Genomic DNA, 56,483 nt, shown 5'->3' on the forward strand with positions numbered 1-56,483 from the left:
CTGGATCATGGTCGCCTCCCCCGCCTACCTCGCCCGTCGCGGTACACCTCAGGTACCCAAGGACCTGCTGGAGCACGCGTGCATCCGCATGTACCTGGGCGACAAGACCACCTACAAATGGGAGCTGGGCAACGGTGCGCGCCAACAACGCATCGATGTGCCCGGGCACTTCAGTGCGGCCGACACAGAAACCATCGTCAATGCTGCGTTGCAAGGCGTGGGGATTGCCTATTGTTTGTCCGACCGCGTGCAGCAGCAGCTTGCCGAGGGCCGACTGGTGGAAGTCATGCCGGACTGGGCCTGCATGGGCGAACCGCTGTGCATGTACTACCCGAGCCGCCGCCAGTCGCAACCGGGTTTGCGCCAGTTGATGGATATGATCCGGATGAAAACCATCGGTTCGCAGTTAATGGAAACACATTGAACCTGGGCCAGGCAGGTTGGCCTGGAGGGGGCGAAATATAGGGTTACGACTGAATCGGTGGAAGCAGGGAATCAAACCGAAGCGGCTGTTACGTAAGGGAAATGCCTCGTTAGTTCCCACGTCGAGGCGCTATTCCCACACGCACAACGGCAGCCCACTATGAACAGTGTTTCCAATCAGATCATCGCACGCCCTTCATCTGCTCCAACGTTGCCGCTACTGCCGCCGCTTTCAAGGCCAAAACGTGACACCGCGTCCCCGCAGGAAGAGCAGGCTGCCACACGGGCCAATGGAGACAGCGAACTGGCCATGCAATACGCGATCGCCCTGAACCTGGCTGGCCGTCGCACTCATGTTGAAGACTTCGATCACATTGCTCCCCACTCCACCTTTGGCCAATGGTGGAGGCACTTGCATGATGCCTTCCAATTGCCCGATGTTCAGCAGTGGATCAAGGCCTTGGGGGTTGATACCACCTCGATAAAAATCGATCCAAAATCAGGTCAGATTTCCTTTTACCGTGAGCGCTTTCTTGACCCGCTAAGCACATTACACACGCTGGGCCAGGACGACAGCCAGTGGGCTGCCCTGAGCGGGCCTATCCTGCGGGCCGCGAGCGTCATAGATGGCGAATTTCCTTTTGCGCCTCCCGTCAATAGCCCGGACGCACCTGTACCCTGGAAGCTCGTCGGTCGATTTTATCAGGAGCCACAGAACCTGACGCTGTCTGGCATGCTCAAGCGAGCGGACGAAATCAGCCACCAGACGGGTAACTTCAAAACCCTCGATCCAGGCCGCTTTGCGGACAAGATCCAGTCGCGCAGCGAAGAAACACTACAGGAACAGAAAGCGGCACTGGGTGATATCCACAACTGGCACCGGGCGGGTGCTGCACTGCAACGCCTGGCGATGGCCCTGGAGGATGGCAGTAAAAAATTCGAGGAACTCCAGCCCGAACTGGGACAGCCGCTGCCACTGTCTGCAGACAGCACCTACCGGCCAACGGGCACTGGCGCCGCCAACGAAACCAGCCTGCTTCAATTTCTGACGGAGCATGGCATTGACGTCCCCACCAACCCCGAGCAACTGGAAAACCTCTCCAGCGCGCTCCTCACGACGCCCCCCAAGGCCGCCCCCCATGGCGACTTGGGCGGCGCGCTGACATGGCCCGAACCACTTGCACGTGACAACCAGACACAACTGAAGACGGGAATTACCGAAGGAAAATTCGGCGACGTCAGATTAAAACCCTTCAAGCATGTCCTGGATTATCTGCTCAACGGCAGATCGATCTCCGCGCAGGAACAGCTGAATCCGCGGCAGTTGATCAGCAGCTTGATAAGTTCAGACAGAGGCACCGCACTGGGCAAGGCAATTGAAGCCACATTCGAGGCTCGCTCAGTCAAAGGCAGTGTCACCGACTGGCTGCTGGCGGCCTTGGGCGTGGGGAAATACGACCAAGCCCACGGTGAAACACGTATTGAGGGCTACCCCCTGGTTTCAGCCCACAACAGCCATAAATCGGCTTCGAGGGTGGTCAAGGAGCTGGAGGAGCATCTGCTTGCCAACGGCCTCGCTTCCAGCGCGCAAACAGCATCCGTGCAGGCCCACCTCATGCTCGCCAGTCGCGCACCGCAGTTTCTGGTCAAGGGTATCCCGCAGGAAGTGACGATGGGTTCGCACAGCTGGGTCAGCTTCACCACGGCGGTAGCGCGCGTGGAAGCGAAAGCGCCAGGCGCGACAGCCAACATGGACTACGCGCAAATCATGCTCGCGGCCAATATTGCACCGATCTCGAACGAGGAACGCCAGATCGAATATGCCGCCCAGAACGAGGCGATCAAAGCCTGGGGCGTTCCCAACGGCATGGGCTATCCGACCACGCAGACAGCCCTGTCCGAGGTGCGTGAGGCGTTCAACCGGCATATCAGCGAAATGAGCGAAGCCGCCTCACTGCCGCTCCTCGAGACGCCGACCACCAAAGCCATTGCGGTCGAGCTTTTGAAAAAAGCATGCCCCGGGATGGACCCAGCGCTGTTTGAGAAAAAGTGCATTACGTCGCAGCCCTCTACCAACGTATACCCCGGCCCCTACTCACTGTTGGACCTGCTCATTGATCGCAGGGCGCTTAGATCCCCACCACCAGATTCCGACAACAGAAAGCCTGCGGTATGGGTTTCATCATCAGACGAAATCAATATCGGCGATCTGCTGCCAATCCTCAAAACCCTGCCGGATCCCATCAAGCAGTTCAATGAGGACTTTCGCACGTTCTCTGACGCCGTCAAAAAGGCCACGTCGGCGCAGTTCAAGGTCATGATTTCGAAATTGCAACTGGAAGACCGGCAAAATCTGGCGTTCGGCGAAATCGTCGTACACAAAGAAATTCGCTACGACCGCATTCAAGGCTCCAGTTATGACAAGCGTGTTGAAACAGGCGTGGTACTGGTGGAGACCCTGCGTACCGTCAACGGTAAACCTCAGACCAGGCAGTACGCAATCAACCGGCTGGAGGGCACTATCACCCCGCAGCCGAGCCTGTTTTATGCATCACTCCCGCCCGCCAGCCTTGCGTCTACCGGCCCACGTTACATAGCAGACCAGATAACGCCCAGGGGTGAGTACCCCGCGGGAATAACAGACGAACGCAAAGGCGCCACGGGTATACCTGATAGCTTTGCCAGTGCCAGAACCCAATACCTGGCCGATGCATTGATTGAGGATATGAAGCTGCCTGAGTTGGGCGCATATTCCAGGGGAACAACGACCTTTCAGACGGAACACAGCACCACCGAAGCCATTCGCGAGGTGCTGCTGGGCTTTATTCCGTTCAGGTCGGCCATTAAAAATTTCAACGAGGGCAAGACTGCCGACGGTGTTCTCGACCTGGCGTTCGACATTTTTGGTTTCGTGGTCGGCGTCGGCTCCGCTGCCAAGGCCGCGAGAGCTTCATTTGTCGGTGCTTCCGTGCTGTCAAAAGCTGCCCTGGGGTTCAAGATTGTCGGGCGGGCAGCAGTGGGCGCGCTCAATCCGTTGGGCGGTATTGATGACCTCGCGCGTAGCGCTATAAGGGGCGTAAAGTTTGTAGCCGGCAAAGCCTATAAAGGTGTCAATTACCTGCGCGGTTCGTACCGCCATGTCAACCTGTTGGAGGTGGCCAAAAGGGCCGATATCGCTGAAGGCGCATTCAGTGCCGCCAACAGCGCTCGCAACACAAAAGCCCTGGCTAAGTTCGATGAGGCAACCCATAAGTGGTACGCCTTGGATCCGCGCACGAAGCAGGCCTACGGCAAGCCGCTGGAGAACTTCGCCCCAGACGTGCCAAAACCGGGCGACTCGAATAGTTTGCGAGCAATCTCCAGTGACGACGCAATCCAGAACATCAGCAAGCAACACGGCCTGGCAGCAACCGGGACAATCCAGGTGGGCCAAGAAACAGTCGAGCGCCAGGCGGTGATGTTTCTGGGTAATTGGCATGAATACGATGCATTGAAGCAACGCGCCATGGGCCTGCCCTTGAGAGACTTTAAACCTAACCGCGTTGCTGCCAATGGAGAAGTACGCTCACTGGATGATCTGCACAGTTATGAAGCCCGCTACATCGCCGCAGACGAGTTATCGACCACGGGGTTGCAGAACAACGTGTTGGTGGGCCGCAGTAAACGCGAATATGTGAAGGTTGATGGCAGGCTCTTTGAGTCCCAAGTCAAAGACGGCCGGCGCGTCATCCGCCATCCGAACGGCACGAGCCCCGATATACCCGTCAAGGATCTTGGCCTTACAGGGTGGGCACCTTTATCCCGATCCGAACGTTTGCTGGCCGGCGCAGGTGGCACACCGACGCCTTTCAGGCTGGGAGATGGAACCTACGTAGTGCCGATGGACGATATTAAACGCGTGGAAACCTCAGGCAATCCATTCAGGATTACTTACAAAAACGTCGATCAGGAAGTTGCGTTCGACAGCACGGCCGGCGCATGGAGAGGCACCCACGAGCAAGGCCAGCAGTATTACTGGCGAACTACCAAAGGCCACTGGCAACGGGGAACACTTGAAGCGTCCAAAAAGGCTAAAAAAGCCAGCGCCCATCACTATAACTTTGTGGATATTTCGTCGATTCCCAGAATCCCCAAACAACTGGCTCCCGTGCCCAAAACGTTGAACTATTTCTGGGCGGGCCAGGAGATTCCCACCCTCTTGGTCGACAACATGACAAAAAACGCCACCCGAGCTTCAGGCTATAAAACAGTCCTGCACGTGGACGCCGACAGCCCCGCTGTGTTCAAACAAATAGAAAGCAAGCTGAAGGAGAAAATTCCCGGCGTGACGGTGCTCAATCTTAATGAAGATGCCGCATTCAAGCAGTTGAAGACCGGCGAAATGTACAACTACTTCCGACAAGGGCAAGGGAAGAATCTGGCGGCAGCTTCGGATGTAGCCCGCTACCCGATAATGAATAAACACGGTGGTTTTTACCTGGACACCGATGATCTTATCCAAAGCAACGTCGGGGCCGTCGATGTAGCAGCAGGCGCCGACGATGTGCTGCTCGGCGCAGCAATGACGAATTACGTAACCAATTACAAAACGTTCTATAACACCAGTAACTTTGCTACTCGACCCGGCAACCCTGTACTTGGAGAGATGATCAAGGAGATGAACAAGCGGTTTGCGGCTAACAAATCCTATTTTGCGAACAATCGACCGACCGTCAGTCGCGGTCCCGATGGCAACGTTCAATTCACCCAGGAATTCAAAGAGTATGAGGAAAAAATTTTTAATACCGTAGGCCCGGATATGTTTAATGACACGCTTAAAACCAAAAGACCCGATATGTACGACTTAGGTTTCGATGGCCTCGCTAGAGAAGCAAAGTGGGACGGTGTCAAACTCGTGCCGCACGGTCCAGTCGTCAGCATTGAAAACACAGTGAGTGAGGCCTATGCGCGTCAGGGCATGGTGGTGCCGATAACAGAGCCCTTACAGATCAAGAGGGCCAAGGAGCATTACTTTCCGCTTCGCTACAAATTCAACGTGAAAATTGGGGCTGACCATTCCTGGATCAATACCTGATCGAAACCCGTTGATCCAGCCTGCACCGAGTTGCTGGGCCGTCGTTCATGACCTGAGCACTCAGCCAAAGCTGGCGTGGTATGAACGACGAGCCAAGGCGAACGCTCAATCCTGACTTTCGGTGTTGCCTACATCCGCTGCATCATCGAGGTCGTTGAGCGGTACTTCTGCATCATCCATCAATGAACCTGGGTCTTCATTGCCCGGGTCATTGAGTTCTTCATCGTCATCGAGTTCCTGGGACATGACCTTCTCCTCTAACCACCTTGGGTGTCGATATCGGCATCGGTTTCAGGCTTGGGCTCGCGCGTGGGCTTGAAGTCTGGACTGTAGTCGTTTTCCCGGGCTTTGGGGTCGCTGGCAGGTTTCGGGTCTTTTGGCGCATCGGCAGCGGTGCCGGGCGCCGGCTCGCCGCCATCGATGGCCGGGTCGTTACGGTTGCCGGTTTGGGGGTCCTTGCTGGTGTTCATAGGTCACCTCTTGAGTAAAACGCAGCCTGCGTAGAGTTAAGGGTGTGCGCAGCACCACGAAGTTCAAATTGCTTAAGAGACCGGGTTATCCACCTGGATATAAAACGCGTAGGCACCCAGCAGCACCCAGAACACCATAAACAGCCACGGTGCACGCATGGAGAACAGCAGCGACTTGCGATAGCCCTTGTGTGACGATTCGGTCTCGCAGAACAGCGGCGAATCATCGTAGGCCATGCCCATCACCGGCTCACTGCGCAGCAGCTCGCTCTGCTTGTAGTGCCAGTGGTCGATAATTTCGTAGGCGGCGCGAATACCTGGCCAGGCATTCAATGAGCTAAGAATGCCGAGGAAGGCCAGAAACGCGGGCACAACCAAGGTAAAAAACTTGCCCCACTCCGGGTTCAGGTTACCCATGCCGGAGACAAAGGCGATCACCAGGAACGACTGTGCCGAGAGATAGGCGTCGGTACGGTTGGCCAGAATGGTGGTTTCGTACTGGATCTCGCGGCGATAGAAATCGAGGCGGTCTTTGGGTGAGCCGAAAATCTTGGCATTGTGCTCGTTGTGATCGTCCAGGGCGGCTGCCGGTGTGTTGGGAGAGATGATTCTGGGCACGGCGGTGCTCCACAAGGTGACGAGCCTTGTTAGAAGAATCGGGGCTGGATGAAGTTCAAGTTTGTTCATGCACCAATTTGGCGCATTCGCTGCACCCTTGTAGTGAGCGGCGTTTAGTGGCACCACGCTTTTGTGGCGAGCGAGCTTGCTCGCGTTGGGCTGCGTAGCGGCCCCAATAAAAGCGGGAGCGCTGCGCACTCCAGCGCGAGCAAGCTCGCTCGCCACAAAAGCTCGCTCGCCACAGGGGAATAACTGCCTTGAACACCGTTCCGGCACAAGCATTGCTTAATGCATTCATCTGCCCGGATACAGGAGCATTCGTTACCCCCCGACCCAGAGCCGACCCCATAAGAAAGTAAGGACCAGGCCCGTTGGCACCCTCAGCCACAGGCTCATAAAAATATGCGTTTTTTTAAGCGGCAGTGCCACCCAAGGCAACCCTGGGCACTGACAAGGTACTGGAATGGCTCGATCTTTCTTTGATGAAATGAATGACGCAAACGGCGCCTGCCGTGCGCACTATCAGGACTTCTCCCGCTGGCTGGCCAATACGCCGCCGGAACTGTTGGCCCAACGGCGTCGCGAAGCCGATTTGCTCTTCCACCGCGCCGGGATCACCTTCACCCTCTACGGCGACGAACAAGACACCGAGCGCTTGATCCCCTTCGATATCATCCCGCGCAGCATCCCCGCCAGTGAATGGGCCATGATCGAACGCGGCTGCATCCAGCGCGTCAATGCGTTGAACATGTTCCTTGCCGATATCTATCACGACCAGCGCATCATCAAGGCCGGGATCATCCCGGCGGACCAGGTGCTGGGCAACGAGGGTTATCAAAAGGCGATGGTCGGGCTGGACCTGCACCGTGACATCTACTCACATATTTCCGGCGTGGACCTAGTACGCGACGGCGACGGCACCTACTACGTGCTTGAAGACAACCTGCGCACCCCCAGCGGCGTGAGCTACATGCTCGAAGACCGCAAGATGATGATGCGCCTGTTCCCGGAAGTGTTCGCCAAGCAGCGCATCGCGCCGGTGGACCACTACCCCAACCTGCTGCTCAAGACCCTGAAAAGCTCGAGCCGGCTCGACAACCCCAATGTGGTGGTGCTGACGCCGGGGCGTTTTAACAGCGCGTTCTTCGAGCATGCGTTCCTGGCCCGGGAAATGGGCGTGGAGCTGGTGGAAGGCGCCGATCTGTTCGTGCACGACCTGAAAGTGTTCATGCGCACCACCGACGGTCCTAAACCAGTGGACGTGATCTACCGGCGTATCGACGACGCATTCCTTGACCCCCATGCCTTCAACCCGGACTCCATGCTTGGCGTGCCCGGCCTGGTCGCCGCTTACTGCGCCGGCAATGTGGTGCTGGCCAACGCCATCGGCACCGGCGTGGCCGATGACAAGTCCATCTATCCTTACGTGCCGGAAATGATCCGCTTCTATCTGGACGAAGAGCCGGTGCTGCAAAACGTACCGACCTTCCAGTGCCGCAAACCGGATGAACTGTCCCATGTGCTGGCGCATTTGCCGGAACTGGTGGTCAAGGAAACCCAAGGCTCCGGCGGCTACGGCATGCTGGTTGGCCCGGCTTCAACGGCTGCCGAAATCGAGGACTTCCGCCAACGCATCAAGGCGCGCCCTCACGCCTACATCGCCCAGCCGACGCTGAGCCTGTCCACCTGCCCCACCTTCGTCGAAAACGGCATCGCGCCACGGCACATCGACCTGCGCCCGTTTGTGCTCTCGGGCAAGGAAACCCGACTGGTGCCTGGCGGGCTGACCCGTGTAGCGTTGAAGGAAGGCTCGTTGATCGTCAACTCGTCGCAAGGCGGCGGAACCAAGGACACCTGGGTGGTGGAGGGCTGAGTATGTTGAGTAGAACCGCCGCAGATCTGTACTGGATGTCCCGTTACCTGGAACGTGCCGAGAACCTGGCGCGCATGCTGGAAGTCAGTTATTCGCTGTCGTTGATGCCCCAGGCCGGGCGCAGTGACGGGCTGGATGAGTTGGCCATGTCGCTGCTCAGCAGCGGCACACTGGACAGCTACCTCGAACGTCATAAACAACTGGACGCCGAACGCATGCTGCACTTCTTCGCCCTCGACGAAGAAAACCCGGCCAGCATCTACAACTGTCTGCGCGCCGCCCGTGGCAATGCCCACGCCGTACGCGGGCGCATTACCGCCGACATGTGGGAAAACCTCAACGCCACCTGGCTGGAAATGCGCAGCATCGCCGCCGGCGGCCTGGCGCGCCATGGCATCAGCCACTTTTGTGACTGGGTCAAACAGCGCTCGCACCTGTTTCGCGGGGCCACCTCCGGCACCATCATGCGCAATGACGCCTACCGGTTTATTCGCCTGGGCACCTTTGTCGAGCGTGCGGACAACACGTTGCGTCTGCTGGACGCGCGTTATGAAATGTTCGGCGAAGAATCCGAAGAGGTCAGCGACCTTTCGGCACGCGGCTATTACCAGTGGAGCGCCCTGCTCCGTGCGTTGTCGTCATTTGAGGCTTACACCGAGCTGTACCCGAATGCGCTGAATGCGCGCTCGGTCTCGGAGTTGCTGCTGTTGCGCAGTGATGTACCGCGCTCACTGCACGCGTGCATCGAGGAGTTGAGCCATATCCTCGCCGACCTGCCCGGCAGTTACGGGCGCGAGGCTCAACGCCTGGCGGCCGAGTTCGAAGCGCGGCTGCGTTATACCGGCATCGATGAAATCCTGGAGGACGGCTTGCACAGCCGGCTCACGGACTTTATTGACACGGTGCGCGAACTGGCGCGGGCGATTCACAGCTCGTACCTGGAAGTGGTGTGAGTGCATTCGGGTTACTTATCTGTCAATTCGGGTGATTGACCCTGCTTGAGTGCCGCTCTTATGTTGGGCAGGTGAACGACCTTCCCAACATAAGAACAGGTACAGCCCATGTCCGAACTCCACCTGAACCCCGCCGCCGCCCACACCCTGCAACGCTGGCACGCCATGCTGGCCGCACGCGACCTCAACGCCCTGCCCGAACTGCTCGCACCTGACGCGGTGTTCCGCTCGCCCATGGCCCACACGCCCTACCCCGGCGCGCCGGTGGTGTCGATGATCCTCAACACGGTGATCAAGGTGTTCGAAGACTTCGCCTATCACCGTGAACTGGCGAGTGCCGATGGGCTTAACGTGGTGCTGGAGTTCAGCGCGCGCGTGGGTGAAAAACAGCTCAAGGGTATCGATATGATTCGCTTCAATGAACAGGGGCAGATCGTCGAGTTTGAAGTGATGGTGCGCCCCCTGAGCGGGTTGCAAGCGCTAGGTGAAGAAATGGGCCGCCGGCTGGCGCCGTACCTGGCCAAGGCCAAATCCTGATGACGATCGTTCCCACGCTCCGCGTGGGAATGCCTCTTGTGACGCTCTGCGTCACGTCTTGGGACGCGGAGCGTCCTGGGCTGCATTCCCAAGCAGAGCGTGGGAATGATCAGTCCGGGTGGTTATTGGTTTTTGACTAATACCGGCTCGGCGCGGTACTGGTCGGGAAACAATTTTTTGAGCTGCGCCACCTTGGGCAAATCATTGATCACGATGTACGGGTAAGACGGGTTCTCGGTCAGAAAATCCTGGTGATAGGACTCCGCCGGGTAGAACGTCTTGCCCATCTCGACCTTGGTCACGATCGGCTTGTCGAACGCTTTGGCGGCGTCCAACTGGGCGATATAGGCCTGTGCGACTTTTTGCTGTTCGGCATTTTGCGCAAAGATTTCCGAACGGTACTGGGTGCCGCTGTCCGGACCCTGGCGGTTCAGTTCAGTGGGGTTGTGGGCCACCGAGAAGTAGATCTGCAACAGCTTGCCGTAGCTGACTTTGCTCGGGTCGTAAGTCACCGACACCGATTCGGCGTGGCCGGTATCGCCGTCGCTGACCGACTCGTACTGGGCCGTGTTTGCAGCGCCGCCGTCATAGCCGGAAACGGCGTTTTTCACGCCTTGCACATGCTGGAACACGCCTTGGACACCCCAGAAGCAACCCCCGGCGAACACCGCGGTTTGCAGGTTGCCGGGCTCGGCCGGCAGGTCCATGGCCGGCGGCGCGATCATCACAGCCTCTTCGCCGCCACCGAAGGAGAACGCCGAGCTTTGGCCGACGAAAGCGGCGAAGGCCAGTGCGGGTAAAATCTTGAGAAGCTTCATAGAACTCACTCCAGTACGCGGTCAAGTGTGGGAGCTGGCTTGCCTGCGATGGCACCGCCAGATCCAACATCATCGTCGGCAGGTACACCGCTATCGCAGCGATGCGGCGACCCGACAAGCCAGCTCCCACATGGATCAGGTTTTCACTTCAACCGAAAGTGAAGGCATACGCCGACACATGCGGGTCGAGAAATTCGATGCTGAAGGTGCGGTCCTGCACGGCGCCGCTCTGACGCACCAGTTGGTAAAGGCGCTGCTCGGTCACCGTACCGCTGCCATCCGGCGCCACATCGGTGCCATGAGCATCGCCTGGCGCCTGGCCATCAATCGTCACCTTGAAGCGCACCGGCTTGCCATCGGCGCCAGGCCCCAGCACCAGGTGCAGGTCACGGGCATGAAAGCGGTAAACCACACGCCCGCCGGCCTGGTCGAGGGTGGCTTGCTGACCGCCGACATTCCATGGGCCTTCCAGGGTCCAGTTGTTCAGGGCCAGGTGGCCGGCCGCCGGGTAATTCACCACTTTGTCGGTGCCCAACGCGCCGGTGGTGACGAAGTTTTCCGCACGCTGGAAGCCCAGGTAGGTTTCCGGCGATTGCACCTCGTTCATGTCCGGCGCTTGCTGCACACCCTTGGCATCGGCCTCGATCAAACCACCGGCGACGTTGGTCGAGCCGGCCTCACGCAACAGTTGCTGAATCACCCGCTCCGACTCGGCGTAGTCGCCTTCACCGAAGTGGTGATAACGAATCTGGCCCTTGGCATCGGCAAAGTAATGCGCCGGCCAGTATTGGTTGTTGAAGGCGCGCCAAATCTTGTAGTTGTTGTCGATCGCCACCGGGTAGGTGATGCCCAGGTCTTTCATGGCCTTGGTGACGTTGTTCACGTCGCGTTCAAAGGCAAACTCCGGGGCGTGTACGCCGATCACTACCAAGCCCTGGTCTTTGTATTTCTCGGCCCAGGCTTTGACGTAAGGCAAGGTGCGCAGGCAGTTGATGCAGGAGTAGGTCCAGAAATCCACCAGCACCACTTTGCCCTTGAGTGCTTCGGCGGTCAGCGGCGGGCTGTTGAGCCATTGCACCGCGCCCTCCAGCGGCGGCAGCGTGCCTTCGATAGGCAGTGTGTCGCTGTGGTTGGCCGCCGCCATCATGGCGCCACCGGCCATCATCGCCCCGCTCTTCTGTGCAGGTTTGGCGCTCAGTGTGTCGACCAGGCTTTGTTCAAGGCCACCGGTAGAGGCGGTCGACAAGCGCGACAACACGCCCGTGTCCAGGCCCAAGGCGATGGCGGCCACACCGGCCAGCATCAGCGCACCCAGGCCACGGCGCAGCCATTCGCCGGCGCCCAGGGATTTTTTCATCAAGCCAAAGACTTTACCGCCGACCAGCAAGGCCAAGGCCAGGGAGGTGGCAGCCCCGGCGGCGTAGGCCAGCAAGAGCAAGGTAGTGCCGATGCTGGCCCCTTGCAGCGCGGCGCCGGTCAGCAGCAGCCCCAGGATTGGCCCGGCGCAAGGCGCCCAGAGCAAACCGGTGGCCACGCCGATCAGGAACGACGCGCCCGGACGCGGTTTGGCATCGGCCCCGGCGGCCTCCGACAAACGACTGCCGGCGGCCACCAATGGCCGCGTCAGTCGCTCCGAGAGTTTCGGCAGCAACAGCGTGAGCCCGAACAGGGCAACGCACAGCAACGCGAGCCAACGCCCGTATTGATTGACTTGCACCACCCAGCCGCCGCCCACCGCCGCCAGTGAGGCCACCAGGGCGAACGTCACCGCCATCCCCGCTAACAGCGGCAAGCCACTGCGCATAAACGGCTGCCCGGTGCGAGCGAAGACAAAAGGCAGAACAGGCAGGATGCACGGGCTGACAATTGTCAGCACGCCGCCCAGATACGCGAGAACCAGCAGCCACATGGAATCGACCCTTATACGAATTAAAAATGGACATCGGCTTAAGCCGCCGTGAACGTCATGGCGACGCCATTCATGCAGTAGCGCAGGCCTGTGGGCGCCGGGCCATCGTCAAAAACGTGCCCTTGGTGGCCACCGCAACGGCGACAATGAATTTCCTTGCGTACCACGCCATACGAGGTGTCGACGTGGCTGGCGACCGCGTTGTCCAGCGGCTGCCAGAAGCTTGGCCAGCCGGTGTGGCTGTCAAACTTGGTGGTCGAGGAGAACAGCGGCAATGCGCAACCGGCACAGGCAAAGGTGCCAGCACGGTGTTCATCATTGAGTGTGCTGCTGTAAGGGCGTTCGGTGCCCTCCTCGCGCAGCACGTCAAATTGCTCAGCCGTCAGCAGGCTGCGCCACTGGGCTTCGGTGTGGTTGACCTCAAAGGCCTCGGCCGCTTCGACTTCGGTGACCATGCTGAGCTGTTTCAGCAGGCCACCGGCCAGGACGGCGACACCCAGGCCACCACCGGCCAGCAGCATTTGTCGACGTGAGTACATACGATTCTCCTCAACCCATAGGCATTCATGGCGAGCGTGCTTGTTGTGGCGAGCGGGCTTGCCCCGCGTTGGAGTGCGCAGCGCTCCCGCTTTTTTGGGGCCGCTACGCAGCCCAACGCGGGGCAAGCCCGCTCGCCACATAAAACCCATCCGCAGCAACAATGTCGCCATCCTGAGCCTTGGGCGGTCGCGAAATCCTCACGCAGAGTTAAACAATTCGTGATAACTACACTGTGGCAAAAGCCGCACAATGCGCGGACTACAAGCGAAGGTTTTCTTATATGGATCAGCCCAAACGCGTCCTGGTGGTCGAGGACGATGCCCATATTGCCGACTTGATCTGCCTGCACCTGCGCGACGAGCAGTTCGAGGTGGTGCACAGCGCCGATGGCACCGAGGGCCTGGGCCTGCTCGAACAAGGTGGCTGGGATGCACTGATCCTCGACCTGATGCTGCCCGGCGTCGACGGCCTGGAGATCTGCCGCCGTGCCCGTGCCATGGCGCGCTACACACCGATCATCATCACCAGCGCGCGTTCCAGCGAACTGCACCGCATCCTTGGCTTGGAGCTGGGCGCTGACGACTATTTGGCCAAGCCGTTCTCGATGCCGGAGTTGGTGGCGCGGGTCAAGGCACTGTTGCGCCGGGTGGACGCGATGGCGCGCAACCTGAAGATGGACGCCGGCAGCCTTGAGCTGGGCGCGTTGTTCATCAACCCGCTGACCCGTGACGCCACCCTGCAAGGCCAGCGCCTGGACCTCACGCCGCGCGAATTTGACCTGCTGTACTTCTTTGCCCGTCAGCCGGGTAAAGTCTTCTCGCGCATGGACCTGCTCAACGCCGTGTGGGGCTACAGCCACGAGGGCTACGAGCACACCGTGAACACCCATATCAACCGGCTGCGCGCCAAGGTCGAGGTCGACCCGGCCAACCCGGCGCGCATCCTCACGGTGTGGGGCCGTGGCTACAAATTCGCCGAGAGCGCCGCATGAAGTTGACCCTGACCCAACGCCTGTCGGTGGTGTTTGCCGTGTTGCTGGTGATCTGCAGCGGCACGTCGGCCTGGCTGCAGGTGCGTTCCAACCACATGCATGAACTGGAAGTGGTGCAAGGCCTGTCCCGCGACCTGGCGGCGCACATTGCCCGCGATACCCAACTGATGGACGCCGACGGCCTCAAGCCCGATGCCGTGCGCAACCTGTTCAACCAACTGATGCTGGTTAACCCGAGTGTCGAGGTGTACTTGCTCGATATTGACGGCCGTGTGGTGGGTAACGCCGCACCCAGCGGGCATTTGCTGCGTGACCATGTGGACCTCGCGCCGGTCCGACGTTTTCTCAGCGGTGCCATGCTGCCGATCCTTGGCGATGACCCGCGCAGCGTCGACGGGCGCAAAGTATTCAGTGCTGCGCCGCTCAAGGCCAACGGCCAGCAAACCGGCTTTCTGTATGTGGTGCTGCTGGGCGAAGCCCATGATGTGTACGACGCCAAGGACGCCACCGGCATGGCCTTGAAGATCGCCCTGTGGTCCATCGGCCTGGTCGCCCTGCTCTGCCTGATGGCGGGCCTGATCGCCTTTGCCTGGATTACCCGGCCACTGCGCCAACTGACCGACAAGGTCGGCCAGTTCGACATTAACGGCGCGCCGAAAGCCGCCGAAACGGCTGTTCCCGAACTCAACAGCGGCGATGAAATCGCCGTGCTCGACCACGCCTTCGTGCAGATGGAAAACCGTTTGGGCGAGCAATGGCGCGCCATCACCCATCAAGACCAGGAACGTCGGGAGATGGTCGCCAATATTTCCCACGACCTGCGCACGCCATTGGCGTCGTTGCATGGCTACCTGGAAACCCTGTCGCTCAAGGATGCGAGCCTGAGCCCCGAAGAACGCCGGCGCTATCTGGGCATTGCGCTGGACCAGAGCCGTAAAGTCGGCGGCCTGGCCCAGTCTCTGCTGGAACTGGTGCGCCTGGAGCACGGTTTTGTGCAGCCGGTGATAGAAGGCTTCTCGCTGCCGGACCTGGTGCAAGATATCTTTCAGAAATTCGAACTGACCGCTGAAGCCCGCGCCATCACCCTCATCGCCACCCTGCCGCCCCAGGTGCCGACGGTGATGGCCGACCTGGGCCTGATCGAACGGGTGCTCACCAACCTGCTGGACAACGCGTTGCGCCATACGCCGGTGAATGGAGAAGTCGAGGTGATCCTGGCGCCCGAGGCCGGTGCCGTAGCAGTCATGGTCAGCGACAGCGGCCCCGGAATCGATGCCCAATTGCGCGAAGGCTTGTTCCTGCGCGCCTTCACCATCGGCGGCGCGCGCCGCGATGGCGGCCTGGGCTTGCGCATCGTGCACCGCATTCTGCAACTGCATGGGCGCAGTATCGAACTGGTGGAGCGCCCAGGGCACGGCGCGACGTTCAGGTTCTCCCTGGAAACCCGAGCCTCAACGCGTTGACTTGCGACTAGGCTGGCATGGCGGCCTGTGCCGCCATACCTTTTTTGCACTGCCTGCGCCCTTTGCGAACCAGCCCCTACACTTTTGCTCAGTGTTTACAGCAGGCCTCCGCCGTCGATATCAATTACCGCGCCGGTGACAAAGCCATTTTCCATGGCCAGTACATAACCCGCCGCCACTTCATCCGCCTGCCCGACTCGCCCCACTGGCAACGCCGTGCCGGCCTTGGCGAACATCGCCAGGCGTTGCTCGTCTGCCAACCCCGCATATGCCGGCGTGTCGATCACACCTGGGCTGATCACATTGACGCGCCGTGGTGCCAACTCTTTTGCGAGCTGCTTGCCCAGCGCTTCAGTCGCAGCATTGATACCCGTCTTGATGAACTGCCCCGCCATCAACTTACGGCCCAGTTGGCCCGAGGTCAGGCTGATGCTGCCGTGCTCTGCCAAAAATGGCAGCGCTTGCTGAATCGCACGCAATGCACCCCAGAGTTTCACGCTGAAATTGTCCTGGGCCTCGTCCAGATCGGTCTCGACCAGCGGTTTTGCCCGCACTGACGGGCCGGAGGTAAACACCAAGTGGTCAAAACGCCCGACCGTCTCGAACAAACGCTGCAAGGAGGCGCTGTCGGTGACGTCGACCGGTTCGCTGCGCACAGCGTTTTCGACACCCGAGGTCAAACGCCGCCCGGCCAGCACCACGTGTGCGCCACGGGCGCTGGCGGCCTTGGCCACGGCGGCACCGATGCCGCTGCTGCCGCCGATCACGATAACGGTTTTACCGCTGAGGGAAGATGTCATGGGGTTACTACCTGGCTAAAAAAGTGAGCGTTGATCTTCTCAGCTTGGCAATCGGCGAAAAATCCCGGTAAAACGACAAGATCTTTAAAGGATTTTTACAAATGAGCTCGACCCTGGACCTTGAAGTGTTCGTGCGCACCGCCGACACCGGCAGCCTGTCGGCGGCGGCGCGCAGCCTCAACCTCACCCCGGCGGCGGCAAGTATTGCGCTCAAGCGCCTGGAAACCCGGCTGGGCATCCGCTTGCTCGCCCGCTCGACGCGTAGCATGCGCCTGACCGAAGAAGGCCGGCGCTACCTCGACAGCGTGCGCGTAGCCCTCGAAGCGCTAGCCGAAGGCGAGCAGGCGATCAAGCAACAAGGCCAGAGCTTGAGTGGGTTATTGCAACTGGCAGCACCTTCGGACTTCGGCCGCAATGTACTGCTCGGCTGGCTGGATGAGTTCAAGCTTGCGCACCCGACGATCCGCCTGCAGCTACTGCTCAACGACAGTAACGCGGATCTGTTCCGCGACACCGTCGACATTGCCCTGCGCTTTGGTGTGCCGAGGGATTCCAGCCTGGTGGCGCTGCCCGTGGTACCCGGCCACCATCGTATCCCCTGCGCCAGCCCCGACTACCTGGCGCGCCACGGCACACCGCGCACGCCGGCCGACCTGGCGCAGCACAGTACATTGCGCTATATGCGCCGTGGGCAGGCAAACAGCACCTGGTACTTTCGCCAAGGCGCCTTGCTGCAGGAGGTAGAGGTGTCGGGCGATTACCTGAGCGATGACGGTGAAATCGTGCGGCGCTGGGCGCTGGCAGGCCACGGCATCGCCTATAAGGCCAACCTGGATATTGCCGGCGATATCAAGGCTGGGCGGTTGGTGCCGCTGCTGCCCGACTGGCAAGGCGAGCCCACGCCGTTCAACCTGATGTGCCCACATCGCCTGCAAGTGTCGGAACGGGTGAAAGTGCTGCATGGTTTTTTACAGCAGCGCTGCCAGACCTTGCTGAGTGTATGAAGAAACGCGCGCAGGGCTTGTTCCAGAGCCGTCGAGTCTGGTATTGCATGGGTAACGTTTCCCTGCCATGAGGAGCTTTGCATGATTTACCGCACATTGGGCCAGTCCGGGTTGAAGGTCAGCGCACTAACCCTGGGCACCATGATGTTTGGCGAGCAGACCAACACGGAAGACTCGCTGCGCATCATCGACAAGGCCTGGGACCAGGGCATCAATTTCATTGACACGGCCGACGTCTACACCGGTGGGCGCTCCGAGGAAATCGTCGGCGAGGCCATTGCCCGCCACCGTTCGGATTGGGTGCTGGCCACCAAAGTCGGCTTTGGCCCGGTGGACGGCCTGCCAAACCGCAGCGGCTTGAGCCGCAAGCGCATGTTCAATGCACTGGAAGCCAGCCTTAAGCGCCTGGACACCGACTACCTGGACATTTATTACCTGCACCGCGAGGACCACGACACGCCGCTGGAAGTCACCGTGTCGGCGATTGGCGACCTGATCCGCCAAGGCAAGATCCGCTATTGGGGCCTGTCCAACTACCGTGGTTGGCGTATCGCCGAAGTGATTCGCGTGGCCGAGCGTCTGGGGGTCGACCAGCCGATCATCAGCCAGCCGCTGTACAACATCGTCAACCGCCAGGCCGAGGTCGAGCAACTTACCGCTGCAGCCGCCTATGGCTTGGGCGTGGTGCCTTACAGCCCACTGGCCCGTGGCGTACTCAGTGGCAAATACGCCCCCGACGTGACACCCGAAGCCGGCAGCCGTGCGGCGCGCCAGGACAAGCGTATCCTGGAAACCGAATGGCGGGTGGAGTCATTGCGCATTGCCCAGCAGATTCAGCAATACACCCAAGGACGGAGTGTGGGAATGGTCGAGTTTGCAATTGCCTGGGTGCTGAACAACTCCGCGGTCAGTTCGGCGATTGTCGGGCCGCGTACCGAGGCGCAGTGGGATGCGTATACCGGGGCGCTGGCGGTGAAGATCACGGCAGAAGATGAGGCGTTTATTGACTCGCTGGTGACGCCAGGGCATTCGTCTACGCCGGGGTTTAATGACGTGAGCCATTTTGTGTCAGGGCGTATTAGTCGGTAGTCATACCCCGCCCACAGTCGCCAGTGTGGGCGGGTTTGTTGGTTACCGCGTTATAGTTTTATATCCGCTTTTACACCTAACCCATGGGCGGCTTCCCTGGCCTCTTCTTGTGTCACAGGTTGTTGTTTTAATATCTTCGCCAGCACGGCGGCGACAGATCTGTAAGTACCATAGCCAGGCACAAACCCCTGAGCGGCAGTCGCAAAGTTGGTAAGTATCGCGTTCATTTCACTTTTTGGCAGACCGAATACCCTGCCGATATCGTTGTTCTTATTCAAGAAAAGCAACACGGCATTGACGGGGTTATCCAGGCCGCGTTCGACGGTATCGGCAGTTGCTTTGTCGACTCCAAGCGCTTGCAGGAGCGTTGAGACCCCGGAAAATGGACTTTCTAGAAAATTGGCGAAGGCGTTGACCACAGAGTTCAGGTCACCATTGCCCCTGAAGACGAGCTCTCTTAGTTGTGGCAATGTGATGGGAACCAGTGGCAATTGACTATGGGCGCCATTTTTAAGGAAGTAAAAATTCCCCTTGTCACCCGAACCCAGCAAGTTGCCGTGAAAGTCGTACCGATAGACCACTTTCTCTCCATTGGGCCGCACGCCGCTAAAGGTCGGCCTGCCGTGATCGACCGATTCCAATTGCTGATTGACAAGCCCGTTGACAAACCTGATTGTCGTAGGGTTTTCACTGGTTCGATCCAAGTGCTCAAACACATTCCCTACGATCTGCTGGCCTGGTCCTATCAGCATATTGGGTGCGCTGCCTTGCGTTGCGGATGCACGCGCCTGTACTGCTGTTCTGACAGGGGAAGTCGCTGTCTTGTCGACAAAATGGGCAAGAAACGCGTTAAAGGCGTCAGTATTTTTCGGTAAACTTTTCAGAAAATCGTCGATTGCCTGATAACTGTTAAACTCATAACTTGATTTAAAGTCCTTCTCCGGCATCCACAATACAAAATTCACGGCGCCCTGCACGATCGGTTCGCGTTTGACAATAAAACTGTCCCTGGCCGAATAAGGACCCACGTTGAAGCAATAAGCACTGACGCGAGGTTGTTTAGAAGTATCTGGAGAGGCAACCGCGTCCAGTAATTCCTTACCGTCCGCCGTGAGTACGCCGCTGTTGTTATCTCTGGCGACCGACTCGAAAAAAGTCTTATAGGTTTCAAGTTTTTTCCAGGACGGTGTGTCACCTTTCGGAAACGCAACGCTTTCGCCGAACCTGCCTATAATGCCGGGCAAGCCGTTGAAGGTAGCAGGTGAAGAGCCATAATAGGGGGAAATGCCATGCATAGAGTGGACCTCATTATCTAATGTCTTAGTCTGCAACCCTCTGAACCACTCCTTGCCAGAGCCATGGTTATCATCACGCAATGATGACGCCCACCAAAGTCGCGCTTACTAACTTATTTCCATTAGTTGATGTTTTTTGCAGAGCATTAATAAGCCATGCAAAACTTTCCATGCAAAACCAAGCGCAGTCATGCTAGCCGCGAAAAGTCATACTTGTGTGGCACGGGGGTAGGAAGGTGTTCCATTAAAATGTTGTAATCGGCGTGACAAAGAGTGTCACGAACCCTATATTCCCCACCTAAGTTCCCCTTCTTCTGTAAAAATCAGCTTTCGCGAGGACAGTGTGTCTAAAGGTGTTGTTTTATCGGTCTTGGCCTCGGTGTTGTTTGCCGTGATGTATTACTTCACCTCGCTGCTCACGCCCTTGAGCGGCCTGGAGATTTTTGGTTGGCGCATGCTGCTGACCGTGCCGTGCATGACGGTGTTCATGATCGTCAGCGGTGAATGGCGGCGCGTGTGGGAGTTGCTGCGAATGCTGGCGGCCAGGCCGCGGCTGATCGGCGGCGTGGTGCTGTCGTCCGCCCTGCTGGGCGTACAGTTATGGCTGTTTATGTGGGCACCGTTGAACGGGCGCAGCCTGGATGTGTCGGTGGGGTATTTCCTGCTGCCACTGACTATGGTGCTGACCGGGCGCCTGGTCTACGGCGAACGCTTGTCGCGCTTGCAGCAGATCGCGGTATTTTTTGCCGCGCTCGGGGTGCTTAATGAGTTGTACCAGGCCGGTGGTTTTTCCTGGGCCACGTTGGTGGTAATCATTGGGTACCCGATCTACTTCGTGGTACGCAAATACCTGAGCACCGATCATCTGGGCGGCTTGTGGCTGGACATGGCGCTGATGCTGCCGGTGGCCTGGTGGTTTGTGCAGCATGGCGAACAAGGTTTTGCCGTGCTCGAGCTGCACCCCAAGCTCTATGCGTTGATTCCAATGCTGGGCTTGATCAGTGCCTCGGCGCTGGTGAGCTACATCATCGCCAGCCGCTTATTGGCCTTCAGCCTGTTCGGCTTGCTCAGCTATGTGGAGCCTGTGTTGCTACTGTTCGTGGCCTTGTTGCTGGGCGAAGGCATCAAGGGCGGCCAGTGGCTGACGTATATCCCGATCTGGCTGGCGGTGATGGTGCTGGTGTATGAAGGTTTCAAGCATCTGCTGCGTCAGCGCAAAGCCTGATGCGCAGGCAATAAAAAGCCCGGCCGGGGGTTAACCTCGGCCGGGCTTTTTTGTGCTTAGTCGGTGGTCAGTACACCACGACGCACCTGGTCACGCTCGATCGACTCGAACAGTGCCTTGAAGTTGCCCTCGCCAAACCCATCGTCGCCTTTGCGCTGGATGAATTCGAAGAACACCGGCCCCATCAGGGTTTCCGAGAAAATCTGTAGCAGCAGACGTTTGTCGCCCTCGATCGAGGAGCCGTCCAGCAGAATACCGCGCGCCTGCAGTTGGTCCACCGGCTCGCCGTGGTTTGGCAGGCGGCCTTCGAGCATTTCGTAGTAGGTGTCCGGCGGCGCAGTCATGAAGCGCATGCCGATCTTCTTCAGCGCATCCCAGGTCTTGACCAGGTCTTCGGTGAGGAACGCCACGTGCTGGATGCCCTCGCCGTTGAACTGCATCAGGAACTCTTCGATCTGGCCGGCGCCTTTGGACGATTCCTCGTTCAACGGGATGCGGATCATGCCGTCCGGGGCGCTCATGGCCTTGGACGTGAGGCCGGTGTATTCACCCTTGATATCGAAGTAGCGTGCTTCACGGAAGTTGAACAGTTTCTCGTAGAAGTTGGCCCAGTAGACCATGCGGCCGCGATACACATTGTGGGTCAGGTGGTCGATGACCTTGAGGCCTGCTCCTACCGGATTGCGGTCGACACCTTCGAGGTACACGAAGTCGATGTCATAAATCGAGCTGCCTTCACCGAAACGGTCGATCAGGTACAGCGGCGCACCGCCAATGCCTTTAATGGCTGGCAGGTTGAGTTCCATCGGGCCGGTTTCGATATGAATCGGCTGGGCGCCCAGTTCCAGCGCGCGGTTGTAGGCTTGCTGCGAGTCTTTGACGCGGAACGCCATGCCACACACCGACGGGCCGTGTTCGGCGGCAAAGTACGACGCCAGGCTGTCGGGCTGGTTGTTGAGGATCAGATTGATCTCGCCCTGGCGATACAGGTGCACATTCTTGGAGCGGTGGGTCGCGACTTTGGTGAAGCCCATGATCTCGAAGATCGGCTCCAGGGTGCCTGGAGTCGGCGATGCGAATTCAATAAATTCAAAGCCCATCAGGCCCATCGGGTTTTCGTATTGGTCGGCCATTTCGGCACCTCATCATTCTTGTAAGTAGCAAGCAGTCAATTACAGGCAAGGATGAGGTTGCAGGGTGGCGCGCACGAGAGGCCCCGCACGCTGCGGGCGAGGAAGTCACCAAAGATCAGGGGGGAGCCGAGTAGCTTCATGATTACATCAGTCTCTGACGGCCGAGGCTTGCGTGAGCGCAAGTCCATATTCTTGTATGCGTAAATCGATTCTACACAGCGTAACAGTATTTGTCCGCACTCTCATCAAATCCCTATTGCCCTGGGCTGCGCAAGGGGTTTGTTGCACAGATAGATGCCCAACAGGATCACCGCGCCACCCAGCGCCATGGGTAACGTCAGTTGTTCGCCGAGCAGCAGCGCGCCGCAGATCACCGCCGTCAGCGGGTTAAGCGCGATGAACACGCCCGCGCGGGTCGCGCCGATACGCCGGATGCCATCGTAATAGCCGATGTACGCCAGCGCGGAGCCGAGCACACCCAAATACAACAGGCTCACAACCTGCGACCAGTGCAGGCTGACGACCCCTTGTACGGTGAAGCGTCCGGTGAGCGCGGTGGCCAGTGTCAGCATCAGGGTGCCGAGCAATACTGACCACGTGACGGTTTGCAATGGCCCCAGGCTTTGATTCAACGCGCGGGAAAACAACGAGTAAATCCCCCACCCCAGCACACAGCCAAACACCAGCACGTCGCCCTGCCAGGTACTCGATGCACCTTGCAGCAGTTGCGGGTTACGACTGACGATCACCGCCGCAGCGCCAGCCAGGCACAACGCCATGCCCAGCACCTTGGCAGCGCCGAGGCGCTCTTTGAACAACCACCAGGAAGCCAGGCCGATCACGGCCGGATTCAACGCCACGATCAATGAAGCGCGCGAGGCATTGATGTACTGCAGGCCGTAGAAAAAACACAGGTTGTAGAAAAAGATCCCGAAAAAACCCAGCACTGCCAGACGTAGCAGTTGCCGGGGACGTGGCCGCGCCAGCGGGATGCGTGCACACAGCATAAACAGCAGCAGCGCCAGGCTGGCCAGGATAAACCGCAGGCTGGCGGCCAGCAGCGGGTCTACTTGATGGGCCAGGTAGCGCCCGGCGACAAAGGTGCCACCCCAGATCATGGTCACAGCGGCGAGCTTCAGGTAGGTGAGGCGATCAGATGAATGATGCATTAGCAGTTGCTCGACAGGTGGCAGGGTTGGCATATTCTTCGACTAATGTTCAGTAATCGTAAAATGAGCCTTTACTCATGACCTTGACCCAACTGGAAATTTTTTCACTGGTGGCCGAGCTGCAAGGTTTCACCAGTGCGGCGCACCGCCTGGGTATCAGCCAGTCGGCGGTGTCCCATGCGGTCAAGGCCTTGGAGCAGGAGCTGGGCGTGGAATTGTTTCGGCGCCACCAGACGTTGGTGGAGCTGAGCGATATCGGCGCGCAATTACTCGGGCGCGCCCGTGCCATGCTCGGCCTGGCCGCGACGTTACAGCAGGAAGCCGCCGACGCCCGTGGCATGAAGCGCGGCACCTTGCGCATCGGCTCCTTCGGCCCCACTGCGTCGGTGCGCTTGTTGCCGACAATCCTCAGCCATTTTCGGCAGGCCTACCCGGGCATTGAAGTGCATGTGGACGAGGGGCCAGACCGGCAAGTCATCCAGTGGCTGGACGAGCGGCGTGTCGACGTGGGTTTTGTGGTGCTCGCCGACACGCCAACAGACAGTGAGCGTTTCGACACCGTGGCGTTGTTCGAGGATCAGCTTGTCGTGTTGTTGCCGGCCACCCATGCGCTGGTTGCCAGCACATCAGTACCTTTGCAAGCTCTGTGTGACGATCCGTTCATTCTCACCGAAGCCGGCTCATCAGAGCTGGTGATGCGCTTGTTCAGCGACGCGCGTTTGCGGCCCAACGTGCGGTATCGCTGTGCCCAATTGCTCAGTACGCTGGAAGCCGTCAGCCGTGGCGACGGGTTGAGCATCGTGGCGCAGGCATCGTTGCCCGAACGTGTCGACAGTCGTTATGTGGCACGGCCATTATCACCGCCGGTGCCGCGCCGGATCGGCCTGGCGGTGTTGGACCGGCGCCAGGCCTCACCTGCTGCCCTTGCGTTCCTCACACTCGCGCAAGGGCTGCAACACACCGGCACTCACCGATAACTCATGGTGAACGAAGCCAACCCGTTGGCCGTACCGGGTCGGATCATTTTTTCGGTTTGCACATAACGAGCAGTCAAAGGGATCGTGATAGTGCCGTTGCTCGTACTTGTCACCCGCCATTGGTTCAGGTTGTCGACGGCTGAAGAGTCGGCGCCATAGTTGAGCACTGAGGGGCCACTCAACAGCTGTATTGCCACACCCTTGGCTGTCGAAGTACGCGTCAGCGACAACTGATTGCCGCGATTTGCGGGGTTAGTCTGGTCGGTCACCGTGACCCAGATATCCAGGCTACCACCGGTTCCCCCGGCACAGTCCAGCCTGATGTTATGGCTCACGCTTGCGGCGTAGCTGCCTACGCCCGTGAAATCACGGCTGGCCACAGGCCCCATCGGCATGACAACCGAAGGTGTCGAAACATGGCAGGTAGGCCGCAGCGGCGGCGCTATGACCGCGTTGCTCAGGCTTACCGAAGCGTAGCCCGGGCCTGAGGTCGTGACATTGGTCAGCGTGTAGTTGGCAAACGTTCGCGCAGTGATCGTGCCGGCCGAGACAGGACCGGTGGCCACCAGGTAGATCCGCCCCTGGAGCCCCCACCCATTGGGCCTGTTGTGTTTGACGGTTAATAACGCCGTGGTGCCGTGATGGAGTGGGTGAAAAGGCTGGCCGGGGTCCCTGGCCATCACCGCGAATCCCACTCCGGGCAGGTTGGTGGCGTAGACCGGCATCGAGAGGCCGGACGCACTGAACGTGATCCCCGTAGCCGGCGAATTGACTATGCTTATGTTCGCTGTCACGGGTTGTTCGATAGGCCAATCCTTGTATTGACAGCGCATTACATAGCCATTGCCACTATCGAAGTCGTAGCCGTTTGCCGCGCCCAGGGCCTGCCCGATCTGTACGTGGCCCTGCAAGGTGATGGGCGCAATCGAGACATTCAGGTTTGCCTGGGGCGAACAATCGCCAGCATTACCAAAGTGCGCTTGGGCAGGCATTGCGAAAGCCCAGCCGCTCAGCAGTGCGACGACGCCGGAAAACCTGATCGTGAAGCGTTGAGCACCGTTCATCGTGTGACTCATCAGGTGTTCTCCTCATAGCGACACTGGCTGACCAATTGATCTGTATTTTCCTGGCGGCGACCGGGTTCACGGGCAGGTAGATGGTAACGAATGAAACACCGCTCGCCCGCCGCCTCAGCCCACTGCACGGTCAGCCTGCCGTGGTCGGCAACCCCGCGTACAAAAGCCTTGCCCGCCTGGCCAACCACCCCGACTTCGTTGCCCTGCTCGTCAAATACCTGGGCTGCGAACGGCAGGGGTCTGCCGTTCGGGTGGGTGGCTTTGATCACTACCGCCCGGCCGCTGACGGTCTCGAATTTGACCAGCGATATTGCGCCCAGGGTCGGTACCACGGAACGGTTCGACTCCTTTAATTCCACGTCCATGGGCATGCCTTGCGGGTCGATGTCCACGGCGTTGGGCTGGTACGCCCGCAAAGAAGGCATGACCCCGTAACCCTGCTTGTCGATACGCACCCCGGAACCGCCGAGCTGCGCTCCCTGGGCATCCGGCGCATACACCAGCGCCGAAGCTTCACCGAGGTTTTGCGCCAGGGTGACGCCACCGCTGTGGGCGATCAGGCCGCCGTCGACGCTCATGGACACTTGCGCATTGCCCTGGCGCTGGCCATAACCGCCGCGCAGGTTGGCTGCGTTACTGCGATAGCCCGCGTAAGCGTTGAAGCTTGAGCCGCCGTGATCGCCGGTGCCGCGACTGCCGACCAACCCGTAATGGGTGTGCGCCGTATCCCCCAACAAACCATTGATGCCGACTTGTTGCTGACTGCCACGCGACTCACCTGCATCCCGCGACAGTGAACTGCTCAGGGTCGGTGCGCGCGTGCCCTCGCCCAATGGCATGGAGAGGCTCAGCACCCAGTGATTCTCAACGCGTTCGGTTCGCGTCGAGCGGCCGAAGAAAATATCCTCACCGCGTTCGCGGTCGCTCGCCCGATACAGCTCGCTGACTCTCGAACGCTGCGCCGAGAGGTTCCAACTCAGCGACTTCCAACTGGCCCCATAACTGGCGGTGAACGACGTCTGGCGCCCTTGCTGCCCGGCCCAGTAGTCAGTGGAGCTGCCATACAAACTCAGGGTGCCCTCCCCCAGCTGCTGGCTGATCGTCAGGTCCAGGCGGCTCTTTTGCCGGGCATAGCTGTCCAGGTTCCCACCATGACGGCCCAGGTCGCGCACATTCAATGCGTCCGGCAGGTTCAGGTAGCCATCGGTCGAGAAGCGATAGGCGCCGAGTGCAAAATGCGTTCCCGAAAACGGCACATTCTTGTTGTAGGCCAGGCCAAGGCTTTGTCCGCGGGCCAGGGCTTGCCCCTGCACCTGTGTGCGTGAGTGAGTAGTGTCCAAGGCGAATGCACCAACAGGCGTACTCATCGCCAGGCCCGCCTTGCCTTGGCTATAGCCCTGGGAAAGCGTGGCGCCGCCATAAACGGTGAGGTTATCGACTAGCCCATGTTGCAGCGTGCCTTGAAACACTGAAGCGTTGGCATCACTCACACCATGCTGCTGCACCCGGCCCACCGTTGCGCTGTAGTGTGTGGCGCGGTAACGCAACAGTTGCGGGGCCACCGAATAAGGCACGACAAAGGTGCTGCGTCGCCCGTCTACCTCGGTGACACTGACGTCGAGGTCGCCTCCGTAGCCCGTGGGGTAGAGATCATCGATCACAAAAGGCCCAGGCGCCACAGTGGTTTCGTAAAGGGTGTAGCCGTTCTGGCGCACCGTCACCGTGGCATTGCTGTCGGCAACGCCGCGCACCTGAGGCGCATAGCCTTGTTGCGACGGCGCAAGCATACGGTTATCCGTGGCCAGCGTAACGCCACGCACGCGCACGCCATCAAGGATCTGACCGCTGCTGAAACTGTCACCTACGGTCAGTTGCGACTGCCAGGCTGAAACGGCGCGTTGCAAGTAGGTGGCCGTGGCTTGATAAGGCAAGTGGCTGCTTCGCGAAGCCCAGGCTTGCCCGCCCTGGTGGCGCAACCGCCAGTCACCCAGGTTGACCCCGCCGTCGAGGCCAAGATAACTGCGGTCTTCACCCGCACCTGATGTCACCGCAGCGGCGCTGTAGGTGTAATTGAGCAGTGCGGCATCAACGCCCGCGTCCCATTGGGCGGGGTCAATGTAGTCGCGTGCGGAGCCATTGATGTAGACCTGCGGGATGCTGACATCCAGGGTCAGGGACTCGACATCGACATGGCTGCTGGCCATGGGCATCCATGCGGCGAAATCGCGACAATCCCCCTCGGCGCCTGCCTCGAACTTGCGCAGTACTACTCCGAGTTCGGCCAGTTGTTGCGCGCTCACACAGGGTTGCGCAGCGTCCTGTTTGTCCAGGTTTACGAAGGTGATCGGGCGACGGCCCAGCGATTGGCCGTTGAGTATCACGTCAACGCGATAAACCCCTGGCGTCAACACATTGCTGGTATTGAAGCGTGAGAGATCCGCCGGGCTGGACACACCGCTGGTAAAGGCCTCCAGGTCAAACAACAACGGGGCAGCCTCGGCCGATAACACAAGCGTGCTCAGCAGGCCGAACAACAGCACCAGCCGAGGGTGGGAAAACAGCCAGGCAGCGCCTTGGCAAAACGTGAATGGCAACAAGGCAGGCATAGTCAGAACTTCAGAGGAGCACGCTGCGGCGCGGAAAACGTGCCGTAGTCATTGATGTATTTGAAATGCACCCGGGCATCCGCAGGGATGGGCCGCACGGCCTTGTGCACCCTCAGGGTCAGGTTGCCGCCTGGCGGCACCATGCCCTCTTCCGCCGGCAGCAGCGGCGCGTCTTGCTGCGGGCCCATGGCCAACGCCACCTCGTTGAATGTCACGTGATAGGCCGATGGGTTGTGCACGTCCAGCAGCGTCCCCTGGGTACTGCGGCGCAAGGACCAGCGTAATTGCGTGTGCGCTTCGTTCGGGCTGCCAGGCAGATCGGCGGGGCGAAAAAACACTTTGGTACGGATACGAAAGGCGAATTGCAGGTGATTCGCCGGGCCAACCTCTGCATCGGCCTCGGTGTTGACCTTGGGCGGGATCTCCAGCGCATTCAGCCAAAACAACGATTCCCGATCAGCCGGCAGTGGCTCTTGGGTGTAGACCAGGCGCACGGCCTGGCTTTTCTGCGGGTTCAGGCGAAACACCGGCGGCGAAAGGCTGAAAGGCACCTCGCTGTTAGAAGGGTCTGACGCCGGGTCACCCTGATCCAGCCATACCTGGACCAGGCGCGGAGCCCGTTCGTCGTCGTTGGTCAGGCGCAAGGTGATTTCGCGACGCTGTTGCGGGTAAATGTGCCGCGTGCCATCGATCACTACACCGGCATGGGCAACGGATGGCCATCCGCTAACCATCGAAATGGCGAGCAGCAAGGCAATTGCGAACATGAGTCGGGCAAGCATGGGGCGGTCCTCCAAGGCGCTGTCCAGTGCCTGGCGAACCGCCAGGCTCCGGGCCTTGATCAGGGAAACGTGACGGAATACAGCACCTGCGTACTTACCGGGCCTGGGGTTGCGGCGCCGGTGGCGAAGTACTGCGCGGCGAACGGCAGCGACACCTCACCGTTGTCGGGGACTTTTGCGCTGCTCGAATTGAGTGCCAGGCGCAGGTCCATAGGCTTTTGGGTAGTGCCGTCGACAATCTGCACCTCAACCAGGCTGGCAGGCACTGGTTTGGCCGGCGCTTGATTCTTCAAGTTGCCGGTAGCCGGGTTGATCGCCGGGCTGCTGCTCTCGAACAACACCGCCACCGTCGTATCCTTGGGGCACGCACCCACACGCACAACAAATGGGGTGGTGCCGGCCGTCTGGCCTTTTGCCTTGAGCGCGCTGGCCTGGACCTTGTTGAGCACAACGGCGAAGTTCGGGCTGGCGCCAGGCGCGGAGCCTGCCCCGCCACTGATACTGCAGGTGGTGCCGGTGATTTCACCGGTCAGGCTGATGGTACCGTCTGCGGCAAAAGCAGGCAGCGCGGCGACGCCGGTAGCAGCCAGGAAAGCAGCGGCCAATCGGATGTTGTTCATTGCAGGTAATTCCTTATCAAGTAGCGTTAACGGGTTACGAAACGAATTTCAACAATTGAAAGACGAGGGTCGACCGTCCCGCCAGAAGTGGGCTGAAACGGCTGAGAGAGAGGCTGGAAGGGTCGGTGCTCCGAAGTCTCTTACTTTTTGCAACGATGTTTATCTTGCCAAGTTGAGACAATCGCAACAACTGACCGAACGGCTAGGTCAATTCGCGCCAAACAAGTGAGCGGCACTGCGCAATGCCAACTATCATCGGCACACACCCGTCTTTTTATTCTGTTATTGGCTGCCTCTATGCCCCTCACTGCCAAAGGCCCCCGAAGCCGAACTGCACGCGCGCTCATCAGCAGTGTCTGCGGCCTGGTTCCCGTTTTATTGGGGGTTGTGATTCTTCATTGGCAAGCCGAACGCACCCTTGAGCAAAGCACCGCCCAAACCGCGCTGGAGGCTGTGCGCCAATTCGATTTAATGCTCGACAACACCGCCCTCGCCGCCCAGGCATTGCTGCCGCTGGCCGGCCAACCGTGCGACAACGGCGCGCAACTGGCACTGCGCGAACAGGTCACGCGGCGCCCCTTTGTGCGGGCAACGACCTTGTCCTGGCAAAAAAACATCTATTGCAGCTCGTTGTTCGGCGGCAGCTACCAGTCACCGGTCAACCCGGACGATTACGTAGCGGGCACGCTGTGGTTGATGAACGGCAACCCGGTAACGCCCGATACCGCGTTGTTGGTTTACCGCCTGGTCGATGGCGATAAAGCCGCGTTTGCCTCGGTTGACGGCTATCACCTGACCAACGCCTTGCGCCTGATCAGCCGCTACGCACACCTGATCCTGCAAGTGGGAGCCAACTGGCTGGACGCTGACGGCAAGGTGCACACCACTGCAATGCCGCAGTTTGCAGTGGCCCATCAGCACCTGAACTCCGAGCGTTACCCGTACAGCGTCGATGCCGGCATGCCTGTCGGTGAGGTCTGGCGGTACATGGAGGCGCGCTACCCGGCGCTGTTCAGTCTGCTGGTGTTCTTTGGTGTGCTGGCGGGCGTGTTGGCGCACTGGCTGCAAAAGCGCTCGTCCGCGCCGACCCATGAGTTGCAGCGGGCATTGGGGGCCAATGAATTCATTCCGTATTTCCAGCCAGTGGTGCGTGGCGACACCCGCGAATGGGCCGGCTGTGAAGTATTGATGCGCTGGCGGCACCCGAAGGAAGGCTTGGTTCGCCCTGACCTGTTTATACCGTTGGCCGAACATTCGGGCCTGATCGTGCCGATGACCCGCTCGTTGCTACGCCAGACCGCTGCGCAACTGGCCCCGCATGCCGGGCGCTTCACCCCGGGCTTCCATATCGGCGTGAACATCACCGCCAGTCACTGCCAGGACCTCGACCTGGTGCAGGACTGCCGGGAGTTTCTCGCTGCGTTCGCCCCCGGCCAGGTGACGCTGGTACTGGAGTTGACCGAACGTGAACTGATTCAGCCTACCGACACCACCGCCCGCCTGTTCGACGCCCTGCATCAACTGGGGGTGATGATCGCGATTGATGACTTCGGAACCGGCCACTCCAGCCTGGGTTACTTACGCAACTTCAACGTCGACTACTTGAAAATCGATCAAAGTTTTGTCGCCATGATTGGCGCCGATGCACTCTCACGGCATATTCTGGACAGCATCATAGAACTCAGCGGCAAGCTGGACCTGGGTATTGTCGCCGAGGGCGTGGAAACAGCAGAGCAATGCGAATACCTGGCGGCCCAAGGTGTGGATTTCCTGCAGGGCTACCTGTTCGGCCGGCCGTTGCCCTGTGAGGAATTCATTAAGTCGCTGAGCAGCCATTGAATAGCCATCTAGTGCGCTGGATGAAATAATCTTATTTAGGTAACGCCGTGATTTACTCGCGCGGCATTAACTACTACAATTTTTCCTGCCTGTGCTGAACTCGCAGAAAGGCCTCTTTCTTTGAGTTACCTTAAAGCTCCTGGCTTACACGCTTTATCTGCAGTTGATATCAGCCAACTACACTATTGGAGTACAGATTTTGTCCAGACTCGCCGAATTTCGCGCAGCAGAAAAAGCCCTTCAAGAACAGCTGGCTCAGCTGGAATCCTTGAAGAACGACGCCGGCCTGAAAAAAGAAATCGAATTCGAAGAAAAGCTGCAAGGGCTGATGAAGCACTACGGCAAAAGCCTGCGCGACATCATCTCGATCCTTGATCCTAACCCTGGCAAAGCCAGCGCTGCTGCCGCCGCACCAAAACAGCGCCGCGCACGTGTGGTCAAGGTTTACCACAACCCACACACCGGCGAACTGATCGAAACCAAAGGCGGCAACCACCGCGGCCTGAAAGCCTGGAAAGAACAGTATGGCGCTGCCACAGTAGATTCCTGGTTGCGCGGCTGATCAAAAGACGCTGCAAAAACCCCGCTGATGCGGGGTTTTTTTTTGCTTCGAAAACGAACTTAATCAAGTGTTCACTTTGTTCAAAAACGAGTGAGATAACCCGTTCAAAGTTTAAGGCTATCACGCACTGAACTGACTTCAGCCTTACTGGCTTCATAGGCCTCGGCCTGACCGGCGAAGGAAAAGACATAGGCTTTATCGCTATCAACTGCGCCGACCAATGTTTGTGACAATATGTGCCGACCGTTCTCGGTAATCAAGCAAGTAGTTTCCAGCGCTTCAAGACGGCTCAATGTGCTGGTGTGCATTTTGGTGCACACGCTTTGATAACCGCTGCCGGCAAAATCCTTCTGGATGGATTTGCGCATTTCCAGCAGTACGCCTTGAAGATTAACTTTATGGCCCGCCTCAATCGGTGTACCGGTCAACTCCATGACCATCAAGGTGTTGCCGTTTTCATCATTCTTGATTGCGCGTTGGCGGGACACCGCCTGAGGTTTTACCGGCGCTTCGTCGTCGGGCACTACTTCCTCGACTTGCCAGCCGCTGGGCCAATGAATTTCCGGGTCGGCCGCCAACACAAAGGGGCTGCCCAGCAACACACATACAGCGCTCAACAACGGCTTACGAAATTCAATCATCAAGAAAACACCCAAGGTTCAAGCGTCGAAGTTTGAGCCTGACACCCTTGGCTCGCAAGGGCTGAGTAACCTTTTTCATTTGGCTCGGCCGGCAACGCTTGCGTATCATGGCGGTGCGGCACGGATGCCGGCCGCAAGCCAAGGGACCACTCAAGTCACGAGTCGCGTTTGCCCCATTTTTTCTGGAGGGCCCATGAGCCTGCACGATCTGAACACTTTCCCGGGCGTCACCGCCCAACCTGACACCGCCACGTCGAACTTCGTGTTCAACCACACCATGCTGCGGGTCAAGGACATCACCAAATCGCTGGACTTCTACACCCGCGTATTGGGCTTTTCCCTGGTTGAAAAGCGTGACTTCCCGGAAGCCGAATTCAGCCTCTACTTTCTGGCCCTGGTGGACAAGGCCCAGATTCCAGCCGACGCCGCCGCGCGCACGCAGTGGATGAAGTCGATCCCTGGCATCCTCGAACTGACCCACAACCACGGCACCGAAAACGACGCCGACTTTGCTTACCACAACGGCAATACTGACCCGCGTGGCTTTGGCCATATCTGCATTTCGGTGCCGGATATTGTCGCCGCTTGCGAGCGTTTTGAAGCCTTGGGCTGTGATTTCCAGAAGCGCCTGAGCGATGGCCGCATGAAAAGCCTGGCGTTCATCAAAGACCCGGATGCTTACTGGGTTGAGATTATTCAGCCGGCGCCGCTGTAAGCGTTCTGCGTGACGCGGAGCGTCACCGGATGCATTCCCACGTAGAACGTGGGAACGAGAAAACCCCATGATCACTCATGGGGTTTTTTATTTTCGCAGCCGGATTTAAGCGGGTGCCGAGGTACGGATCAGGTGATCAAAAGCACTCAGCGAAGCCTTCGCGCCCTCGCCTACCGCAATCACGATCTGCTTGTACGGCACGGTCGTCACGTCACCGGCAGCAAACACGCCCGGCAGTGAAGTTTCGCCACGCGCATCGACGATGATCTCGCCGCGCGGGGTCAATTCCACCGTGCCCTTGAGCCAGTCGGTGTTGGGCAACAAGCCGATCTGAACAAAGATGCCTTCCAGGTCGATGGTCTTGAACTCGCCGCTGTCACGATCCTTGTACGCCAGACCGGTGACCTTCTGGCCATCGCCTTTGACTTCACTGGTCAATGCGCTGGTGATCACGTCCACGTTCGGCAGGCTGTAGAGCTTGCGCTGCAACACGGCATCGGCGCGCAACTTGCTGTCGAACTCGAGCAAGGTCACGTGGCTGACGATACCGGCCAGGTCAATGGCTGCTTCAACGCCGGAGTTACCACCGCCGATCACTGCCACACGCTTGCCTTTGAACAACGGGCCGTCGCAATGCGGGCAGAAGCACACGCCGCGGGCCTTGTATTCCTGCTCGCCCGGCACACCCATCTCGCGCCAGCGGGCACCGGTGGCCAGAATCACGGTTTTGGACTTGAGGGTCGCACCGCTTTCAAAGCGAATTTCGTGCAAGTCACCGGCATTTTTTGCCGGGATCAGGCGGCTGGCACGCTGCAGGTTCATGATGTCCACGTCGTACTGACGCACATGCGCCTCCAGGGCGCTGGCCAGTTTCGGCCCTTCGGTCTCCTGCACGGAGATGAAGTTCTCGATGGACATAGTGTCCAGCACCTGGCCGCCGAAACGCTCAGCTGCCACGCCGGTGCGAATACCTTTGCGTGCGGCGTAGATAGCTGCGGCAGAACCGGCTGGGCCACCACCGACCACCAACACATCAAAGGCCTCTTTGGCGCTGATTTTCTCGGCGGCCTTTTCGATACCGCTGGTGTCGAGCTTGGCGAGGATCTCTTCCAGGCCCATGCGGCCCTGGCCAAAGTTCACACCATTGAGGTACACACTGGGCACTGCCATGACCTGGCGTTCATCGACCTCAGCCTGGAACAGCGCGCCGTCGATGGCGACGTGGTGGATGTTCGGGTTAAGCACGGCCATCAGGTTCAGCGCCTGAACCACGTCAGGGCAGTTCTGGCACGACAGCGAGAAGTAGGTCTCGAAGCTGAACTCGCCTTTCAAGGCACGAATCTGTTCAATCACTTCGACACTGGCCTTCGACGGGTGGCCACCGACTTGCAGCAGGGCCAGCACCAGCGAAGTGAATTCATGGCCCATGGGGATGCCGGCAAAACGCAGGCTGATATCGGCACCCGGGCGGTTGATAGAGAACGACGGCTTGCGCGCATCATTGCCATCGGTTTTGAGGGTAATCAGCGTGGTGAGGCTGGTTACGTCCTGCAACAGGGCAAGCATTTCCTGGGATTTCGCGCCGTCGTCGAGGGAGGCGACGATCTCGATCGGCTGGGTGACCCGTTCCAGGTATGACTTCAACTGAGCTTTAAGATTGGCGTCCAACATACGGGCGATTTCCTGTTAATTCGGTTTATTGCAGACAAAAAAACGCCCGAGCGAATCTCGCCCGGGCGTTTTGAGGGCGGTGCAGCTTACTTAAGGTGCGGCAACCCGCCCTTGATGTTTCACAGACTTAGATCTTGCCGACCAGGTCCAGGGACGGAGCCAGAGTAGCCTCGCCTTCTTTCCACTTGGCTGGGCAGACTTCGCCTGGGTGAGCAGCGACGTACTGAGCGGCCTTGATTTTGCGCAGCAGCTCGGAGGCGTCACGGCCAACACCGCCGTCGTTCAGTTCAACGATCTTGATCTGACCTTCCGGGTTGATCACGAAGGTGCCGCGGTCTGCCAGGCCAGCTTCTTCGATCAGTACGTCGAAGTTGCGCGAGATGGTCAGGGTTGGGTCGCCGATCATGGTGTACTGGATTTTGCCGATGGCTGGCGAAGTGTTGTGCCAGGCAGCGTGGGCAAAGTGGGTGTCGGTGGACACGCTGTAGATTTCGACGCCCAGTTTCTGGAATTCGGCGTAGTTGTCAGCCAGGTCTTCCAGTTCGGTTGGGCAAACGAAGGTGAAGTCGGCTGGGTAGAAGAAGACTACGGACCATTTGCCTTTCAGGTCAGCGTCCGACACGTCTACGAAGTTGCCGTTTTTGTAGGCGGTCGCTTTGAACGGTTTTACTTGGCTGTTGATGATAGGCATCGGTGACTCTCCGTCAGTGGTTGAAAAGTTGATGAGATGAATCCTACTCACTCTTTCCGTCGGTGGCTCATTGGCAAACCTGATGCTGACGATTGGTTTTCCCTATCAGGTATCTGTATTAATAGAAGAAATCTCAAAGCAGCGGTGGAGTCGCCAAGGTCATGCCCAAAAAGGGTGTCGCTTCAACATAGCGCATGGCGGATTTCATGTCGCTCCAGCCGACGTAACTCATCAGCGACTTGATGTCCCAGCCACTGCGATGGGCCCAGGTGGCGAAACCGCGGCGCAGCGAGTGACTGGTGTATTGATCAGCCGGAATGCCCGCGCGCTCCAGAGCCTGGCGCAGCAGCGGGATCACGCTGTTGGGGTGCAGCCCCTCCTCGCCCAGGTTGCCCCAGCGATCAATCCCCCGAAACACCGGCCCCCGCACCAGGGCCGAGGCACTTAGCCAGTCGCTGTAGGCCTGCACCGGGCACAAGCGCAGCAGCGCCGGCGTCTGGTAGGTTTTGCCGAGGTTGTCGCGGTCACTTTTGCTGCGCGGCAGGTACAGGCTGATGCCGGCGCCGGGCACCGCTTGCACGTGTTCGATGCTCAGGCGACATAACTCGTCGCTGCGAAAGCCGCGCCAGAAGCCCAGCAGGATCAACGCAGTGTCGCGCTTGGCGCGCAGCAAGCGCGGCTGATCCCGCGCTTCAATGGCCTGCCTGGCTTCAACCTCAAGTGATGCCACCACCTGTTCAAGGTGCTTGAGCTGCAAAGGTTCGGCCTGTTTCTCCCGTGCCGGGTGCACCGCCCGAATGCCCTTGAGCACCTTGCGCACCACCGGCGCCTTGGTCGGGTCCGGGAAACCCTGGCTGGTGTGCCACTGCGCAAGCGCCGAGAGCCGCAGCTTCAAGGTGTTGACCGCCAGCACCCCGGCATGGGCCACCAGGTAGCGCGCCACGCTGTCGCTGGTGGCTGGCAGGAACCCGCCCCAACTCACTTCGAAATGCTCGATGGCTGCGCGATAGCTGCGCCGCGTGTTGTCGCGGGTGGCGGCGTTGAGGTAACGGTCCAGGTCGCTCATGAAAGGCCTATTCGTACTGCTGGCGGGTGTATTAACGGTTAAAACGGCTCTGACACGGGATAATACGCCAATATCCCATCTGTTAAATCATGAATTTAAACGGGTTTTTATTCGTGATAAAGTATGTATCTACATACCATGTACCACAGTACTAAATCGACGGAGACTTCATGGCGCGCGGCGGCATAAACAAAGCAGTGGTTCAAACGGCACGCCTGGCGATCCTGGCCCGTGGCGAAAACCCGAGCATCGACGCGGTGCGCATCGAGATGGGCAATACCGGCTCGAAAACCACGATTCATCGCTATTTGAAGGAACTCGATGACAGCGAAACCCGGCTGACCATCACCCAGGCGCCCATCGACGATGAACTGGGCGAGTTGGTAGCACGGCTGGCTCAACGCCTTAAAGACAAGGCCCAGGAGCCGATTGACGCGGCACTGGCGCAGTTCGAACAGCAAAAAGCCTCCCTGCTCGCCCAGGTGCAAACGCTTGAAGAAGCCCACGGCCAGCTCAAGCAGCAATTGGATATCCAGGCCGCCGCACTGGCCGAAGAAAGCGCCGCCTTGCAGACCGCCAGCACCAGCCTGCAAACCGAACAAACTCGCAATGCGGGGCTCAGCCAGGCGTGCAGCGATTACGAGTTGCGCATGAATGACAAGGACGAGCAGATTCGCTCGCTGGAAGACAAACACTTGCACGCCCGCGACGCGCTTGAGCACTACCGCAATGCGGTGAAGGAGCAACGCGAGCAAGAGCAACGGCGCCATGAAGGTCAGCTGCAGCAGGTGCAGGCCGAGCTGCGCCAGGCGCAACAAAGCGCCATGGTGCGCCAGGATGAGATCACCCAGCTGCATCGCGATAATGAGCGGCTACTGATCGAGCACCGCGTGACCAGCAAGGAACTGACCGCCCTGCAGGAGCAATCACGCAAGGAACAGGCGCAGCAGCAAACACTCAGCGAACAGCTGGGCCGCATGGAAAGCGAACGCACCCTGCTTCAGGAGCGCTTGCGGGTTGCGGTAGAGGAAAGTCAAGCGCGCCAGGCAGCGCTGAGTGAGCAACAGCAGGTGAGCAAAACCCTGGAACTGGACCTGATCAAGGCCCAGGCCAGTATCGAGGCATTGCGCCTGGCGGCCGTCGTTGCAACGCCGCCAGAGGCAACCGCCGACGCCTGATCAGCCCGCTACAGGCGTGCGCATGGTGACGAACTCTTCCGCCGCCGTAGGGTGCACGCCGATGGTTTCATCGAAATGCTGCTTGGTCGCGCCCGCCTTGAGCGCGATCGCCAGGCCCTGGACGATCTCACCCGCATCCGGCCCGACCATGTGGCAGCCCAGGACCTTGTCGGTGTCGGCGTCGACCACCAGCTTCATCAGGGTTTTTTCCTGGCAATCGGTCAACGTCAGCTTCATCGGCCGGAAGCGGCTTTCGAAGATTTGCACGTTATGGCCGTTCTTCTTTGCCTCTTCCTCACTCAGGCCCACGGTGCCGATATTCGGCAGACTGAACACCGCGGTCGGGATCATCGCGTAATCGACCGGACGGTATTGCTCGGGCTTGAACAGGCGACGAGCAACCGCCATGCCTTCGGCCAGCGCGACGGGCGTCAATTGCACGCGCCCGATCACATCGCCGATGGCCAGGATCGAGGCTTCGGCGGTCTGGTACAGGTCGTCGACTTCGACAAAGCCACGCTCATCCAATTTGACGCCGGTGTTTTCCAGCCCCAGGTTGTCGAGCATCGGGCGGCGGCCGGTGGCGTAGAACACGCAATCGGCTTCGAGCACGCGGCCGTCTTTTAGGGTGGCCTTGAGGCTGCCGTCAGCCTGTTTGTCGATGCGCTCGATATCGGCATTGAATTGCAGGTCGAGGCCGCGCTTGGTCAGCTCTTCCTTCAGGTGCGTGCGCACTGCGCCGTCAAACCCGCGCAGAAACAGGTCGCCGCGATACAGCAAGGTTGTGCGCGCGCCCAAGCCATGGAAGATGCCCGCAAACTCGACGGCAATGTAGCCGCCGCCCACTACCAGCACGCGCTTGGGCAGCTCTTTGAGGAAGAACGCCTCGTTGGAGCCTATGGCGTGCTCACGGCCCGGGATTTCCGGGATCTGCGGCCAGCCGCCCGTCGCGATCAGGATGTGCCTGGCCGTAAAGCGCTCGCCATTGATCTCCACCTGGTGCGGATCAACCAAACGCGCATGCCCTTCGTGCAGGGTCACGCCACTGTTAACCAGCAGGTTGCGGTAGATGCCATTGAGGCGGTTGATTTCACGGTCTTTGTTGGCGATCAGGGTCGCCCAGTCAAAGTTCGCTTCACCCAACGACCAGCCGAAACCGCTGGCCTGCTCAAAGTCTTCGGCGAAATGCGCGCCGTACACCAGCAGTTTTTTCGGCACGCAGCCAACGTTCACGCAGGTACCGCCCAAGTAACGGCTTTCAGCTACCGCCACTTTAGCGCCAAAGCCTGCGGCAAAGCGCGCCGCGCGAACACCGCCGGAACCGGCGCCAATTACATACAGATCAAAATCGTAGGCCATTTCACTCTCCTCGGCAGGGCACCAGCATACCGACTTACATGGGGCTGAAAAACGAAAAAGCCACCCGAAGGTGGCTTTTTGGGCGGGCTACCGTGAATCAGTAAGCCTTACCGGTCTTGTAGAAGTGCTCGTAGCAGAAGTTGGTGGCCTCAATGTAGCCTTCAGCGCCACCGCAGTCGAAGCGACGGCCTTTGAATTTGTAGGCGATCACGCAGCCATCTTTGGCTTGCTTGAGCAGGGCGTCAGTGATTTGAATCTCGCCGCCTTTGCCTGGCTCGGTTTCTTCGATCAGCTTGAAGATGTCCGGCGTCAGGATGTAACGACCGATAATCGCCAGGTTCGACGGCGCATCTTCCGGCGCTGGTTTTTCAACCATGTCACGCACGCGAATCAGGCCATCACCAATATCGTCGCCGGCGATCACGCCGTACTTGTTGGTTTCCTGAGGGTCGACCTCTTGAACAGCAACGATGGTGCAGCGGTATTTCTGGTACAGCTTGACCATCTGGGTCAGTACGCCGTCGCCTTCCAGGTTGACGCACAGGTCATCAGCCAGCACCACGGCGAACGGTTCGTCACCGATCAGCGGGCGGCCAGTGAGGATGGCGTGGCCAAGGCCTTTCATCTGGGTTTGACGGGTGTAGGAGAACGAGCACTCGTCGAGCAGTTTACGGATGCCGACCAGGTATTTTTCCTTGTCGGTGCCCTTGATCTGGTTTTCCAGCTCGTAGCTGATATCGAAGTGGTCTTCCAGCGCGCGCTTACCGCGGCCGGTAACAATGGAAATTTCGTTCAAGCCGGCATCCAGTGCCTCTTCGACGCCGTACTGAATCAGTGGCTTGTTCACCACCGGCAGCATCTCTTTGGGCATGGCTTTGGTCGCTGGCAAGAAGCGAGTGCCGTAACCGGCTGCTGGGAACAAGCATTTCTTGATCATATAAGTCCTTACAAAGGGCTGTGCGTACGGAATTCGGCGCAGTCTAATCAGGCCGCAGTCACCTTACAATGGGTCCTGCTGGCGTTGCGATGTCAACATAGAGAAAAAATGTGCGCGTAAGTTCCGCTGATCCTACGAAGAGCATTCACTCAGGGCGCGACATAACCAGCCATCGCCCCTTTGCTTACGAGCGCCTCAATGGTTTTAGCACGCTTTTCGCGGCAGGGCACTGACCTGCAACAACTTGCGCGCCTCGGGGCCAATTGGCGCTATCATTACTGGCTTGAACCAGACTACGAGATTGATAGATGTCAGAACCAAAAGGCGTAAACGGCTACCTGATCACCAAGCGTGCGGACGGCTGGCACCTGATCAACTTCCACGGCGACAGCGTCGCCGGGGTATTCGCGAGCGAAAGCATGGCCGTTGCGGTGGCTGAAGTGTTTGTGGACGAAGCCGGCCACGCATCGAGCAAGCGCCCCAAGGACAAAAAGTAAGCGTCATTGCTTGCGCACAAAGCCCCGGTCAACGGGGCTTTTTTGTGTTTGTCTGTACCTTGATGGCCGTTCGCTATAATCTTGCTACGAACGCCCCACGACAGTGTCTGCGCCCCTCCTACACCCTCGACGACGACCCAACACATGAACAAGATTCTGGCACTGACTGCGGCACTGGCGCTGATGACCGGCTGCACCACCACGTCCGACACCTACCTGAAAAACGGCGAGCAAGGCCTGACCATCGACTGCTCGGGCGAGGCCAATTCATGGGCCAGTTGCTACGAAAAAGCTGACGCTTCGTGTGCGGGCACCGGTTACCGCATCGTCGGCACCGAAGGTACGCCGGCACTCAAGGAGAGCGACAAGACCCTGGGCAAAGACGTAGGCAACTTCAAGAGCCGCAGCGTCGTCGTGGTGTGCAAGTAATACTGCGTACTACAGATGAACCTCGGCGAACTTGAGCCCCAGGCCACGCAAGGTCTCGATCAGGTCATCCAGGCGCGGGAATGACTCAACCTCATCCTGATCGTCGACCAGAAAGTAACTGCGGCCGCCGCTCTTCTTGAAAAATACGATCCACTCGCCCAGGTCGGCGGGGTTCTGGATAACATGGGTGGCCGATATTTGGCCTTCGGCATGTCGGGCTTTGACGTGTTCTCGTTTCATGACGGGCTTTCCAGGAAGGACTAATGCCGCGCAAACTCAAAGTTTGAGCGGCATCTTTGCATTGAATGGCCGACAGTTTAACGGATGCCCTGCCCGATCAGCACTCCCTCTACAAGCGACAACACCCGAATAAACGCAAAAAAAAGCCTGACGCTGCAACCGCAGGGTCAGGCTTTTTTATCGGGTTCAGTACGCGGATAAACCAAAGGCTCAGCCGGAGATGCAATCCTCCCCGGCTTTCTTGATGTCGCCTGGGCGAATCGGCACATTTGACATGCTTTCATAGAGCTTGATACTGCTGCCGCTGGAGCGCTCTTCGATCTCGAAGATCGCCGATGGGTCGGCCGAGAATTTCTGCGGAACAATCACCTGTACACCGTCCTTATGCGGCTCAATCTGCGGCGGCCGACGCGTCGCCTCCAGTTTTCGGACCACACAGGCAGCATATTCAGGCGGTTTTTTGCCTGAAATAACCACCAGGGTTGGCGGGGTCTGCTTGATATCTGCAACCGAAGCACATCCACCTAACGCCAAGGCCAGAACCAACACACTCCACTTCATACTTAAACCTCCGATAAAGACCCTACGACCGCGAAGAGAGGAAATTTCTCCCGCCCATGTGGGATTTATCTCTGAAAACTTGGGAAATAACTGTTTTAAATTGTCGAAGTCGTCGACGACGACCCGATAATAATCGCGTCAGGGCTGATAAACTCTATCTTAACCTACGTATCATTCTGATTTTTCAGAAAAAGCCCTTCTGGAGACACCCCCATGAAATTCATCCACCAGCGCGAGCACCTCAACGAGGGCGACATCGTTGTCATCGAATGCTCGCAGACCTGCAACATTCGCCTGATGAGCGATGCCAATTTCCGCAGTTTCAAGAACGGTGGCCGCCACACTTACCACGGCGGCGCGTTCGACAAATTCCCGGCAAAAATCACCGCACCCAGCACCGGGTTCTGGAACATTACCCTGGATGTGGTCACGCGCCGCGCCATCAGCGTGACCCGCAAACCTGCGTTGTCCCACAAGATTCGCATTGTTCGCCGCACCAGCACCAAACTGAGCTGAGCCGAACCCTCGACAGGAAAACCGCTGTGACTAAATACGTTATGAAGTACAAGCTCAATGGCGAACGTCGCTTTGAATTCGCCCTGCTGCAATCGGGAAGCGTTGAAGAAGCCAAAGAAGCCCTGGCAAAAATCCACGATGCCACCGATGAAATCACCGACATCACCGTGAGCAAGGCCCTGTAACCCATGCCAGGCCCGACGGCTGATCTGTTCGCTGAGGATGCCTTGCAGCAACCGGCGAGGCGCGAGCAGATTGGCGAAGAGTCCTACGTACTCAGGGGCTTCGCCCTGCCATGGATTGAACGCCTGCTGCCTGAACTGCGACGGGTGTTGGCCCAATCGCCGTTTCGACAAATGGTCACACCCGGCGGCTTCACCATGTCGGCCGCACTCAGCAGTTGCGGCACATTGGGTTGGACCACCGACAGCACCGGCTACCGCTACAGCCCGATTGACCCCCGCAATCAGCAGCCCTGGCCGGCTATGCCCGAAACGTTGCGTGAACTGGCCACGCTTGCCGCAGCCGAAGCTGGCTTCAGCGCATTTGCCCCGGATGCCTGCCTGATCAACCGCTATGTGCCGGGCGCCAAGATGTCCCTGCATCAGGATAAAAACGAACGCGCCTATAGCGCCCCTGTGGTTTCAGTCTCTCTGGGCCTGCCGGCGATCTTCCTGTTTGGCGGCCATGAGCGCAGCAGCAAAACTCAAAAAGTTTCACTGTTCCACGGCGACGTGGTGGTCTGGGGCGGCGTTGATCGCTTGCGTTTTCATGGGGTGATGCCGATTAAAGAGGGCGTGCATCCAGTCATGGGCCCGCAGCGCATCAACCTGACCTTTCGCACCGCTGGCTAATTTGACCGCAAGCTTCAGAGTGCCGGCCATCTGCAACGCGGTTAATCTGGCCGTGATCCGTCAAGAGTGCAGGCCATGACCACCGAACAAGACCCCCGCTGGGCCGCCATCGTCGCCCGTGATGCCAAGGCTGACGCCGTGTTTGTCTACGGCGTTAAAACCACCGGCGTGTATTGCCGCCCCAGCAGCGCCTCGCGATTGCCACGCCCGGAGAACATCGAATTCTTCGACACCCCTGCCCAGGCTGAAGCGGCGGGTTATCGCCCAAGCAAACGAGCGGCCGGCGACCAGACTCAATTGGCGGCCCTCCACGCCCAACGGGTGGCCGAGGCGTGCCGGCAGATCGAGCAGGCCGAAACCGCGCCCAGCCTGGAAGCACTCGCCAGTGGCGCCGGGCTGAGTTCATTCCATTTTCATCGCATATTCAAAGCGGTGACCGGCCTGACGCCCAAGGGATATGCCAGTGCCCTGCGTTCGCGCAAAGTTCGCCACGGCCTCAAGGGCGGGCATTCAGTGACCGATGCGTTGTATGACGCGGGCTTTAATTCCAACAGCCGCTTTTATGAATCAGCCAACCGACTGCTCGGCATGAAGCCCAGCGACTACAAAGCCGGCGGCACCAACAGCACGATTTTGTTTGCCGTGGGCCAATGTTCACTTGGGGCGATTCTGGTGGCGCAAAGCCAACGCGGCGTGTGTGCGATTTTATTGGGCGATGACCCGGACACCTTACTGCGCGACTTGCAAGACCAGTTCCCCAAAGCCGAACTGGTCGGCGCAGATCATGAGTTCGAACAATTGATCGCCCAGGTCGTGGGTTTTATCGAAGCCCCTGCCCTGGGGTTGAATTTACCCCTGGACCTGCGCGGCACCGCCTTTCAGGAACGGGTGTGGCAGGCACTGCGCGACATCCCGGTGGGCAGCACCGCCAGCTACGCGCAGATTGCTGTGCAGATCGGCGCGCCCAAATCGTTTCGCGCGGTGGCCCAGGCCTGTGGCGCCAACAGCCTGGCGGTGGCGATTCCCTGCCACCGCGTGGTGCGCAGTGACGGCGCGTTGTCGGGCTACCGCTGGGGCGTAGAGCGCAAGCGGCAACTGCTGGAGCGCGAACAGTCGGTGAAACGCTAGCGAACACCGATACACACCAGCGCCACATCGTCAGCCTGATACATTTCGAATGTCAGTCACAAAGACAGCCTCACGCTGTACCCGGCGTTCCAGGCGTTTTTTCAAGGCCACGCAGGCGACAACGCGAACTCCGGGCGCATCCATGCGGTGTTGGGGCACGCCATCGACGCATGGCAGCGCACGAAATTACCCCCTCGTCCAGTGAATAAAACAGACTGGCCGGGTGCCAATGGCCCTGTTAAAACAGCGCAAAGTCTTATTCACGCTGGAGACGCATCCCATGAGCACCTGGCCAGACACCCGAATTCTCGACCTGCTGGGCATCGACGTGCCTATCATCCAGGCCCCGATGGCCGGCGCCACCACCACAGCGATGGTCATCGCCGCCAATCAAGCCGGCGCCTTGGGCTCGATGCCCGCCGCAGCGCTGAGCATCGAGCAACTGCGCGACGCCTTGAACACCATTCGCCAGGCCAGCGCGAGCCCGATCAACGTCAATTTCTTCTGCCATCAACCGCCAGCAGCTGATAACGCGCGTGACCACCGTTGGAAAACGTTGCTGGAGCCCTACTACCGCGAGCTGGGCGCTGATTTTGATGCACCAACACCGGTGTCCAACCGTGCGCCGTTCGACGAAGCCGCCTGCAAAGTCGTCGAAGAATTTCGCCCCGAGGTGGTGAGTTTTCACTTTGGGCTACCGGAAAAAGCCTTGCTCGACCGGGTAAAAGCCACCGGCGCCAAGGTGCTGTCCTCGGCCACCACCGTTGAAGAAGCCATTTGGCTCGAACAGCATGGCTGCGATGCAATCATCGCGATGGGCATTGAAGCCGGTGGGCACCGAGGGATTTTCCTCAGTGACGACCTCGACACCCAAATCGGCTTGATGGCGCTGGTGCCACAAATTGTCGACGCGGTGAAGGTGCCGGTGATCGCCGCAGGCGGCGTTGGCGATGCACGTGGCATCGTCGCGGCATTGGCCCTGGGTGCCTCGGCGGTGCAAATCGGCACTGCGTACCTGTTTACTCCCGAAGCCAACGTCAGCGGGTCACACCACTATGCCTTGCGCCATGCCCAGGCCAGCGAAACCGCGCTGACCAACCTGTTCACCGGCCGCCCGGCGCGCGGCATCGTCAACCGGGTGATGCGCGAACTCGGTGCGATCAACCCGTCTGCCCCCGCATTCCCCACTGCCGGCGGCGCCTTGATGCCGCTCAAGGCCAAGGATGAAGCCGGCTTCAGCAACCTGTGGGCAGGCCAGGCGCTGCGTCTGGGTAGAGATATTTCTACGTATGACTTGACCCGCCAGTTGGCCGAACAGGTGCTGGCCAAGCTCAAGCGCCACTGACACTTGGGGCAACTTTGCACTGTACCGGCAATGGCCAACCGCTATATATTCCCATACATAGCGGTAAAGCCTTCTACCTATAACAAGCCGTACAACCCCCAAGGAGCTGCTTCATGACGATCCGCGCCTCACGCCTGGCCCCTACTGCCCTGGCCACCCTGATTGCCGCTTTTACTTTTGGCTCAGCCCACGCCGATGAAGTCCAGGTGGCTGTCGCCGCCAACTTCACCGCGCCGATCCAGGTGATTGCTGCCGATTTCGAAAAAGACACCGGCCACAAACTGGTCGCCGCCTACGGCGCTACCGGCCAGTTCTATACCCAGATCAAGAATGGCGCGCCGTTCGAAGTGTTCCTCAGTGCCGATGACACCACCCCGCAAAAACTTGAAACCGAAGGCGACACGGTCAAAGGTTCACGCTTCACTTACGCGGTCGGCACCCTGGCGCTGTGGTCGGCCAAAGAAGGTTACGTGGATGCCAAAGGCGAGGTGCTGAAGAAAAACGACTTCAAACACCTGTCCATCGCCAACCCGAAAGCGGCGCCTTATGGCCTGGCGGCCACTCAAGTGCTGGCTAAAGAAGGCCTCACCGAGAAGGTCAAGGACAAGCTGGTCGAAGGCCAGAACATCACCCAGGCGTATCAGTTCGTGTCCACCGGCAACGCCGAGCTGGGCTTTGTGGCGCTGTCGCAGATCTACAAGGACGGCAAGGTCACCAGCGGTTCGGCGTGGATCGTGCCGGCGGCCATGCACGACCCGATCAAACAAGACGCGGTCATCCTCAACAAAGGCAAGGACAGCGCTGCCGCCAAAGCCTTGGTTGAATACCTCAAGGGGCCAAAAGCCGCTGCGGTGATCAAGTCCTACGGTTACGAGCTGGCTAACTGAATATGCCGCTGTCGAGTGCCGATTTTTCCGCCATCTGGTTGACCATTAAACTGGCGTCACTGACGACTGTGATCCTGCTGATCATCGGCACTCCGATCGCCCTGTGGCTGTCGCGCACCCACTCCTGGTGGCGCGGCCCCATAGGCGCGATTGTCGCGTTGCCGTTGGTGTTGCCACCGACGGTCATCGGCTTTTACCTGTTGTTGACCATGGGTCCCAACGGCTACTTCGGCCAGTTGACCCAATGGCTGGGCCTGAGCACCCTGACCTTTAGCTTCGCCGGGCTGGTGATCGGCTCGGTGATCTATTCCATGCCGTTTGTGGTGCAGCCGTTGCAAAATGCCTTCTCCGCCATCGGCACGCGCCCATTGGAAGTGGCGGCGACGCTGCGTGCCAACCCATGGGACACGTTTTTCACGGTGATCCTGCCCCTGGCCCGCCCCGGCTTTATCACCGCCTCGATTCTTGGCTTTGCCCACACCGTCGGTGAGTTCGGCGTGGTGCTGATGATCGGCGGCAATATCCCCAACAAAACCCGCGTGGTCTCAGTGCAGATCTACGACCACGTCGAAGCCATGGAATATGCCCAGGCGCACTGGCTGGCCGGCTCCATGGTGGTGTTCGCTTTTCTCGTATTGCTGGCGCTCTATTCCAGCCGTAAAACCAAGATGGGCTGGAGCTGACCGCCATGATTGATGTACGCCTGAACGTGAAGTACCCAGGCTTCGCCCTGGACGTGGACCTGCACCTGCCCGGCCGTGGCGTGACCGCGCTGTACGGGCATTCCGGCTCCGGCAAGACCACATGCCTGCGCTGTATCGCCGGGCTTGAGCGCGCTAAAGACGGGTTTATCCAGGTCAACGAAGAGGTCTGGCAAGACAGCCGTAACGGCGTGTTTGTGCCGCCGCATAAGCGCGCACTGGGGTATGTGTTCCAGGAAGCGAGTCTGTTTCCCCACCTGTCGGTGCGTGCCAACCTGGAGTTCGGCCTCAAGCGTATTGCCCGCCCGCTTCGCCGTGTGGACATGGCCCAGGCCGCCGAACTGCTGGGCATCGGCCACTTGCTTGAACGCCACCCGCAGCACTTGTCCGGCGGCGAACGCCAGCGCGTCGGCATCGCCCGCGCATTGCTCACCAGCCCGCAGTTGTTGTTGATGGATGAGCCGCTCGCGGCCCTGGACAGCAAGCGCAAAAGCGAGATCCTGCCCTACCTCGAACGCCTGCACGATGAGTTGGATATTCCGGTGCTGTACGTCAGCCATGCCCAGGATGAAGTGGCGCGCCTGGCCGATCACATCGTGCTATTAAGCGACGGCAAGGCGCTGGCCAGCGGCCCCATCGGCGAAACCCTGGCTCGCCTGGACTTGCCGATGGCGCTCGGCGATGACGCCGGCGTGGTCATCAATGGCAGCGTGATTGCCTACGATGAACACTATCAACTGCTCACCCTGCAATTGCCCGACAGCCCGTTGCAAATGCGCGTGGCTCACGCACCGCTGGCGTTGGGCAAACCGTTGCGGGTCAAGGTGCAAGCACGCGACGTCAGCCTCAGCCTGCACGCCGAAGAAGCCAGCAGCATCCTCAACCGCTTGCCGGTGACGGTCACCCAGGAAATAGCGGCGGACAACAGCGCCCACGTGCTGGTGCGCCTGGATGCCGGCGGTACGCCACTGCTGGCGAGGATTACCCGATTTTCCCGCGACCAACTGCACCTGCATCCGGGCCAGGTGTTGTGGGCGCAAATCAAGGCGGTGGCGGTACTGGCGTAAGTATTTGGCACGCGCGCAAAACCCTGTGGTCAATCAGGTATACCGGCCTGATCTGTTGCCAAGGAACTTGCACCATGCCCGACTCTGCGCTGCCTGCCGACCTGCCCCGCGACCTGCATTATGTTGACGACACCCAACCCGGCATCCGCCGTAAAAAACTGCGCGGCACGTTTCAGTATGTCGACCCCAAAGGCCAGCGCATCACCGATGCCGATGAAATCAAGCGCCTGAATGCGTTGGCCGTACCACCGGCCTACACCGACGTGTGGATCTGCGCCGACCCGCGCGGCCACCTGCAAGCCACCGGCCGTGATGCGCGGGGCCGCAAGCAGTACCGCTATCACAGCCGCTGGCGCGAAGTGCGCGACACCGATAAATACTCGCGCCTGCAAGAGTTCGGCAAGGCCTTGCCCAAATTACGCAAACAATTGGAAGCGCAAATCGCCGCGCCTGGGTTCACCCGTGAAAAAGTCCTGGCCACCGTGGTGATGCTGCTGGACGCCACATTGATCCGCGTCGGCAACACCCAATATGCCCGCGACAACAAATCCTACGGGCTGACCACCCTGCGCAACCGCCATGTGGACATCAAGGGCAGCGAAATCCAGTTCCAGTTTCGCGGCAAGAGTGGCGTCGAGCACCAGGTCAGCGTCAAGGACCGGCGCCTGGCCACGGTGGTCAAGCGTTGCCTTGAACTCCCGGGCCAGAATCTGTTTCAGTACCTGGACGAAGACGGCGAGCGCCACACCGTCAGTTCCCACGACGTGAATGCCTATTTGCACAGCCTCACCGGCGCCGATTTTACCGCCAAGGACTACCGTACCTGGGCCGGCACGGCGATGGCCCTGGCGGTGTTGCGCGAATTGGAATGGCAGCCCGAATCCGATGCCAAGCGGCATGTGGTGGCGATGGTCAAGGATGTTGCCAAGCAGTTGGGCAATACGCCAGCAGTGTGCCGCAAATGCTATATCCACCCGGCGGTGTTGGAGCATTTCAGCCTGGGCGAGCTGTCCAAGCTGCCCAAGCCACGGATGCGCAAAGGCCTTAAAGCCGAAGAAGTCGCGCTGGCGATGTTCCTGGAGCAATTGGCCGCCGACTTGCCCAAGCACGCCTAGCTGAGTTAGCCTGCGGGTCCCTTCTGACTCACGGGATGAGCGCCGACGTGAACAACTAAGCCTTCCGAAATGTATTTGCAACGAGCCGCCTGGCGCGCTTGTTGGCCTGTTCGACATTTTTTTGGAGGTGCTGATGACTGACGTCAAACGCCTGCCCGTATTGGTTTCCCTGCAACACGTGTCGTTCCAGTTCGCCAATGGCGAAACCTTGCTGGACGACCTCACCCTGTCCATTGATTACACACCCACCGGGATTGTCGGCCGTAATGGTCGCGGCAAAAGTATCCTGGCGCGCTTGCTGGCCGGCGTACTTGCGCCCTCTTGCGGGACGCTCGATGGCAAGGCCCGCGTAGCCTACGTCGCACAGAGCCTGACGCTGCAACCGGGAGCAAGCCTTGCGCAGATCACCGGTACTGCCCAGGCATTGGCCGCGCTTGAGCGCATGGCCCGAGGCGAGGCCTGGGCCGGTGACCTTGAGCTGATTGACGATCGCTGGGACCTTGCCGAACGCTTGCGTGCCGCACTTGATGACGCGGGTTTACACGCACTCGGTTTTGAAGCCCCAGCCACTCAACTGAGTGGCGGCCAACTGGCCAGGGTTGTCGTAATCGGTGCGCTATTGGCCGCGCCGGATCTGCTGGTACTGGATGAGCCCACCAACCACCTCGACAGCCATGGGCGCGAGTGGCTGCTGCGGGTTTTGAGCAACTGGCGCGGCGGCTTGGTGGTGGTCAGCCATGATCGACAGCTGCTCAATACCCTGGCGCGTATCGTCGAACTGTCGCCCCTTGGCATGCGTGTGTATGGCGGCAATTACGCTGCCTATCGCCAGCAGCGCGATACCGAACAACACGCTGCCGCCATGGCACTTGAGCATGCTCGCCTGCAACGCAGCCGCGAGCGCAAGCGCCTGCAAAAGGATCACGACAGCCTGCAACGCAATGCCGCACGCTCACGCAAGCATGCCGAAACCGCCAACGTTGATCGCTTTACCAAAGCCCGCTGGAAAGGCGCCGCCACGGAAATCGTCAGCACGGTGCGCAGCGCTCACCACGCCTATAAAAATGAGCTGGATGGGCAGGTGCGCCAAGCCTATGCGCGTGTCGTCGATGAAACCCCCACGTTGCTCGCCCTGCCCGGCTCGGCCTTGCCCAACGGCCGCCACGTACTCACCCTGGAAAATGCCCAACTGCCGTGGCTCGACCCACACCAGCCAGCCACTTACCTGACGCTCAACTTGAACGGCCCGGTACGCGTGGCCGTGCGTGGGCCAAACGGTTGCGGCAAGTCCACGCTGCTCAAGCTGCTGGCCGGCCAATGGCAAGCGGTCAGCGGCGCCTGCACGGTGTCGATACCCGCCGCGTATATCGATCAGCACCTGGCGCTGCTGATGGATGAGCGCTCCATCGTCGAACAACTCAACCTGCTCGACACGCCCCTGGCCGAAGCCGAGCTGCGCACGCGCCTGGCCTTGTTGCAACTGGACGCCCTGCGCGTCACCCAACCCACCGGCCAACTGAGCGGTGGCGAACGCTTGAAAGCCGCCATGGCGATCGCCTTGTGGCGCGATGCCCCGGCGCAACTGCTATTGCTGGACGAGCCCACCAACCATCTGGACCTGGAATCGGTACTGGCCTTTGAACAGGCGCTGCGCGGGTTTAGCGGGGCCATTGTTGCGGTGTCCCATGACGAGGCGTTCATTAACGCGATCCGGCCGACCCACCACTTGATCTGGCAGCACACCGGCTGGCGACTGGAAAGTGCCTGAGGTCATTGCATGCACCGCCAAAGCGTCCTACGGTAGTGGCCGAATAATCTCACCGCGGAGCCCGATCCTATGTTGCCTTCGTCCCAAAGGCTTTATGCCAATGCAGCGCTTGCCCATCGCCAACGCTGGCGCGGGCGGGTCGGATTGATGCTGGTGGCCAGCCTGTCGGTGCTGGCGGGCATGACCGATGCGATTGGCTTTATGGCCAGCGGGGATTTTGTTTCATTCATGAGCGGCAACACCACGCGCCTGGCGGTGGCAATCAGCGCCGGTGACCTGGGCCTGACCGGGCGCCTGCTGTTGCTGGTGGCGGTATTTGTGCTGGGCAACGCCTTGGGGGTGGTGGTCAGCCGCTTCAGCCGCCGGCATGCGCTGCCTTTGCTGCTGTGCATCGCCGCCTTGTTGTGCGGCGCGGCGCTGTGGCCCTTCGACGATACGTTGCCGGCGCTGCTGGCGGCGATCCTGGCCATGGGCATGCTCAATGCGGCCGTGGAAGAGGTCAACGGGTTGCCGGTGGGCCTGACCTATGTGACCGGCGCGCTCTCACGTTTTGGTCGCGGGTTGGGGCGCTGGATACTGGGGGAGCGGCGTAACGGTTGGAGGGTGCAACTGGTGCCGTGGGTCGGCATGTTCGTGGGCGCCGTGATCGGCGCGGTGCTGGAGCACCAGCTCGGGCTCAAGGCGCTGCTGGTGAGTGGCGCATTGGCCGCCGTGCTGGGGCTGGTGTCACTGAAAATCCCCCGGCGCTGGCACTTGGGCTACATGCCGCGATAGGAAGGAAACGAGGCCCGCTCGACGATCAGGCCTCGACGTCCGTGTACTGGTAAAGAGCCATCGCGTCGAGCGAGCGGGAGGAATAATAAGCCAATGTCCGGCGGCTGTCCCGCCGGGCATTTCCGAAAAATGCTAAGGAGACAGCCTACAGACAGGTGGCCAGTGCGGCCAACCGCCGCTTGGCCGGCATCGTGTCCTGGGCGGCATAGTATTTGACGCTGGAGCCGCCACCGGCTACGCGCACATCGGCAAAGTAGTCACCGCCCGTGGTGTAGACGGTAAAACCGCCTGTTTCGAGCGGCTCTTTGAAACCACCGGCATCCACGCCGAACACGGCCTCGTCCTGCCAGCCGAACTGGATGCATTGGGCAACCACCAATGTGGCCTTGTCCGACGCAAGGGTCTTGTAGGGCTGGCCGCTGCGCGCGTCCTTCATCTTCGAGCCCGCACAGCCAGACAGTGCGGCCACTGTCAATGCGCCAATTACCAGCTTTCGCATGCCATCGCTTCCTTGAAAAAAATGCGACTCTACCACTCTCCGGTGATTGTCTGATGCGTGCATGAATTTTGTTTCACTGTAAAAGGGGCGCCTGGCACCTATAGTCGGCAGGCTCATTTTTAAGAAGTATCCCTTCTGCCCGCTCTCCCGCGGGCTTTTTTTTGCCTGGTTATTTTTAGTGATTTGGGGGGACGATTTCAGATCAAGATCAAAAACGCAGATCAAAAGACCGCTGACTTCGCCGGCGAAAAGGATGCAAGGGCCAGATCAACAGCAACAGCAGAGCCAGCTCCCACAGTTTTAACCGCGTTCTGTCAGTGCGTGCCGGGGTTAGCGCGCAAGTGCGCTACCTTTTGTTCCAGGCCTTTCCACGCCGGCGCATTCGGCGCAAATTGCCCGCGCAGGTAGTCGACCAGATCCGCCACCTGGCCATTCGACAGGCTGTCCTTGAAGCCCGGCATATACCCCAAGTCCCGGGTCGCCGGGCTGCTGATACCTTGCAAAATCACCTTGATCAAATTATCCGGCTGGTCGCTGAACACATTGGTATTGGTCGCCAATGACGGGCTCACCCCGAACAGCTTCGGCCCCAGGCCATCGGCATGACAGGCTTTGCATGAGCCTTCGAATACACGTCGGCCATTGGGGTTGGGCAGCGGCGCCGTCGCCACCGTTTGCACCTCGGCAGTGGCCTCGCCATTAAGTGACGCCAGGTACACCGCCATCGCACGAATATCGGCCTTGGGCAGCTTTGACAACTCACTCACCACCGGCCCCATCGGGCCCGCCGCCACGCCATGGGCATCGGAATAGCCAGTGCTCAGGTAGTTGAACAACTGGTCCTCGGTCCACGGCGTCGGTGCCTTGGACAAGCCCGTCAATGCGGGCGCCTCCCAGCCATCGACCATGCCCCCGGCCAGAAAGGATTTGCCGCCCTTCTGCGCACCCATCAGGTTGCGCGGCGAGTGGCACGCGGCGCAGTGCCCGAGGCCATTGACCAAGTAATTGCCGCGATTCCATTGCTCGCTGCGCTCAGGCTGCGGGGTGATTTCACCACGCCGCAGATTCAGTGCATTCCAGCCGGCCATCAATGGTCGGATATTGAACGGAAAGCGCATGGCATTCGGCGTCGGCGCCTGGCTGACCGGCGCCTGGGACATCAGGTAGGCATACAACGCCTGCAGGTCGGCATCATTGATATTGCGAAACGCCGTGTAGGGAAACGCCGGGTACAGGTTGCGTCCGTCACGGCCAATGCCGTCACGCATCGCCCGCTCGAATGCCGGGTAGGACCAGGCGCCGATGCCGGTTTTCACGTCCGGGGTGATATTGCTGCTGTACAGCGTGCCGAACGGCGTTTGCATCGCCAGGCCGCCGGCATTGGTCGCGCCATCCGGCGCGGTATGGCACACCGCGCAATCGCCGACAGCCGCCAGCAAGCGCCCGCGTTCCAGGGTGGCCTTGGACCAGGTGCCCGCGCCGGGCGGCGCAATCGGTGCGATTTCAGGGTGAAACGGCCAAGCGGTGGCCAGCACTGCGCCCAAGGTGGCAAACAGCGCACCGAACCACCACTTCCTGCGTTTTTCCGGCGACTTGGCAGGTTCGCCAAGGCTGCCTGCATTCAGCGCCGCCAATACCCGTTCGGGCGTTATCGGCAGCTCGCGAAAACGAATGCCGGTGGCGTCATAGATCGCATTGGCAATCGCCGCCGCACTCGGCACCGAAGCCGACTCGCCGGCGCCCATGGGCGGCTGGTCCTGGCGCGGCATCATCAGCACGTCGATCCTGGGCACTTCGGGGAAGGTCAAGATCGGGTAGCCGCCCCACTCCTTGCTCGCCACCGTCGACTCCTCAAAGGTCACCCGCTCCTTGAGCACACGGCTGGTGGACTGGATCACATTGCCGTGGATCTGATGCTGCACGCCCGCCGGGTTGATCATCATCCCCGAGTCATGGCCGATCACCACCCGCGTCACCGACACATCACCGGTGTGCTTGTCGATCGCCACGTCCGCCACCCACGCCGCCCACGCCGCGCCGAAACCGGGGAATTTGCTGTGGATATAGCGCGCATAGGCAAAACCGCGACCGCGTAACAGGTGGTCCTCGTTGGCGGTTTGCATCGGCGCCGTGCGCGGTGACCAGTTGGCACGTTCGGCGGTGGATTTGACCAGCTCGATGGCGCGCTCGTCCTTGAGGTAACGCAGGCGGTATTCCACCGGGTCGACGCCCGCGGCAAACGCGAGTTCGTCGATGTAGGATTCATGCGCAAAGGTGTTGGGCAACGCCGATACGCCGCGCATCCACGAGGCGCGCACGATGGGTGCCATGTCGTTGATGGTCACGCGCATATTATCGATGGCGTAGGGCGGGATCGAGGTGCGGTCGCCCATCTCGAACATCGCCGCCACCGGCTCCACCCGGCCGGTGAGCAACAGCGCCAGGGTCGGCGCGCCGTTGGACGGGTAGCTGGTTTCAAAGTCATAGGCGGCAATGCTGCCGTCGGCATTGAGCCCGCCGTCAACATCCATCAACTGCGCGGTGCCCTTGGGTTCCCACAGGTGTTCCTGTTCGCGGGTCAGTTGCACGCGCACCGGCTTGCCCACCGCGCGCGACAGCAGCAAGGCATCGGCGCACACATCGTCCGCACAGTTGCGCCCGTAACAGCCGGCGGCTTCCATGCGGATCACGTCGATCAGCGCTTCGTCGCATTCCAGCAACCACGCAAGGTCTGCGCGCAGCAGGTGCGGGTTCTGGCTGCCCGACCACACGCGGCTGCCGGTTGCTTGATAGTCCGCCACGCCGCACGAAGGCCCGATCGAACCATGCATCTGGTACGGCCACAAATAGCTGCGCGGCATGCGCTGGCTGGCGCCCGCCAAGGCTTCGTCGACGTTGCCCTGATCGAGCACCGTGCGGCGTACCCGTGGGTTGTCGCGGATGGCCTGCTCGACATCGCTCATGTCCGGCAAGGCGTTGTTCCACGGTTTCCAGTGCACCTGGAGTTCGTGGGCGGCCTTGATCGCCTGTTCTTCGCGCATCGCCACTACACCGACAAAATCGCGAATCACCACCACCGCGACAATGCCGGGGATATGCGCGATGGATGCTTCATCCACACTCAACAAACTGTTGCCGACAAACTCACCGCAGTCGAACCCCGCATACGGCGGGCGTACCACGCGACCATGGAGCATGTCCGGCACGCGCATGTCGTGCACATAGGTCAACTCGCCGGTCGCCTTGCCGGGAATATCCACGCGCGCGGCGCCCTTGCCGACCAGGCGGTAATCCGCAACAGGTTTTAACGGCGCGTCACCGCTGATGCGCAACTGGTCATGTTGGCCGCTGACCAACTCTGCGTAGGTCGTGGTGCGCCCGTCGGCAGCGTGGACAACCCCGGCTTCAACCTTGAGGCTGCCCGTGCTCACGCCCCAGCGTCCCGCTGCGCGCGCGAGCAAAAAGCGCCGTGCTTCGGCGGCCGCGTTGCGCAGCGGGATCGCCGAAATCTGCAAGGTCGCGCTGGCGATGGTTGCACCCTGGTTGGGCGCACGCTCGGTATCGCCCAGAACCATCTTGACCTGCTCCATGCTCAGGTCCAGCTCTTCGGCCACAATCTGCGCCAGCGACGTGCGAATGCCGGTGCCCAGGTCCACATGGCCGTTAAAGGCATACACCAGGCCGTCATCGTTTACCGCAATGAACAACCCCAGTTCCTTGGGTTTCACGGTCGGTGTGCCGCCCTTGGCCACCGGGCCTGAAGGTGGCAGTACATCATCGACAATCAATAAGACGCCCGACTTGGCCAGCCATTGGTCACGGGAAATATCAGTCATGGTCGGCCTTCCACGCTCAAGAGGTGCGCTGCACGCAGTACGGCGCGCAGGATTTCGATATGGGTGCCGCAGCGGCACAGGTTGCCCGACAACTCATTGCGCACCTGGGCTTCGCTGGGGTTGGGGTTGCGGTCGAGCAACGCCTTGGCAGTCATGATCATG

53 protein-coding genes (2 of these 53 cut by a window edge) are annotated in these 56,483 nt (G+C 59.7%); 28 read left to right on the plus strand and 25 right to left on the minus strand.

The window, feature by feature from the left end; all coding sequences use genetic code 11:
* Positions 1-424, plus strand: the 3' portion of a protein-coding gene (locus AB4P96_RS17630) for a LysR family transcriptional regulator (protein WP_017135525.1). Its footprint begins 503 nt before the window's first position; the window shows 424 of its 927 coding nt (coding positions 504-927); its start codon lies beyond the left edge, outside the window; its stop codon occupies positions 422-424.
* 159 nt (positions 425-583) lie between these two features.
* A complete protein-coding gene (locus tag AB4P96_RS17635; RefSeq protein ID WP_395599871.1) occupies positions 584-5,497 on the plus strand; it encodes a glycosyltransferase in 4,914 nt (1,637 codons plus the stop codon).
* 105 nt (positions 5,498-5,602) lie between these two features.
* Here AB4P96_RS17635 and AB4P96_RS17640 read toward each other — a convergent pair whose 3' ends face one another.
* The 3 genes from AB4P96_RS17640 to AB4P96_RS17650 all read right to left on the minus strand — a co-directional run bounded on the left by AB4P96_RS17640 (position 5,603) and on the right by AB4P96_RS17650 (position 6,585).
* Complete coding sequence (locus tag AB4P96_RS17640; protein WP_017135523.1) at positions 5,603-5,743, minus strand: hypothetical protein; 141 nt, start codon at positions 5,741-5,743, stop codon at positions 5,603-5,605.
* 11 nt (positions 5,744-5,754) lie between these two features.
* Positions 5,755-5,967 (minus strand): hypothetical protein, encoded by a 213-nt coding sequence (locus AB4P96_RS17645; protein WP_170038331.1) that lies wholly within the window; start codon positions 5,965-5,967, stop codon positions 5,755-5,757.
* A gap of 72 nt (positions 5,968-6,039) precedes the next feature.
* Positions 6,040-6,585 (minus strand): hypothetical protein, encoded by a 546-nt coding sequence (locus tag AB4P96_RS17650; RefSeq protein ID WP_026013566.1) that lies wholly within the window; start codon positions 6,583-6,585, stop codon positions 6,040-6,042.
* A 463-nt stretch (positions 6,586-7,048) separates the two neighbouring features.
* Here AB4P96_RS17650 and AB4P96_RS17655 point away from each other — a divergent pair, with 463 nt between their 5' ends.
* The 3 genes from AB4P96_RS17655 (at position 7,049) to AB4P96_RS17665 (ending at position 9,948) form a co-directional block, all read left to right on the plus strand.
* Positions 7,049-8,458, plus strand: a complete 1,410-nt coding sequence (locus AB4P96_RS17655) for a circularly permuted type 2 ATP-grasp protein (protein WP_017135520.1) — start codon at positions 7,049-7,051, stop codon at positions 8,456-8,458.
* A gap of 2 nt (positions 8,459-8,460) precedes the next feature.
* Positions 8,461-9,411, plus strand: coding sequence for an alpha-E domain-containing protein (locus tag AB4P96_RS17660; RefSeq protein WP_017135519.1), 951 nt, complete (start codon positions 8,461-8,463; stop codon positions 9,409-9,411).
* A 108-nt stretch (positions 9,412-9,519) separates the two neighbouring features.
* Positions 9,520-9,948 carry a nuclear transport factor 2 family protein gene (locus AB4P96_RS17665; protein WP_017135518.1) on the plus strand — a complete coding sequence of 143 codons (429 nt, stop codon included), beginning with the start codon at positions 9,520-9,522 and terminating at the stop codon, positions 9,946-9,948.
* A gap of 122 nt (positions 9,949-10,070) precedes the next feature.
* On the opposite strand, the gene msrA is transcribed toward AB4P96_RS17665, so the two are convergent.
* The 3 genes from msrA to msrB all read right to left on the minus strand — a co-directional run bounded on the left by msrA (position 10,071) and on the right by msrB (position 13,214).
* Positions 10,071-10,766 carry a peptide-methionine (S)-S-oxide reductase MsrA gene (msrA, locus tag AB4P96_RS17670; protein WP_176992261.1) on the minus strand — a complete coding sequence of 232 codons (696 nt, stop codon included), beginning with the start codon at positions 10,764-10,766 and terminating at the stop codon, positions 10,071-10,073.
* A gap of 148 nt (positions 10,767-10,914) precedes the next feature.
* Complete coding sequence (locus AB4P96_RS17675; RefSeq protein WP_395599872.1) at positions 10,915-12,675, minus strand: cytochrome c biogenesis protein DipZ; 1,761 nt, start codon at positions 12,673-12,675, stop codon at positions 10,915-10,917.
* Positions 12,676-12,713: 38 nt separating this feature from the next.
* Positions 12,714-13,214 carry a peptide-methionine (R)-S-oxide reductase MsrB gene (gene msrB, locus AB4P96_RS17680; RefSeq protein ID WP_099549853.1) on the minus strand — a complete coding sequence of 167 codons (501 nt, stop codon included), beginning with the start codon at positions 13,212-13,214 and terminating at the stop codon, positions 12,714-12,716.
* Between the two features lie 281 nt (positions 13,215-13,495).
* Between msrB and AB4P96_RS17685 the strand changes: the two genes are divergently transcribed.
* Positions 13,496-14,206 carry a response regulator transcription factor gene (locus AB4P96_RS17685; RefSeq protein ID WP_017135515.1) on the plus strand — a complete coding sequence of 237 codons (711 nt, stop codon included), beginning with the start codon at positions 13,496-13,498 and terminating at the stop codon, positions 14,204-14,206.
* Positions 14,203-15,669: a HAMP domain-containing sensor histidine kinase gene (locus AB4P96_RS17690; protein ID WP_017135514.1), complete on the plus strand. Its 1,467-nt coding sequence runs from the start codon at positions 14,203-14,205 to the stop codon at positions 15,667-15,669. The genes AB4P96_RS17685 and AB4P96_RS17690 overlap by 4 nt, the downstream gene beginning before the upstream one ends.
* A 95-nt stretch (positions 15,670-15,764) precedes the next feature.
* On the opposite strand, the gene AB4P96_RS17695 is transcribed toward AB4P96_RS17690, so the two are convergent.
* Complete coding sequence (locus tag AB4P96_RS17695; RefSeq protein ID WP_099549855.1) at positions 15,765-16,469, minus strand: SDR family oxidoreductase; 705 nt, start codon at positions 16,467-16,469, stop codon at positions 15,765-15,767.
* A gap of 101 nt (positions 16,470-16,570) precedes the next feature.
* Here AB4P96_RS17695 and AB4P96_RS17700 point away from each other — a divergent pair, with 101 nt between their 5' ends.
* Together AB4P96_RS17700 and AB4P96_RS17705 are read left to right on the plus strand one after the other, a co-directional pair.
* On the plus strand, positions 16,571-17,473 hold the full coding sequence (locus AB4P96_RS17700) for a LysR family transcriptional regulator (protein WP_138451283.1): 903 nt from the start codon (positions 16,571-16,573) through the stop codon (positions 17,471-17,473).
* 81 nt (positions 17,474-17,554) lie between these two features.
* Positions 17,555-18,562: an aldo/keto reductase gene (locus tag AB4P96_RS17705; RefSeq protein ID WP_017135511.1), complete on the plus strand. Its 1,008-nt coding sequence runs from the start codon at positions 17,555-17,557 to the stop codon at positions 18,560-18,562.
* Between the two features lie 50 nt (positions 18,563-18,612).
* Here the strand turns inward: AB4P96_RS17705 and AB4P96_RS17710 are convergent, their stop codons facing one another.
* A complete protein-coding gene (locus AB4P96_RS17710) occupies positions 18,613-19,857 on the minus strand; it encodes a hypothetical protein (protein ID WP_177034631.1) in 1,245 nt (414 codons plus the stop codon).
* A gap of 343 nt (positions 19,858-20,200) precedes the next feature.
* On the opposite strand from AB4P96_RS17710, the gene rarD reads away from it, so the two are divergent.
* Positions 20,201-21,082, plus strand: a complete 882-nt coding sequence (gene rarD / locus AB4P96_RS17715; protein ID WP_017135509.1) for an EamA family transporter RarD — start codon at positions 20,201-20,203, stop codon at positions 21,080-21,082.
* A 56-nt stretch (positions 21,083-21,138) separates the two neighbouring features.
* Here rarD and hppD read toward each other — a convergent pair whose 3' ends face one another.
* Positions 21,139-22,215: a 4-hydroxyphenylpyruvate dioxygenase gene (gene hppD, locus AB4P96_RS17720; protein ID WP_017135508.1), complete on the minus strand. Its 1,077-nt coding sequence runs from the start codon at positions 22,213-22,215 to the stop codon at positions 21,139-21,141.
* Positions 22,216-22,460: 245 nt separating this feature from the next.
* The gene (locus AB4P96_RS17725) at positions 22,461-23,384 is read right to left on the minus strand and encodes a DMT family transporter (protein ID WP_099549859.1); all 924 of its coding nucleotides are present in this window, start codon (positions 23,382-23,384) and stop codon (positions 22,461-22,463) included.
* A gap of 77 nt (positions 23,385-23,461) precedes the next feature.
* Here AB4P96_RS17725 and AB4P96_RS17730 point away from each other — a divergent pair, with 77 nt between their 5' ends.
* Positions 23,462-24,361, plus strand: a complete 900-nt coding sequence (locus AB4P96_RS17730; RefSeq protein ID WP_017135506.1) for a LysR family transcriptional regulator — start codon at positions 23,462-23,464, stop codon at positions 24,359-24,361.
* Here the strand turns inward: AB4P96_RS17730 and AB4P96_RS17735 are convergent.
* From AB4P96_RS17735 to AB4P96_RS17750, 4 genes are read right to left on the minus strand one after another with little or no spacing between them, the layout of a single operon-like run.
* Positions 24,352-25,437 (minus strand): fimbrial protein, encoded by a 1,086-nt coding sequence (locus AB4P96_RS17735; protein ID WP_099549860.1) that lies wholly within the window; start codon positions 25,435-25,437, stop codon positions 24,352-24,354. The genes AB4P96_RS17730 and AB4P96_RS17735 overlap by 10 nt on opposite strands.
* Complete coding sequence (locus AB4P96_RS17740; RefSeq protein ID WP_395599873.1) at positions 25,437-28,043, minus strand: fimbria/pilus outer membrane usher protein; 2,607 nt, start codon at positions 28,041-28,043, stop codon at positions 25,437-25,439. Before AB4P96_RS17740 ends, AB4P96_RS17735 begins: the two co-directional genes overlap by 1 nt.
* 2 nt (positions 28,044-28,045) lie before the next feature.
* Entirely contained in the window at positions 28,046-28,825 is a 780-nt protein-coding gene (locus tag AB4P96_RS17745; protein ID WP_017135503.1) for a molecular chaperone, read from the minus strand.
* 59 nt (positions 28,826-28,884) lie between these two features.
* Positions 28,885-29,445, minus strand: a complete 561-nt coding sequence (locus tag AB4P96_RS17750) for a fimbrial protein (protein WP_099549862.1) — start codon at positions 29,443-29,445, stop codon at positions 28,885-28,887.
* A 297-nt stretch (positions 29,446-29,742) separates the two neighbouring features.
* Here AB4P96_RS17750 and AB4P96_RS17755 point away from each other — a divergent pair, with 297 nt between their 5' ends.
* Both AB4P96_RS17755 and AB4P96_RS17760 read left to right on the plus strand, forming a co-directional pair.
* Positions 29,743-31,284 carry an EAL domain-containing protein gene (locus AB4P96_RS17755; RefSeq protein ID WP_017135501.1) on the plus strand — a complete coding sequence of 514 codons (1,542 nt, stop codon included), beginning with the start codon at positions 29,743-29,745 and terminating at the stop codon, positions 31,282-31,284.
* Positions 31,285-31,483: 199 nt separating this feature from the next.
* Positions 31,484-31,846 (plus strand): histone-like nucleoid-structuring protein, MvaT/MvaU family, encoded by a 363-nt coding sequence (locus AB4P96_RS17760; protein WP_017135500.1) that lies wholly within the window; start codon positions 31,484-31,486, stop codon positions 31,844-31,846.
* A 104-nt stretch (positions 31,847-31,950) separates the two neighbouring features.
* Here the strand turns inward: AB4P96_RS17760 and AB4P96_RS17765 are convergent, their stop codons facing one another.
* Complete coding sequence (locus tag AB4P96_RS17765; RefSeq protein WP_395600986.1) at positions 31,951-32,487, minus strand: DUF4946 domain-containing protein; 537 nt, start codon at positions 32,485-32,487, stop codon at positions 31,951-31,953.
* A 193-nt stretch (positions 32,488-32,680) separates the two neighbouring features.
* On the opposite strand from AB4P96_RS17765, the gene gloA reads away from it, so the two are divergent.
* On the plus strand, positions 32,681-33,202 hold the full coding sequence (gene gloA / locus AB4P96_RS17770; RefSeq protein WP_017135498.1) for a lactoylglutathione lyase: 522 nt from the start codon (positions 32,681-32,683) through the stop codon (positions 33,200-33,202).
* Between the two features lie 105 nt (positions 33,203-33,307).
* Here gloA and ahpF read toward each other — a convergent pair whose 3' ends face one another.
* From ahpF to AB4P96_RS17785, 3 genes are all read right to left on the minus strand, one after another.
* A complete protein-coding gene (ahpF, locus tag AB4P96_RS17775; protein WP_099549863.1) occupies positions 33,308-34,873 on the minus strand; it encodes an alkyl hydroperoxide reductase subunit F in 1,566 nt (521 codons plus the stop codon).
* A gap of 127 nt (positions 34,874-35,000) precedes the next feature.
* Positions 35,001-35,564 carry an alkyl hydroperoxide reductase subunit C gene (gene ahpC, locus AB4P96_RS17780; RefSeq protein WP_010210361.1) on the minus strand — a complete coding sequence of 188 codons (564 nt, stop codon included), beginning with the start codon at positions 35,562-35,564 and terminating at the stop codon, positions 35,001-35,003.
* Positions 35,565-35,697: 133 nt separating this feature from the next.
* Positions 35,698-36,630: a site-specific integrase gene (locus tag AB4P96_RS17785; protein ID WP_186616962.1), complete on the minus strand. Its 933-nt coding sequence runs from the start codon at positions 36,628-36,630 to the stop codon at positions 35,698-35,700.
* A gap of 170 nt (positions 36,631-36,800) precedes the next feature.
* Between AB4P96_RS17785 and AB4P96_RS17790 the strand changes: the two genes are divergently transcribed.
* Positions 36,801-37,808, plus strand: a complete 1,008-nt coding sequence (locus tag AB4P96_RS17790; RefSeq protein ID WP_395599874.1) for a DNA-binding protein — start codon at positions 36,801-36,803, stop codon at positions 37,806-37,808.
* On the opposite strand, the gene gorA is transcribed toward AB4P96_RS17790, so the two are convergent.
* Positions 37,809-39,167, minus strand: coding sequence for a glutathione-disulfide reductase (gene gorA / locus AB4P96_RS17795; RefSeq protein ID WP_170038358.1), 1,359 nt, complete (start codon positions 39,165-39,167; stop codon positions 37,809-37,811).
* 97 nt (positions 39,168-39,264) lie between these two features.
* Entirely contained in the window at positions 39,265-40,104 is an 840-nt protein-coding gene (gene galU, locus AB4P96_RS17800; RefSeq protein WP_003212579.1) for a UTP--glucose-1-phosphate uridylyltransferase GalU, read from the minus strand.
* A gap of 308 nt (positions 40,105-40,412) precedes the next feature.
* Between galU and AB4P96_RS17805 the strand changes: the two genes are divergently transcribed.
* Both AB4P96_RS17805 and AB4P96_RS17810 read left to right on the plus strand, forming a co-directional pair.
* Positions 40,413-40,601, plus strand: a complete 189-nt coding sequence (locus tag AB4P96_RS17805; protein ID WP_017135493.1) for a hypothetical protein — start codon at positions 40,413-40,415, stop codon at positions 40,599-40,601.
* A gap of 144 nt (positions 40,602-40,745) precedes the next feature.
* Positions 40,746-41,030 (plus strand): hypothetical protein, encoded by a 285-nt coding sequence (locus AB4P96_RS17810; RefSeq protein WP_017135492.1) that lies wholly within the window; start codon positions 40,746-40,748, stop codon positions 41,028-41,030.
* Positions 41,031-41,039: 9 nt separating this feature from the next.
* On the opposite strand, the gene AB4P96_RS17815 is transcribed toward AB4P96_RS17810, so the two are convergent.
* Positions 41,040-41,270 (minus strand): hypothetical protein, encoded by a 231-nt coding sequence (locus AB4P96_RS17815; RefSeq protein WP_017135491.1) that lies wholly within the window; start codon positions 41,268-41,270, stop codon positions 41,040-41,042.
* Between the two features lie 210 nt (positions 41,271-41,480).
* Positions 41,481-41,831 (minus strand): hypothetical protein, encoded by a 351-nt coding sequence (locus tag AB4P96_RS17820; RefSeq protein ID WP_065929976.1) that lies wholly within the window; start codon positions 41,829-41,831, stop codon positions 41,481-41,483.
* A gap of 213 nt (positions 41,832-42,044) precedes the next feature.
* On the opposite strand from AB4P96_RS17820, the gene AB4P96_RS17825 reads away from it, so the two are divergent.
* The 11 genes from AB4P96_RS17825 (at position 42,045) to AB4P96_RS17875 (ending at position 51,986) form a co-directional block, all read left to right on the plus strand.
* Entirely contained in the window at positions 42,045-42,347 is a 303-nt protein-coding gene (locus AB4P96_RS17825) for a DUF1883 domain-containing protein (protein WP_003173824.1), read from the plus strand.
* A gap of 26 nt (positions 42,348-42,373) precedes the next feature.
* Positions 42,374-42,532 carry a hypothetical protein gene (locus tag AB4P96_RS17830; RefSeq protein ID WP_017135489.1) on the plus strand — a complete coding sequence of 53 codons (159 nt, stop codon included), beginning with the start codon at positions 42,374-42,376 and terminating at the stop codon, positions 42,530-42,532.
* Between the two features lie 3 nt (positions 42,533-42,535).
* On the plus strand, positions 42,536-43,201 hold the full coding sequence (gene alkB, locus AB4P96_RS17835) for a DNA oxidative demethylase AlkB (protein ID WP_395599875.1): 666 nt from the start codon (positions 42,536-42,538) through the stop codon (positions 43,199-43,201).
* Between the two features lie 75 nt (positions 43,202-43,276).
* The gene (gene ada / locus AB4P96_RS17840; RefSeq protein ID WP_395599876.1) at positions 43,277-44,329 is read left to right on the plus strand and encodes a bifunctional DNA-binding transcriptional regulator/O6-methylguanine-DNA methyltransferase Ada; all 1,053 of its coding nucleotides are present in this window, start codon (positions 43,277-43,279) and stop codon (positions 44,327-44,329) included.
* A 280-nt stretch (positions 44,330-44,609) separates the two neighbouring features.
* A complete protein-coding gene (locus AB4P96_RS17845) occupies positions 44,610-45,674 on the plus strand; it encodes a nitronate monooxygenase family protein (protein WP_236459011.1) in 1,065 nt (354 codons plus the stop codon).
* Between the two features lie 113 nt (positions 45,675-45,787).
* The gene (gene modA, locus AB4P96_RS17850) at positions 45,788-46,561 is read left to right on the plus strand and encodes a molybdate ABC transporter substrate-binding protein (RefSeq protein ID WP_099549869.1); all 774 of its coding nucleotides are present in this window, start codon (positions 45,788-45,790) and stop codon (positions 46,559-46,561) included.
* Positions 46,558-47,244: a molybdate ABC transporter permease subunit gene (modB, locus tag AB4P96_RS17855; RefSeq protein ID WP_178075651.1), complete on the plus strand. Its 687-nt coding sequence runs from the start codon at positions 46,558-46,560 to the stop codon at positions 47,242-47,244. Before modA ends, modB begins: the two co-directional genes overlap by 4 nt.
* A 5-nt stretch (positions 47,245-47,249) precedes the next feature.
* Positions 47,250-48,329: a molybdenum ABC transporter ATP-binding protein gene (modC, locus tag AB4P96_RS17860; protein WP_236447506.1), complete on the plus strand. Its 1,080-nt coding sequence runs from the start codon at positions 47,250-47,252 to the stop codon at positions 48,327-48,329.
* Between the two features lie 74 nt (positions 48,330-48,403).
* On the plus strand, positions 48,404-49,444 hold the full coding sequence (locus tag AB4P96_RS17865; RefSeq protein ID WP_099549872.1) for a DNA topoisomerase IB: 1,041 nt from the start codon (positions 48,404-48,406) through the stop codon (positions 49,442-49,444).
* Between the two features lie 133 nt (positions 49,445-49,577).
* Complete coding sequence (locus AB4P96_RS17870; protein ID WP_395599877.1) at positions 49,578-51,212, plus strand: ABC-F family ATP-binding cassette domain-containing protein; 1,635 nt, start codon at positions 49,578-49,580, stop codon at positions 51,210-51,212.
* 69 nt (positions 51,213-51,281) lie between these two features.
* Complete coding sequence (locus AB4P96_RS17875; protein WP_099549874.1) at positions 51,282-51,986, plus strand: YoaK family protein; 705 nt, start codon at positions 51,282-51,284, stop codon at positions 51,984-51,986.
* Between the two features lie 145 nt (positions 51,987-52,131).
* Here AB4P96_RS17875 and AB4P96_RS17880 read toward each other — a convergent pair whose 3' ends face one another.
* The 3 genes from AB4P96_RS17880 to AB4P96_RS17890 all read right to left on the minus strand — a co-directional run.
* A complete protein-coding gene (locus tag AB4P96_RS17880; RefSeq protein ID WP_017135479.1) occupies positions 52,132-52,485 on the minus strand; it encodes a hypothetical protein in 354 nt (117 codons plus the stop codon).
* Positions 52,486-52,799: 314 nt separating this feature from the next.
* Positions 52,800-56,321 (minus strand): molybdopterin cofactor-binding domain-containing protein, encoded by a 3,522-nt coding sequence (locus AB4P96_RS17885; protein WP_395599878.1) that lies wholly within the window; start codon positions 56,319-56,321, stop codon positions 52,800-52,802.
* On the minus strand, positions 56,318-56,483 hold the final stretch of the coding sequence (locus AB4P96_RS17890; RefSeq protein WP_017135477.1) for a (2Fe-2S)-binding protein. It continues 326 nt past the right edge of the window; the window shows 166 of its 492 coding nt (coding positions 327-492); its start codon lies off the right edge, out of view; it ends in the stop codon at positions 56,318-56,320. The genes AB4P96_RS17885 and AB4P96_RS17890 overlap by 4 nt, the downstream gene beginning before the upstream one ends.

Origin of the sequence: Pseudomonas sp. B19125, assembly GCF_044218855.1 — a bacterium.
GTDB classification, from domain to species: domain Bacteria; phylum Pseudomonadota; class Gammaproteobacteria; order Pseudomonadales; family Pseudomonadaceae; genus Aquipseudomonas; species Aquipseudomonas edaphica.

What these genes read in the sequence shown, in the direction of transcription:
- AB4P96_RS17635 (WP_395599871.1), top strand. Translation starts at nt 584, where the DNA reads ATGAACAGTGTTTCCAATCAGATCATCGCACGCCCTTCATCTGCTCCA.
- AB4P96_RS17640 (WP_017135523.1), bottom strand. Translation starts at nt 5,743, where the DNA reads ATGTCCCAGGAACTCGATGACGATGAAGAACTCAATGACCCGGGCAAT.
- AB4P96_RS17645 (WP_170038331.1), bottom strand. Translation starts at nt 5,967, where the DNA reads ATGAACACCAGCAAGGACCCCCAAACCGGCAACCGTAACGACCCGGCC.
- AB4P96_RS17655 (WP_017135520.1), top strand. Translation starts at nt 7,049, where the DNA reads ATGGCTCGATCTTTCTTTGATGAAATGAATGACGCAAACGGCGCCTGC.
- AB4P96_RS17660 (WP_017135519.1), top strand. Translation starts at nt 8,461, where the DNA reads ATGTTGAGTAGAACCGCCGCAGATCTGTACTGGATGTCCCGTTACCTG.
- AB4P96_RS17665 (WP_017135518.1), top strand. Translation starts at nt 9,520, where the DNA reads ATGTCCGAACTCCACCTGAACCCCGCCGCCGCCCACACCCTGCAACGC.
- msrA (WP_176992261.1), bottom strand. Translation starts at nt 10,766, where the DNA reads ATGAAGCTTCTCAAGATTTTACCCGCACTGGCCTTCGCCGCTTTCGTC.
- AB4P96_RS17675 (WP_395599872.1), bottom strand. Translation starts at nt 12,675, where the DNA reads ATGTGGCTGCTGGTTCTCGCGTATCTGGGCGGCGTGCTGACAATTGTC.
- msrB (WP_099549853.1), bottom strand. Translation starts at nt 13,214, where the DNA reads ATGTACTCACGTCGACAAATGCTGCTGGCCGGTGGTGGCCTGGGTGTC.
- AB4P96_RS17685 (WP_017135515.1), top strand. Translation starts at nt 13,496, where the DNA reads ATGGATCAGCCCAAACGCGTCCTGGTGGTCGAGGACGATGCCCATATT.
- AB4P96_RS17690 (WP_017135514.1), top strand. Translation starts at nt 14,203, where the DNA reads ATGAAGTTGACCCTGACCCAACGCCTGTCGGTGGTGTTTGCCGTGTTG.
- AB4P96_RS17695 (WP_099549855.1), bottom strand. Translation starts at nt 16,469, where the DNA reads ATGACATCTTCCCTCAGCGGTAAAACCGTTATCGTGATCGGCGGCAGC.
- AB4P96_RS17700 (WP_138451283.1), top strand. Translation starts at nt 16,571, where the DNA reads ATGAGCTCGACCCTGGACCTTGAAGTGTTCGTGCGCACCGCCGACACC.
- AB4P96_RS17705 (WP_017135511.1), top strand. Translation starts at nt 17,555, where the DNA reads ATGATTTACCGCACATTGGGCCAGTCCGGGTTGAAGGTCAGCGCACTA.
- AB4P96_RS17710 (WP_177034631.1), bottom strand. Translation starts at nt 19,857, where the DNA reads ATGCATGGCATTTCCCCCTATTATGGCTCTTCACCTGCTACCTTCAAC.
- hppD (WP_017135508.1), bottom strand. Translation starts at nt 22,215, where the DNA reads ATGGCCGACCAATACGAAAACCCGATGGGCCTGATGGGCTTTGAATTT.
- AB4P96_RS17725 (WP_099549859.1), bottom strand. Translation starts at nt 23,384, where the DNA reads ATGCATCATTCATCTGATCGCCTCACCTACCTGAAGCTCGCCGCTGTG.
- AB4P96_RS17730 (WP_017135506.1), top strand. Translation starts at nt 23,462, where the DNA reads ATGACCTTGACCCAACTGGAAATTTTTTCACTGGTGGCCGAGCTGCAA.
- AB4P96_RS17735 (WP_099549860.1), bottom strand. Translation starts at nt 25,437, where the DNA reads ATGAGTCACACGATGAACGGTGCTCAACGCTTCACGATCAGGTTTTCC.
- AB4P96_RS17740 (WP_395599873.1), bottom strand. Translation starts at nt 28,043, where the DNA reads ATGCCTGCCTTGTTGCCATTCACGTTTTGCCAAGGCGCTGCCTGGCTG.
- AB4P96_RS17745 (WP_017135503.1), bottom strand. Translation starts at nt 28,825, where the DNA reads ATGCTTGCCCGACTCATGTTCGCAATTGCCTTGCTGCTCGCCATTTCG.
- AB4P96_RS17750 (WP_099549862.1), bottom strand. Translation starts at nt 29,445, where the DNA reads ATGAACAACATCCGATTGGCCGCTGCTTTCCTGGCTGCTACCGGCGTC.
- AB4P96_RS17755 (WP_017135501.1), top strand. Translation starts at nt 29,743, where the DNA reads ATGCCCCTCACTGCCAAAGGCCCCCGAAGCCGAACTGCACGCGCGCTC.
- AB4P96_RS17765 (WP_395600986.1), bottom strand. Translation starts at nt 32,487, where the DNA reads ATGATTGAATTTCGTAAGCCGTTGTTGAGCGCTGTATGTGTGTTGCTG.
- gloA (WP_017135498.1), top strand. Translation starts at nt 32,681, where the DNA reads ATGAGCCTGCACGATCTGAACACTTTCCCGGGCGTCACCGCCCAACCT.
- ahpF (WP_099549863.1), bottom strand. Translation starts at nt 34,873, where the DNA reads ATGTTGGACGCCAATCTTAAAGCTCAGTTGAAGTCATACCTGGAACGG.
- ahpC (WP_010210361.1), bottom strand. Translation starts at nt 35,564, where the DNA reads ATGCCTATCATCAACAGCCAAGTAAAACCGTTCAAAGCGACCGCCTAC.
- AB4P96_RS17785 (WP_186616962.1), bottom strand. Translation starts at nt 36,630, where the DNA reads ATGAGCGACCTGGACCGTTACCTCAACGCCGCCACCCGCGACAACACG.
- AB4P96_RS17790 (WP_395599874.1), top strand. Translation starts at nt 36,801, where the DNA reads ATGGCGCGCGGCGGCATAAACAAAGCAGTGGTTCAAACGGCACGCCTG.
- gorA (WP_170038358.1), bottom strand. Translation starts at nt 39,167, where the DNA reads ATGGCCTACGATTTTGATCTGTATGTAATTGGCGCCGGTTCCGGCGGT.
- galU (WP_003212579.1), bottom strand. Translation starts at nt 40,104, where the DNA reads ATGATCAAGAAATGCTTGTTCCCAGCAGCCGGTTACGGCACTCGCTTC.
- AB4P96_RS17805 (WP_017135493.1), top strand. Translation starts at nt 40,413, where the DNA reads ATGTCAGAACCAAAAGGCGTAAACGGCTACCTGATCACCAAGCGTGCG.
- AB4P96_RS17810 (WP_017135492.1), top strand. Translation starts at nt 40,746, where the DNA reads ATGAACAAGATTCTGGCACTGACTGCGGCACTGGCGCTGATGACCGGC.
- AB4P96_RS17815 (WP_017135491.1), bottom strand. Translation starts at nt 41,270, where the DNA reads ATGAAACGAGAACACGTCAAAGCCCGACATGCCGAAGGCCAAATATCG.
- AB4P96_RS17820 (WP_065929976.1), bottom strand. Translation starts at nt 41,831, where the DNA reads ATGAAGTGGAGTGTGTTGGTTCTGGCCTTGGCGTTAGGTGGATGTGCT.
- AB4P96_RS17825 (WP_003173824.1), top strand. Translation starts at nt 42,045, where the DNA reads ATGAAATTCATCCACCAGCGCGAGCACCTCAACGAGGGCGACATCGTT.
- alkB (WP_395599875.1), top strand. Translation starts at nt 42,536, where the DNA reads ATGCCAGGCCCGACGGCTGATCTGTTCGCTGAGGATGCCTTGCAGCAA.
- ada (WP_395599876.1), top strand. Translation starts at nt 43,277, where the DNA reads ATGACCACCGAACAAGACCCCCGCTGGGCCGCCATCGTCGCCCGTGAT.
- AB4P96_RS17845 (WP_236459011.1), top strand. Translation starts at nt 44,610, where the DNA reads ATGAGCACCTGGCCAGACACCCGAATTCTCGACCTGCTGGGCATCGAC.
- modA (WP_099549869.1), top strand. Translation starts at nt 45,788, where the DNA reads ATGACGATCCGCGCCTCACGCCTGGCCCCTACTGCCCTGGCCACCCTG.
- modC (WP_236447506.1), top strand. Translation starts at nt 47,250, where the DNA reads ATGATTGATGTACGCCTGAACGTGAAGTACCCAGGCTTCGCCCTGGAC.
- AB4P96_RS17865 (WP_099549872.1), top strand. Translation starts at nt 48,404, where the DNA reads ATGCCCGACTCTGCGCTGCCTGCCGACCTGCCCCGCGACCTGCATTAT.
- AB4P96_RS17870 (WP_395599877.1), top strand. Translation starts at nt 49,578, where the DNA reads ATGACTGACGTCAAACGCCTGCCCGTATTGGTTTCCCTGCAACACGTG.
- AB4P96_RS17875 (WP_099549874.1), top strand. Translation starts at nt 51,282, where the DNA reads ATGTTGCCTTCGTCCCAAAGGCTTTATGCCAATGCAGCGCTTGCCCAT.
- AB4P96_RS17880 (WP_017135479.1), bottom strand. Translation starts at nt 52,485, where the DNA reads ATGCGAAAGCTGGTAATTGGCGCATTGACAGTGGCCGCACTGTCTGGC.
- AB4P96_RS17885 (WP_395599878.1), bottom strand. Translation starts at nt 56,321, where the DNA reads ATGACTGATATTTCCCGTGACCAATGGCTGGCCAAGTCGGGCGTCTTA.